Here is a 54,140-nt window from a genome sequence, read left to right as displayed (position 1 = left end):
ATCGTCGGCGCGGTGCACGGTATGTGCCTCTATCTCGGCCTCGAATTTGTTCGCAACAGAGAAACGCTGGAGCCATCCACGCAGGAAACAGCCGCCATCTGCAGCAGGCTTCTCGACCTCGGCGCCGTCATGCCGCCGACCGGCGACTATCTAAACGTGCTGAAGATAAAGCCGCCACTTTGCCTGTCCCGCCAAAACGCCGATTTCTTCGCGGACATGCTGGCAAGGGTGTTGGAGGAGGGGTGGCAGGCCCAGACGCCTCCAAACTGCCGTTCCGCAGTCAGTCGATGCTAAGTCGCGGCGGCAGGACAGTTCCATAAGACACATTACACGATTTTTTCATGTAGAGGCTATTTAGTAATGCGACAGTTGGGGCAGTCAGAGATGCGACAGTCTCGCCTCTCGACGCGCTGATCAATATCAACGTCGGGAGCAAGGGTGGCGACCCTCAGCCTGGTCGAGACCATGAGCGGTCGGAGTCGTCATGTCCTGTTTGATCACCATGTCGCAGAAAGAGTTGCATCGCCTCGAAGTCATCAGAAGATCCGCGACGCGCGCCTGAGGTTGTCCACGCGGCTGAGTTGCTCGACCTCAGTCGAAGTCAGGTCCACAGGCTGCTGCAGGCCTATGATCAGGATGGTCCGGCCGGTCTGCGCCACAGCGAGAATTTCCGCAATGCAGCGCCGGATCTGATCCGCGAACGCTATCTGGATTTCGGTCCGACGCTGGCGCGCGAGAAGCTGATCGAGCTGCACCGGATTTCGGGTCGCCAAGTAGACGCTGCGTCAGTGGATGACCGAGGCCGGAATTTGGAGGCCGCTGGCTGACCATGAGAGTCAAACGGATCATAGGTTTGGCATTCGTGACGGTAGCACAGCCAACGGCTACCAGAAGCGCGGCCGCAAGCCCGGCCGTAGGACGGATTCATGAACGATCCGGCGGTGATTGCGCGACGAGAGAAAGCGTTGATGAGGGAGACAGCGGCGGAATAAAGAGCGTCAATGCACGCCGATGTCGCTCTGCGTATCCGATTCCAACTGCAGGCAAGCTGGCCAAAGTGGCGTCCATCGGCCTGACATTGAGGTCGCTGAGACAAGGCTGATTGCGGATTGCTGATTTGCGATGCAAATTGGCAACATGGGACGCGGGCCTTGGCAGCTTCGCGGAAATCCACATCGGGGGCAAAGCTATCTCCGCCGCCGGCGTCATCGACAACGAAACCATGAAAATACGGCCGAGTGGCTCTGCGCCGACGCTGTCTTTGTTCGTACGAGAGCATGGTATCGAAATAGGCGCGCCGAAGACTGCAGGCAATCAACCGCTACCCCAAAAGGCAGTGAATTAAGGCAGGAGATGCCGGAAGGGTAGCCGATTTCCGGTATTTCGCGTCTTTTCATGGCGGCCGCATTCCGTTAAGGCGCTGTCATAAAACTGTCATATATGGGAAAACGCCACGTGCTGAGTTGGTTTCGCGCCTTGATGCCCCGGGAAGACCGGTTCTTCGACATGTTCGACGCGCATGCGAAAACGGTGGTCGGAGCGGCGGAGGCGCTGGAGAAGGTTCTCGCCGGAGGGCCTGAAATAGAAAAGCATTGCGACCGCATCGTCGAACTCGAGGACAAGGCCGACCATATCACGGCCGAAGTGCTGCTCGCCGTTCGCAAGAGCTTCATCACGCCCTTCGACCGCGGCGACATCAAGGACCTGATCCAGTCGCTCGATGACGCCATCGACATGATGCACAAAACCGTCAAGACAATCCGGCTGTTCGAGCAGAAAAGCTTCGATCCCGGCATGCAGGAAATGGGCGCGATCATCGTCAAGGCGGCCCACCTGGTGAGCGAAGCGATACCGCAGCTCCATAAGATCGGCACGAATGCACCGCGCCTCAATGCGATTGCCGAAGAGGTGATGCGCATCGAGGGGCGGGCCGATGAACTGCATGAAAAAGGGCTGAAGGACTTGTTCCAGCGCCATGGCGCGTCCAACCCGATGGCCTACATGATCGGCAGCGAACTCTACGGCGAGCTTGAAAAAGTCGTGGACCGCTTCGAAGACGTGGCCAATGAAATCAGCGGCATCGTGATCGAGAACGTCTGATGGACGCCACCCTCGCCCTGCCTCTGCTGGTGGCGCTCATCGGCATCGCCCTGCTGTTTGACTTCCTGAACGGGTTGCACGACGCAGCGAACTCGATCGCCACGATCGTCTCGACCCGGGTGCTGCGGCCGCAATACGCGGTCATGTGGGCCGCCTTCTTCAACTTCATCGCCTTTCTGTTCTTCGGCCTGCATGTCGCAGAGACGATCGGCCGGGGGATCATCGATCCCGCGATCGTCTCGCCGGCGGTGATCTTCTCGGCCCTGATCGGCGCGATCATCTGGAACGTCGTCACCTGGCTGTTCGGGATCCCGTCCAGTTCCTCGCATGCGCTGATCGGCGGGCTCGTGGGCGCGGGGCTTGCCAGAAGCGGTTTTGATTCCATCGTCCTGTCCGGAGTGCTGAAGACGGTCGGCGCGATCTTCATGTCGCCTGCCATCGGCTTCTTCCTGGCGCTGATGCTGGTGTTGCTCGTCTCCTGGATCTGCGTGCGCCAGACGCCGTTTGCTGTCGACAACAGCTTCCGCGGGCTGCAGTTCATATCCGCCTCGCTCTATTCGCTCGGGCACGGCGGCAACGATGCGCAGAAGACGATGGGCATCATCGCTGTCCTGTTGTATTCGCAGGGGCATCTCGGATCGGAATTCTATGTCCCCTTCTGGGTGGTGATCACCTGCCAGGCGGCGATTGCGCTGGGCACGCTGTTCGGGGGCTGGCGAATCGTCCACACGATGGGCTCGAAGATCACCAAGCTGAACCCGATGCAGGGCTTCTGCGCGGAGACCGGCGGCGCCATCACCCTCTTCGCTGCCACCTGGCTCGGTATCCCGGTTTCGACGACGCACACGATCACCGGCGCGATCATCGGCGTCGGTGCTGCGCGGCGCGTCTCCGCTGTGCGCTGGGGGCTTGCCGGAAACATCGTCGTCGCCTGGTTCGTCACCCTGCCCGCGGCTGCCGTCGTATCCGCCCTCACCTACTGGGTGGTCGGCCTCTTCGGTGGGCACTGAACCGCGCCGGCCGGCCGCACGCTCCCCCGAGGCCCTTGCCAGGCAACGAAGTTGAAGGCACGTTTCACGTCGACAGATTCGCACGTGTGCATCGGGGAGACGGGTATGGCAGCGAAAGCAGATCTGGCCGGTGCCGTGCTGTTTGCGTGGATGGTATCCTGTGGCACGGCCGCGGCGCAGGATAGCAGTGCGGATCTTGCCAAGAAGCTGACCAATCCCGTCGCATCGATGATCAGCGTGCCGTTCCAGTTCAATTACGATCGCGGGTTCGGTCCGGAGGACGGTAACCGGGAGACGCTGAACATCCAGCCCGTCATCCCGATCTCGATCAACGAGGACTGGAACGTCATCTCGCGCACGATCATGCCGCTGATCTGGCAGAACGACATCGCCGGTCCGTCCGGCCATCAGTTCGGCCTTGGCGACATCACCCAGAGCCTTTTCCTCTCTCCCAAGCAACCCGGGCCAGGCGGTCTGATATGGGGCCTCGGGCCGGTATTCCTCATCCCCACCGCGACCGACGAACTGACCGGTAGCGGCAAATGGGGAGCCGGCCCGACGGCGGTGGCGCTGAAGCAGCAAGGCCCGTGGACCTACGGCATGCTTGCAAACCACATCTGGTCGTTTGCCGGCGAGGATGATCGCGTCGACGTCAATTCGACGTTCCTTCAGCCGTTTGTCTCCTACACGACGCCCGATGCCTGGACCTTCACGCTGAACACCGAGTCGACCTACGACTGGGAGGGCGACCAATGGTCGGTCCCAGTCAATTTCACCGTTGGCAAGCTGGTGAAGTTCGACAAACAGCCGGTCAGCTTCACCGCTGGACTACGCTATTGGGCCGATGCGCCGGAAAATGCCCAGGAGGGTCTCGGTTTCCGGTTCGTGGTGACCTTCCTGTTTCCCCAATAAGGCCGTACCGAAGGCGAACCGGGCGAAGCACATGGTCGTAGCCGCCAAGCTGCTGTAGCATGTGCAGACTGCTAGCTTCGTGGATTATTGCCTATGGAGCGTCATCTTGCCGCCGTCATGATCGCTGACGTCGTGGGTTACAGCCGACTGAGTCTGGTCGACGAGGAGGGGACGCGCGCTCGTTTCAAGCGCGATCTTGCCGAAGTCTTTTCGCCCGCCTTCGAGATGCATCACGGCCGGCTGGTGAAGACGATGGGCGATGGGCTGCTGGTCGAATTCCGAAGCGTCGTCGACGCCCTGCGCTGCGCAATCGAGGTTCAGAACGCCAAGCGCGAACAGGAGGACGACACGCCCGTTGACCGCCGGCTGCAGTTCCGCATCGGCATCAACTTGGGCGACGTGATCGTTGAGGGCGACGACATCCACGGCAACGGCGTCAATATCGCCGACCGGCTCCAGACACTGGCAGAGCCGGGCGGTATCGCCCTTTCTGGCAGCGCCCACGATCAGGTGCGGGGGCAGACCGATGCGGCGTTCACCGACGTCGGGCCGCAATGGGTCAAGAACATCGATGATCCCGTCCACGTCTACCTCGTACTGTCTGATACGTCCCGAAGGGGCGTCAGTTCACGACTCGTCTACCGCAGGAACCGAAAGCATGTCGCCTTCACTGCGGCAGCCGTAGCAATCCTTGTCCTGGCCGGCGGGGTGGCGTGGTTGCAGCCTTGGCCGTCGACGGCCGATACCGCAGGCGAACGTATCGCCTATCCCCTCCCCGACAAGCCCTCGGTCGCCGTCCTGCCCTTCATCAACGTGACCGGCGACAGGGAGCAGGATCATCTGGCGCAAGGACTGACTGACGACCTCATCACGGAACTTTCAAAGGTCTCCGGATTGTTCGTGATCGCGCGCCACTCCGTGTTTGCGCTTGCGGAGGCGGGAGGGGGAGCGCAGGGCGCCGCCGGCGAACTGGGCGTAAAGTACCTTCTCGAAGGAACGCTCCAGCGCGCGGGCGTGCAGTTGCGTATCAATGTGAAGCTGATCGATGCCGTCTCGGGCCTGTCGCTTTGGGCGGAGCGATACGACAGGAAGTTCGCCGATCTCTTCGCCGTTCAGGACGACGTGATCGCCAAGATCATTTCCGCGCTCGAGATCCGCATCAGCGAGGGCGAGCGCAACCAGATTGCCCGCATTCCAACCGACAACCTCGAAGCCTACGACTTCTACATGCGTGCCGAGCAGCAGGGGCCGAGCTTCGGAGACGTTCAGAGCTACCGACAGGCCCTGTCCTACTATCAGAAGGCGATCGACCTCGATCCGCGCTTCGCCGATGCCCATGCCGGCATCGCCCGCATTGCGGTCGATATCTGGCGCAACGACTTCAACTACATCTGGTCGGCGGCCGTTGCACGCAAGATCGCCTATGACGCCGCCGGCGAAGCGCTGAAGCTCGATCCCGACAATGCCCGCGCTCACATGGTGCTTGCATTGCTGCAACTGGTCGACGGGCATGGCGACGAGGCGAGAGTTTCGGCGGAGCGCGCCGTATCCGCCCAGCCCAACGATCCGGAGGCCCATGCCAGTTTCGGCCTGGTCCTCGCCCTCACCGGCGATCACGCGCAGGCCGTGTCCGAGGCCGAATATTCCCTGCGCCTCGATCCGACGCCGATACCGAGCTTCAGGCTGCTCGCCGGCATCATTCTCTACATCGCCAGATCGAACGCCGCGGCGATATCGCTGATACAGGCGGCGCAGAGGGAACTACCAGGTTCGGAGTCCGCGAGCGAATATCTCGCGGCCGCCTATGCCGAAGCGGGTGACGGCCGCGCCGCCCGCGCGGAGGCGGAGAAACTGCGCGCGATGTTTTCCGAGGTCAACCTCACCTACTACAGCCATCTCTATGACTACTGGCGCCCCGACGATCTGGACTATCACCTTCGGGGGCTCCAGAGCGCCGGAGTTCCCGTTTGGCCCTTTGGTATCGAAACCGGCGGGGCCGATCGCCTGGGAGAAAGCGACCTCAAGGCCCTTGTCGACAACAGAACCTGGGCCGGACGCCACCGCAACGGAACGGAGTTCATGCAATATTTCGGCCGAACCGGCGATACCGCCTATCGCACCGCCAACACCAGCATCACCGGCAAGGCTGAGGTTCGCGGCGATCGCCTTTGCGAGCAATTCGAGGGATACTTCCTCAACCGGATGGTTTGCGGCTACGTGCTGCGCAACACCGGCGGCCACCAGCCCGACCAGGACTATGTCCACGTCACGCCGCAGGCGGCGAAGTACTTTTCCGTAACCCCGTGAAACGCTGCGCTGAGCAGTCCACCGTGACGGGCCATCTCATTGGGGGGCGTGGCGCCAGTCGACCGCGTCCTTCTCCGAAACAAGCGTCTTTTCGACATTGGCCCAGTGCTTCTGCGAGTCCGGCAGCTTGCTCGGATTCTTCTCGAAGCCTTCGGCAGCCCCCGGATCGTAGGAGATGTACAGCTTTCCGTCGATGATGCGCCAGGCCCTGGGGTCGATATTGGTCGTGACCGTGCCGAAGGACACCCCGTCGGCACAATAGCCGCCATATTGCGGCGCATACTTAGCCGGCTCCTTGGCGAAGAGATCGCGATTTTCGGCGCTTGCGAACTGCCAGGTGGCGCCGAGCCAGTCGTAGGTGAACTGCGGGGAGCCCTCGACCGCCTCGTGCTGCGTGAAATAGGCGACCGTATCGTAGCCCTTGATCGCGACGTTGCCGAAATATCCGGTATTGACGAAATCTTCGGCCCAGGCCGAAATCGGAATGGTGGAAGCGCCGAGCAAGGCCGCGGCAAACCATCTTGCAGTGCCCATGTGATCTCTCCATCGAGCGGCGTCCCGCACCTGACCGGCAGCTATTGCCGTTTGGTGCACTCGCCGTACAGCCAGTCGCCGACGATCTCGGCCTTCTGGCAAGTGGCCCCTGCCTTCAGAAGGAGGTCCGCAGCCTCCCAGTGGGACCGCCATCCCGCCTGCGTCAGCGGGGTGTAGCCATTTCGTTCCTTCGCTTCGATATCCGCCTTCTGCGCCAGGAGGAAGGCGACGATATCTGCGTGCCCCTCCTCCGCTGCGGCGTGAAGTGGCGACATGTGATAGAAATTCTTGACGTCGTTGACGTCGGCGCCCCGTTTGACCAGCATCTCGACGATATCGAGATATCCGCCATAGGAGGCGGCGTGCAACGCCGTCAGGCCGCCCTTGTTGCGGATCTCCACGTCGTTGCCGCGATCGAGCAGGACGGCCACCACATCCGGTTTGCCGGCAAGGGCGGCGATGACAAGTGCGGGTTCGCCCGTGGCGTCGGGCTCGGACAGATCCGCGCCCTTGTCTATCAGTTGTTTGACGAGCGCGCTGTTGCCGGCCTTGGCCGCATCGTGCAGCGGACCCGCAAATGACGATGCCGCCAGCGACAGCAAGGCCATGATCGATATCAAAACAGGCTTCACCGCCAAACCTCCCCAAGATCTGGTTGCGACCAGTCGGCAAGAACATGCGGCGTGCTTATATACCATGCGTGATGCCGGCCGAGCAAGAAGCGCAGGCCAATATTACAAGCGTGGCGCATCGTTGATTCCGCTATCTTTTCGCGCTTACTTGATGAATAATGAGCGCTAGGGTGTGAGCATTGCCCGTCGCGCCGGCGGCTCTAAAATTATTCTTCGAGTGGCTCCGATCGAGCGTGCACTCCAATTCGACATTGCAGCCAGACAGTTAATTTTCCCGATACTGAAGCATGGAGGGCTGAGGATCATGGGCTTCGACAGGCTTTCTCTTCAATTGCGGCCTGGCCTGGCCGTCGGCGTGCTGCTGGCATTGACCGCCAGCCCGGATTGGACCGGACCGGCATTCGCGCAACAACAGGCTGCCGCGACGTCCACGGCAACCGATCAGGCGTCAGGTGAGGATCAGAACCTCCTCACCGAAGACGAACTGGAAATCCTGGTCGCGAGGATCGCGCTCTATCCAGACGAACTGGTGGCGCTCGTCAGTTCGGCTTCCCTCTATCCGCTGCAGATCGTCGAGGCCGAGCGCTTTCTCGAGCAGAAGATCAAGGACAAGGATCTCCAGCCGAAGGACAGCTGGGACGACAGCGTCATCTCTCTGCTGAACTATCCGGACATCGTGAAGATGATGGGCGACGACCTCGACTGGACCCAGTCGCTCGGCAGCGCGCTGGCCTATCAGCAAAAAGACGTGCTGATGGCGATCCAGACGCTGCGCGACAAGGCGGTCGCAGATGGTGTCATCAAGACGGACGACAAGGTGAAGGTGGTGAACGAGGGTGACAACGTCGTCATCCAGGCGGCGGATCCGGAAAAGATCTATATTCCGCAGTATGAGCCGCAAATGCTCTACGAGCCCGGTTATGCGCCGGCGCCGATCACATACTACGACGACCCTTATCCGAGCTACTATTATCCGACTGCGCCCTATTTCGCCGCTGCGATCGCGGGTGGCGCGATCTGGGCCGCGACCGTCGACTGGGACGACTGGGGTGTCTGGGGTGGCAATTGGGGCGGCGACGTCGATATCGACTGCGACAAGTGCTTCAACGACATCGATATCGATCGCGACAAGTTCAAGATGAACGATGTCGACTGGAAAAACGTCGACCGGTCCAAGATCAAGTTCGACAAGAACCAGCTTGCCAACGTCGATCGCGACAAGTTCAAGAATGAGTTCAAGGCCAACCGCGACAACAACATTGCCAACCGGGCCAAGGATGTGCGGCGCAGCGGCGGAGACAAGATTGCCAATCGTCCAGGCAAGGTTTCCGTCGACGATATCCGCAAGAGCAAGGTGGATGCCGACCGGGCGCGTCAGCGCGCGGGGAGCGCGGACCGTGGCGACGTCCAGCGCCGCGCGGATGCCCCGCGCCGGGACGGCCAGGCGGCCAGTGCCCGTCGGGACGGTGGAAACGTGGCCAATCGCGCCAGCGCAGGCGGCAAGCAGAAGAGCGCGAACCGGAAGGTCACCAAGCCGAAGCCCGGAGGACAGGTGCAGAAGCGCTCGGGCAATCGCCCGTCGGCCATGGGCAACGTCAGCAGCAAGAGGCACACGCAGGTCTCGTCCAATCGCGGGCGCCAGTCGATGAGCGGCGGCGGTAATCGCAGACCGCAGGCCAGCCGGGGCGGCGGTCGAGGCGGTGGCCACGCCCGTCCCCCACGCGGCGGCGGTGGTCGCGGCGGCGGTCGTCGTTGAAGATAGCGATCAGGAGGCACAGATGTTGAAAAATGCGCGTATCAGGATCGCATCGTCGGTGTTCGGAGCGGTTGTTCTTGGTGGAACGGTCTTCTCGCCGGCGGTTCTGGCGGCGGAGCCGGCAGAGGACCTGTCGCTTGACGATTTCATCTCGGCCCAGGAACCGCCGGAGTTTGCCACGCCGGAGCAGGCCGTCGAGGCATTCAAGGCGGCAGTAGACAGCAGCGACTTTGACAAGGTCGCGGAGCTTCTCGGCCTCGAGCCGGCCAGGGCAAAGGCCAGTCCAGGCGCGATGGACACGTTTGCCGACATCCAGGCCGGCGTGAAGGAGAAGGTGGTGCTCGATGACCAAGGACCGGACAAGGTCCTTGAGATCGGAAACATTCTCTGGCCGCTCCCCTTCCCCCTCGTGGAAAAGGACGGGAAATGGGCCTTCGACACGCATGCCGGGCTGGACGAAATCGCGGACCGTCATGTCGGCGAGAACGAGCTGGAGACGATCGACACGCTGAAGGCTTATGTCGATGCGCAGGAGGATTATGCCTCCGAAGACCGCGACGGCGACGGCGTGCTCGAATATGCGCAAAAGGTTGTCAGCAGCGAGGGCCAGAAGGACGGGCTTTATTGGCCGTTGGAGCAGGGCGACGGCGAGGAGAGTCCCGCAGGACCGGCGCTTGCCGATGGCGACGCGCTCGAAAGGGCCAAGGCTGGGGAAGGGTATCACGGCTATCGATACCGCATCCTGACCGGCCAGGGCGACAATATCGCCGGCGGAAAGTATGACTACGTCATCAACGGCAACATGATTGCCGGCCACGCCCTTGTGGCCTGGCCCGTCAACTACGGCCTCACCGGCGTGAAGACGTTCCTCGTCAACAAGAACGGCATCATCTACGAGGCCGATCTCGGCGAGAATACGGCGCAGATCGCGTCGAAGATCCGCACATTCAATCCGAACGACGAATGGGACATCGTCAGCGAATAGGACGTCCTTGGTCTTTCCGCAGGTCGGTTTCGTCGGAAAGGCAGGACTCCCATCGGCGCGCCGCACCTAATAAGGCTCGCCGCGGCCGTCGCCGACGCTCGCCCACCAAGTTCGACCGCCATAACTTCATGTTATGATTGCTGCAAACTGGGTATTTGCCGTTAAGCGTCATTTCGGAAATGCTGCTTTTGACCCTGCGGTCGGGCAAAGCCCTGACCCTACGCGCAAGGGGAGGAAAGGGCAGCCCATGACTGAAACCATCCGCCTCGGTCTGGTGGGCGACAATATCGCAAAGTCGCTTTCTCCACGCCTGCATATGCTGGCCGCCGCGCAGAACGGACGCCGCGTCGTCTACGACCGGCTGATGCCCGCCGAACACGGCATGACGTTCGAGGCGTTGTTTGACGATGTGTCCGCTGCCGGTTACCGCGGCGTGAACATCACCTACCCTTACAAGGAAAACGCTGCCGCCCGGGTCAAAATCGATGATCCGCTCGTCGCTGCCATCGGCGCCGTCAACACGGTGCTGTTCGATGAGGGTGGGCCGCACGGCTTCAATACCGACTACTCAGGCTTTGTCGCTGCCTATCGACGAATTCGCGGCGACGCCCTGCCCGGTACGGTGTTGATGATCGGTGCGGGAGGGGTCGGCAAGGCGATTGCGTTTGCACTTGTCGCGCTCGGCCTTCGCGCATTTCACATCGTTGATCGTGACGTGTCGCGAGCGGAATCACTCGCTCAGGCGCTGAAGGCCGCTCGTCCCGATCTGCTGACGGAAACGGGCGCGGATGCTGCCGTCCTTGCCAGGGGCGTGGCCGGACTGGTGAATTGTACGCCGGTCGGCATGGTCGGCCATGAGGGCACGCCGCTTGCGCGCGCCGCCATGGCCGGCGCTCAATGGGCTTTCGACGCGGTCTACACGCCTCCTGAGACGCGGTTCCTGCAGGATGCGGACGCGGAGGGTCTGCAGGTCATATCCGGCTACGAGCTCTTTATCGGTCAGGGCGTCGATGCCTGGCGCATCTTCACCGGTCTGCCGGTCGACGAGGTACGCCTGCGCGAGGCGATGGCTGATTGAAACGTGTTTCAGTCTGACTTGCCACCACCCCGCGCAGGTGCTCAGCCCCTGACGTCGAGCGGCGAAAGGTCGACAGCCACGGCACGTCCGCTTTCGGCTGCCGCGCGAATGGCATCCAGTACGATCAGATTGGCCGTCGCGTCGCGCGCGGAGACCAGTGGCGTGCCGCCTTCCCTGATCAGGTTGCCGAAGTGCCGGAGTTGCTCCTCGTAAGGATCGGCCGCCTCCACTGCGAGCTTTGTCGGCTGCAAGCGGCGCGTCCAGTCCGGCTCGCCCTCCGGCTCCCAGAGCGTCAGGTCCGGGAGGGACAGTCCGGCCCGGCTCCCCGCGTAGTGGTGGGCGGTCACCGGATGTGCCGGGAAGCGGACGGGATTCTCGCCCGCAGTCAGATCCCAGGCCCACGGTCCTGTTGCCGCATCCGAGATGCATAGTGTCGCCAGGCCGCCGTCCGCAAAGGTCAGCGCGACAGCGGCGGTGTCCTCGACGGCAAAGCCGCGTCGGCCGTTGCTGGCAATCGCCTGTACAGTGGCCACTTGTCCGAAGAAATGCCGAAGCAGATCGATTTCGTGGACGAGGTTGATCAGCAGCGGCCCCCCTGCCCCAGGCGTGCGGCGCCAGGCCGCCTCGAAATAGGAGGGCGGCTTGGCGAGCGAGCAGGTGACAGTGGCCATTACGAGATTGCCGATCCGGCCGGCATGGATGGTTTCGTGCGCCTTGCGGATAATCGGATTGTGGCGGCGATGATGGCCGACCAGGAGCGGCCTGCCAGTCTCCTCGGCGATTTCGATCAACCGAAGGGCGGAGGCGAGGCTCTCGGCCACCGGCTTTTCCAGCAGTACGGGAATTCCCGCTTGCAACAGGGCTTCGGAGATTGGCAAATGGGTCTCGTTCGGCGTGGCGACGATGGCCGCATCGGCAATTCCCGACTCGATCAAGGTGGCTGTGTCCGGGAGGCAGGGCACGCCCAGCGATTGGGCAAGGGCTGCGCCGGAAGGTGCCGGGTCTATGATCGCTGCAAGGTGCAGGCCCTCCATCCGGGTCAGCGTGTCGATATGTGTGCGTCCGATGGCACCGGCACCGATTACTGCAACGCCGATTGATCCTGTCATGATATCCTCCCTGATCTGCCTTGAGGCTACCAGCGCAGCCATAATAATGGAATTGAAGTTTATTATTGAATGACATTCTATTTTTTGCAATATTGACCCCCGCTGGCCGATGCCGGTGCCATTTTGGGAGGAATGCTGGATGGGAGCCGTATGGGCGACAAAGGTATGTGCACCTCATGCCGCGCGTAGTCCGGCTTGCGCCTGCGTGTGGGCCGGAGTGATGCACAGGGACTTGCCGGCATGAGCCGGATACTCGTCACCGGCGGCACAGGTTTCGTCGGCTTGCGCACGATTGCAGCGTTGCACCGTGCCGGTCACGGTATCCGTGTGTTCGATCTGGCGCCGAGGCCCGATCGCCTTCCGCCCCACGCCGAGATCGAGGTCGTTACCGGCGACATTACGGACACGGCGGCCGTTCTCGCCGCGGCAAGCGGTTGTACCGGAATCGTTCACCTCGCCGGCCTCATGACCGCCGATTGCGCCAAAGACCCGCTGCTCGGCGCGCGCGTCAACCTGATCGGCAGCCTCAACGTATTCGAAGCGGCAAAGGCAGGTCGCCTTCCCGTCGCTTATCTGAGCACCGCCGGCGTCTTCGGGCCGGAGGATCCGATCCACCCGAAGCCCATGACCATTTACGGCGCGACCAAGCTCGCGGTCGAGGGTGCTGCGCGGGCCTTCAACATCGATCATGGCGTGACCAGCTTCGGCTTGCGGCCGTACATCGTCTATGGGCCCGGCATCAGCGCAGGAATCGCGGCCGGTCCGTCGATCGCCATCGCGGCCGCAGCGCGCAAGGAGCCGGCTGAAATCCGCTTCTCCGGCCGCGTCGGCTTCGTCCATGTGGACGACGTCGCGCGTATGATGGCTGCGGCAATGTCGGCGCCGCTGACCGGCGCAACCGTCGTGACCATGGCCGGGGAAACAGCCGAGATGACAGAATTCGTCTCCGAGCTTCATCGCCAGACCGGATGGTCGGATGTTGCCATCAGCGGCGATCCGCTGCGCATTCCCGCCGATCTTGCCTCCGATCCTGTTCCCGAATTTCTGGCTTCCCAGCCCGTGACTGGCATAGCTGCCGGAATTGAAAGGTCGCTCGCTGAACTGCGGCACGTTGCCGGCAAGGAATCGTCCAATGTTTAGCGACCATCGTCCATTTTCCGGATGCAGGCGGCGTGATTTCTTCTAGGATCAAAGGTGGAGCCGGGCGAATGATCTTCAGGCCGGGGTTTCCGCAGGTCTGGAAACTTTGAAGCCAATGTGTGGATAGGTCCCAACGACAGTGGGCGCTTAACATGATGTTATGCAAAGAGCCCAATCGGTATTCGTCAACACGCCGTCCGAGCGGATATGGTGACACAAGTTGTCCATCTGGGAGGATGGGGAGTATCGACTAAAAGAAATCGCGGCGCCGGGAGGAGATCAAGGTCGCCGCGTTCCGAGAAGCAGTCCGTTGGCCTGTCGCTCGGATCGTCAGCAATGATCATTATAGGGAGGAACGCAATGATCAGAAGACTTCTTTCGACAGCGGCCCTGGTGATGGCGCTTGGCGTCGCACCGGCACTCGCAGAACTCAAGATCGGCTCCATCATCGAACTGTCCGGCGCGGGTGCTGCGGCTGGCACGAACTTCCGCGACGGCGTGAAGATGGGCTTCGAGGAGATCAATGCCCAGGGTGGCATCCTGAAGGAGCAGGTGTCCGTCCTCGAATACGACAGCCAGACCGATCCGCAGGTTTCCCGCGCCATGGTGCAGAAGGCCATCGACGATGGCGTCTATGCGATCACGGGCACGGTCTTCTCGTCGTCCACGGTGGTGAACATGCTGGTTGCCAAGCAGTACGGCATTCCACAGTTCACCGGCTCCGAGGCGCCTTCGATCACCGCCAAGGGCAATCCGTACATCTTCCGGACCGCGTTCGGCTCGCAGAAGGGCGTGCCGAAGATGGTCAAGTACATGGTCGATAACATGGGGGTGAAGAAGGTGGGCGTCGCCTGGGCGAACACCGAATTCGGCAAGGGCGGTCATCAGGCATTCGTCGCGGAGATGGAGAAGGCGGGCATTCCGATCGTGATCGACGTGCCGGCCGAGCAGGCGCAGGCCGACTTTTCCGCTGACGTTCTGAAGCTGAAGAATTCAGACGCCGACGCCATCTTCGTCTATTTCACCGAAGAGGAAAGCGCCCGCTTCCTGCGCGAGGCGCGCAAGCAGGGTATAGATAAGCCGCTGATCGGCGAAACCACGCTGATCGGGCACAAGGTGATCGAACTGGCCGGTGATGCCGCCAACGGTGCCATGGGCCATGTCGGGCTCACGCCGGATGCCAACATCCCTGCCCTCACCGAAATGGTCGAGCGCTTCAAGACGAAGTACAACTACACCCCCGACCACAACGCCATCAAAGGCTATACCGCTGCCTGGACGTTGAAATACGTCACCGAGATGGTCGGTAGCCCGGACAGCAAGGCGATCGCCGAAAAGCTGCACGGCCTGACGCTCAAGGCTTCCGAGTACCCGGGCGTCCTGATGGACGTCAGCTGGGACGAGACGGGCGAAATGTCCCGCGAGAGCTTCTTCGTGAAGGTCGAAAACGGCAAGCAGGTCGTGCAAGCAATCCTGCCGCCGAACTAAGCCTGATCGGCACCCTCAATGCCGGCGGCGGATGACGCCGCCGGCCGCTACTCATCATTATTCGCAGAGCCGACCAACAGCCCTTGAAGGACGAAACCATGGCCGAGCTTATCCAGATTCTCGTTTCCGGCCTCGCCGCCGGTTCCATCTATGCGCTCGCCGCCGTAGGCTTCACGCTGCTTTGGCAGGCGTCGCAAACGATCAACTTCGCCCAGGGCGAGTTCGTCATGCTCCCGGCCTTCTTCGTGCTTATTGGCATGACCGTCCTCGGCCTGCCGATGTGGACGTCCATCCTGCTGGCACTGGTTCTGTCGCTGCTGATCCTCGGCGTGGCGTTCAAGCGGCTCATCGTCGAGCCTATGCTGCCGCACGGCACTCTGCCGCTCGTCATCGCCACCATCGCACTCGGCCTGCTTCTGAAGGAGAGCGTGAAGGAGTTCTACGGGGCCACCGCCCAACCCTTCCCTGCGATCTTCCCGCAAACCGTCTACAATGTCGCCGGCGCCAGCGTTTCGGTGCAGGACATCTGCAACCTTGTCGTCTCGATGCTGGCGATCGGCGGCCTGCAGCTGTTCTTGAACCGCACCCGGACGGGCCGCTGCATGCAAGCCAGCGCCCAGAACCCTGCCGTGGCCGAAATTCTCGGCGTCAACGTCAAGCGCATGGTGCTCTACACGTTTCTCATCAACGCCGCCCTTGCCACGATCGCGTCGGTCCTGATCTCGCCGATCTATCTCGCCAAGTTCTCGAACGGTGAGACGCTGGGCCTCGTCGCCTTCATCGCCGCCATCGTCGGCGGCTTCAACCAGATCCGCGGCGCGCTTGTCGGCGGCCTGCTGATCGGCGTGATCGACAACCTCTCGGCTGTCTACATCTCCGCCCAGTATCGCGCCGCCATGCCGCTCCTGCTGCTTATCGCCATCATCCTGCTGCGCCCGCAGGGGCTGCTCGGCACCCCGGAAGGGAGAACCGTATGACCCGCTATCAGCCCATTCTCATCGCACTCGGCATCGCGGCACTGCTCGTCGCGCCGATCGGCCAGGGCAACTACATCATCTACACGCTCTGCTCGTGGCTACTGTTCTCGATCGCGGCCATGGGCCTGAACCTGACGCTCGGCTATGCCGGACAGGTCAGTCTCGCCCAGGCCGGCTTCATGGGCATCGGTGCCTACATCACCGCGCTGATGACGTTGAACGGCATCCACTGGAGCGTCGCGGCGCTGATCTCGATCTTGTCGAGCTTCGCCGTCGGTCTTCTGCTCGGCTATCCGGCGCTGCGCGTTCAGCATCACTTCCTGGCCTTCGTGACGCTCGCCTTCAACACACTGCTCTTCCTGGTCCTGCGCAACGAAGAGGAGATCACCGGAGGTTCGTTCGGTCTGGTCGGCATGGAACGCCCCACCTTCTTCGGCATCAGCACGGACAGCAACCTGGCCTTCTACTATTTCTCGCTGGTCTGCTTCCTGCTGGCTGCAGCGGCCATGTGGTGGATCCTGCGCTCACCGTGGGGCCGCGCCTTCAAGGCGCTGCGCGAGAACCCGATCCGCGCAGAGAGCCTTGGCCTCAAGATCCGTCGCCAGACGCTGCTCGCCTTTGCCATCGGCTCTGCCTTCGGTGGCCTTGCCGGTGCGCTGCAGACCCCGCTCGTGCAGTTCATCGAGCCCAGCAGCTTTGCCCTCATCCATTCGCTCAAGCTCCTGCTGATGGTGGTCGTGGGTGGCTCGGGCTTCTTCTTCGGCCCGATGCTCGGCGCTGCCGTCGTCATTCTGCTGCCCGAGATGCTGCGTTTCACCGAAGGCTACTACCTGATCATCTACTCGGCGCTTGTGATCGTGCTGATGGTCTATTCGCCGAACGGCCTGATCGGCCTCGGCCAGAAGCTCGCCGAAAAGATCAAGCCCCGGCAAGAAGCCCGCCGCGATCTGAAGCAAGGGGTCCAGCTATGAACATGCGTGCCGACAACACGAATGCACCCATCCTCTCGGTGCACAACATTTCGAAGCAGTTCGGCGGCATCCGGGCCGTCAACGGGGTCAGCTTCGATGTCCGGAAGGGCGAGATCCTGGGCCTGATCGGACCGAACGGCTCCGGTAAATCCACGCTCTTCAACTGCATCCTTGGCCAGCTCAAGCCGACCGAGGGGCATTGCGAGATCAACGGCCGCTCGACCGACGGCGTGCGCCCGGCGGACCTTTCCCTGATGGGGGTTGGCCGGACCTTCCAGCAGCTTTCAGTCTTCCCGAAGATGAGCGTGCTGGACAACGTTATCCTCGCCGGCCAGGAGCATCAGGGCTCGATGCTGTCGCGCCTGCTGGGCAAGCCGGACGCAGGCCTGACCGGGAAGGCGGAGCAGCTGATCGAATTCTTCCGCCTGACGCCTTACCGCGACACGCCAGCCGGCTCCCTCTCCTACGGCCAGCAGAAGCTCGTGGATGCCGCGATGGCCTTCATGGCAGGTCCAGGAATCGTTCTGCTCGACGAGCCGGCCGGTGGGGTGAACCTGACCATGCTCGGGCACCTGAAGGAGCGGCTGGTCACCTACAATCGCGAGCACGGGACGACCTTCGTCGTCATCGAACACAACATGGAGTTCGTGATGTCGCTTTGCACCCGTATCATCGTTCTGGCACAGGGCGAGATCATCGCCGAGGGGACGCCGGATGAAATCCGGTCGAACCAGATGGTCATCGACGCATATCTCGGAGGCTGACATGCTGGAGCTGAAGAACATCACCGGCGGTTATGGCCGCATCACGATCCTCAACGGCACCTCCTTCAGCATCCCGAAGGCTTCGATCACAACTGTGATCGGGCCGAACGGTGCGGGCAAGTCGACCGTTTTCAAGGCTATTTTCGGCCTGCTCAGCATCCATTCCGGCGATATCCTGCTGGACGGCGAAACGGTGACGCGCAAGACGCCGGCGCAGATGATCGCCCGCGGCGTGACCTATGTCCCGCAGGGACGCAACGTCGTGCCGCAGTTGTCGGTGCTGCACAATCTTGAACTCGGCGGCATCACCTCGAAGGACCAGGCGAAGGTGAAGCGCCGCATGGAAGAGGTGATGGATCAGTTTCCGATGCTGCGCGAGCGCAAGGACCAGAAGGCCATCGAGCTTTCTGGCGGCCAGCAGAAGCAGCTGGAGATCGCCCGTGCGCTGCTGCTCGATCCCAAGCTCATCCTGATCGACGAGCCTTCCATCGGGCTTTCCCCGAACCTGGTGCAGGAGGTCTTCCAGACGCTCATCCGCCTGCGCGACCAGGGTGTGACCATTCTGATGGTCGAGCAGAACGCCAAGGCGGCGCTGGCCATGTCCGACTACGGGCTTGTCCTCGAGCTCGGCCAGACGCGGATGTTCGACAAGGCCGACAAGCTTCTCAAGGACCCGCGCGTCGGCCAGCTCTTCCTTGGCGGCCATATCGAGGATGCCGCCTGATCTGAATTTCTCCCAAGACGAGAGGAAACGCCCGGCGACCATCGCCGGGCGTTTCCTTTTTCACGGGCTCGCCCCGTGGTGTTAGGTGGAAGCGTCTCCGAAATCACCGAATGCCGTCCAGCCTCCGTCGACCGGCAGCACCGCGCCGGTGATGCCGGAGGCAAGCGGCGAGGCGAGAAAGGCAACGGCGGCGGCCACTTCCTCGGCCTGGATCAGCCGCCCGATGGGGGTCCGCCGGCGCAGCGTGGGAAGATCGACGCGGCCGGCGTCCGCAAGCTTCCGGACGAGCGCCGTCTCGACGAAGGCGGGCGCCACGGCATTGACCCGCACGCCGCTTCCCGCCCACTCGCAGGCCATCGCCTTGGTCATGGCGACGATGCCCGCCTTTGCGGCGCCGTAGGCGTTGCGCTTCGGCAGGCCAGTGAGGCCGGCGATGGAGGAGAGGTTGACGATGGCGCCGGTACCGCGCGCGACCATTCCTCTGGCCACTTCGCGCGACATCAGGAACGTACCGGCGAGATGAACGTCGAGCACCTTGCGAAAGGCGGTGACGTCCTGCTCCAGCGTCGGCAGATGGCTGTCGCCGATACCGGCATTGTTCACCAGCACTTCGAAGGGAGCGGTTGCGGCAACCATCGCAGCCTGCGTCTCGTCGGAAATGTCGCAGGCGATGCCCCGATGCCCCGTACCGAGTTCCGCCGCCCGATCAGCCGCCTTCGCGCCGTCGAGATCGGCAATCGTCACGCGATGACCGGCCTGCGCCAGCGCCCGCGCTATTGCCAGACCGATGCCCTCGGCTCCGCCCGTCACCAAGGCCTCACGCATAGCCCGGCCTCGGTACCAGCCCCATGAGCGATTGCGACAGCCCGCCATCGACGACGATATCCTGGCCGGAGACGTAGGAGGCACGCGGCGAGGCCAGGAACAATGCCACGTCGGCCATGTCCTGCGGCGTGGCGATGCGGCGCAGCGGCACCATCTGCTCGCGCTGTGCTTTCACCTGCGCATCCCGATAGAAGGGCTCGGACATCGGCGTGCGCACCAGGCCGGGGCTGAGCGTGTTCGAGCGGATGCCCATCGGTCCCCATTCATAGGCAAGCTGGCGCGAAAGCATCAGGATCGCCGCCTTGGAGGCGGAATAGGCGCCGCTCGCCGGCTGCGGATGGGATCCGGAAATGCTGGCCACATGCACCAGCGCGCCCTGTCCGCGCGCCATCATTCCGCGCCCGAAGGCCTGTGCCGCTGCCAGATAACCGTTGAGGTTCACGGCCAGCATAGCGGACCAATCCGCCTCGGAAATGCTCTCCAGCAGACCGGGACGCAGAATGCCGGCATTGTTGACCAGAATGTCAGCACCGCCCGCAGCTTCGACCTTCTCTGCCGCAGCTGTGATCTCGTCGGCCCGGGCGAGGTCGCAGCCGAGCGCAAACGCGCCCCCCCCGAGTTCTGCGACGAGCGGCGCGGTGCGCTCCGTATCACGATCGAGGGCGACGACACGCGCACCCTGTTCGGCGAAGGCGCGGGCCAGCGTCTGCCCGATGCCGCCGCCGGCACCTGTCACCACCACCGTCTTGCCTGCCAGTCCCAGCCAGCTCATGCAGCGTCCTCCCTGCTTGCAATTTCGGGCGCAATGCCCGCCAGATACCGTCCCGTGATCCATCCGAACGTCATCGCCGGGCCGAGGGTGATGCCGGCGCCGGGGTAATTCCCTCCCATGATTGATGCGCGGTCGTTGCCCACGGCGTAGAGGCCGGCGATGGGCCGCCCCTGCCGGTCGATTACCTCTCCGGGAACGTTGGTCTTCAGGCCGTCGAACGTGCCGAGATCGCCCATCTCCATCTTCACGGCGTAGAAAGGGCCTTGCTCCACCGGTGCCACGCACGGGTTCGGCTTGTTGTCGGGGTCCGCCAGATAGCGGTTGAACGAGGTTTCTCCGCGATGGAATTCAGGATCCCGGCCTGCGCGCGCGCCCTGATTGAAGGCGGAGACGGTTGCTTCAAGGCCGGCTGCGTCGATGCCGCAGGCACGCGCCAGATCCGCAAGCGTCTTGCCCTTTTTCAGGTAGCCCGATCGCGTCCAGGGCAGAAGCGGCATCGGCGCAGGTTTCGCGTGGCCGAGCCCATACTTGCGGATGGTGCGGTGATCGCAGATCAGCCAGGCAGACGCCTCGCCGGCGGCGACCATCGCCGCGCCGACGTCGTGATAGCTTTCGCTCTCGTTGACGAAGCGCCTTCCGTTGGAAAGCACGGCGATCATGCCCGGCTTGTAGCGGTCGAGAAGATGGGGAAAAACGCCCTTCCCTGGCACCCGGCTGACCGGCATCCATGCGGCCGGCTGCGGAAACTCCGCCTCGAACGCACCTCCGGCTTCTTCGCCCAGCCGGATGCCGTCGCCAGTGTTGCTCTCCGGCACGGGTGAGTAATGTCCGGCCCCGGCCTTCAGGTGCGTATAGACGCCGGCGCGGCGGGCGAGATCCTGCGCATAGCCGCCGCAGGCGAGCACGACGCCGCGCCTCGCCGTGATCGTTCGCGGCTCGCTGCCGCCAACCGCGGCGCCGCTCACGCGGCCATCATCCTTCGTCAGGCGCAATGCGGGCGTTTCGGTCAGGATCGGTATGCCGAGGTCGAAGCAGCTCTTGGCAAGCCGGGCCGCCAGCGCATTTCCGCTGGTCACCTGTACGCCGCGACCATGGCGGACCACTTCGCCCGCATGGGCGGCGAGCCGTTTCAGCACGTAGGCGAACGACGTCAGCGACTTCGTCGCGTTGAAGAAGTGCTTGATGTCGGCATTGGAGGAATTGAACATCATCCCCATGAAGGTGATGGTCGAAAGCGGCGGTCGCAGCCGCTTGAGATTGTCGCCCAGCGTGCTCGTATCGAAGGGAGCGGCAAGGACGGAGCGGCCGATGTCGGCGCCGCCCTCCACGGTCGGATGATAGTCGGGGTAGAGTGTGGGGACGAAGCGGACGTCGGTCTCTGCCTCGAACCAGTCCAGCATCTTCGGGCCGGCCCCGAGGAAGGCGTCGACCGCGCCCTCGTCGAACCAGTTTCCGGTTTCGGCTTTCATGTAGCGCCGTGCCGCCTCGCGGCTATCGGTCGGGTTGTTTATCTTGCCATGCCGGTTTCCGGGTATCCACAACACCCCGCCTGAGAAGGCGGTCGTTCCACCGAATACCGGCTCCTTCTCGATGACGATCACCGAGAGCCCGTGCTTCCTGGCAGTGATGGCGGTGGCGAGGCCGCCGGCGCCGGATCCAATCACAAGCACGTCGCAGACGTGCCGCCCCTCGCTCGACCGCTCCATCGCTTCCTCCCTGTGGCGCATGACGTGAGGATTTGCTACCGCACGGTCCCGACCGGACCAATGGACGCACCGGCGCAATTGTTGCACAATTCGGTCGGGAGGTTTCCGGGAGGATGGATGGCGAACGCGGCTGCAGGCGGAATTCCGCACTATTATCTCTATGGCGATCAGGGCGCGGACGTCGAACTGGACTTCCTGCACATAGAGCCCATCCGCGACCGGAGCGGCCCGAACGACTGGAGAATCCGTCCCCATTCGCATCCCGATCACATGCAGGTTCTGTTCGTTCGCGGCGGCGGCGGGACGATCCGGATGGAAGAGCAGATCCTGCCGATTCCGGTTCCCGGCGTTCTCGTGGTGCCGGCGGGCATCGTTCACCAGATCGATTTCGATCCCGGCACCGACGGTTTCGTCGTCACTGCCGCGTTGGGCTGTCTGAAGGCCGCGGCAGCCGGCGACGCGCGCCTGACCGAGGCAGCGGCGCGCCCGGCCGTCTATCCGCTGACGGGGACAGGCGTCAGCATTCCCGCCGTCAACGACACGTTCGAGTGGCTGCATCGGGAGTTCATCTGGTCGGCGCCGGGGCGGCGTACGGCGATCGTGGCGCAGTACATGCGGATCCTGGTCGTGGTGCTCCGGCTCTATGTGACGACAGGGGATCCGGGTGTTGCCGCGCCGGATCGTGACTACGACCTGCTGGTGCGCTACCGCGCACTGCTGGAGGAGCACTTCCGCAACGAGCGTTCGCTGGCCTTCTACGCCGGCGATCTCGCCGTCACGCAGGCGCGGCTGAACGCCGCCTGCAAGGCCCGCGCCGGCAAGACCGCCTCCGAACTCCTGTACGAGCGGATCGTCATCGAAGCCAAGCGATACCTGGTCTATACCGAAAGCAGCGTGGCTCAGGTCGCCCACCTGTCCGGCTTTGAGGATCCCGCCTATTTCAACCGCTTCTTCACGCAACGCGTAGGCCTGTCGCCCGGCGCATTCCGAAAGCAGAAGCTGCATCAGGAGGCGTGAGGCGACCCGCGTCCGGGTATCGTCCAATCTTTCCGACGCTCCGTCCATTTCCCAAATCGCCTTCCTTGGCCACTGTTTGCTTGAGGAGGACGACATGATCCATGAATGGCGATGCTACCGGTTGAAGGCCGGTGCTGCTCCGGACTATCTGGCGCTCTTGGCCGACGAGGGTCTGCCGCTCGTCACGCGTCATCTGCCGCTGATGGGCTACTGGCTCGCCGAGACGGGGACGCTCAATACCATCCATCACCTGTGGAGTTATGCCGACTGGGCGGAACGGGAAAGCTGCCGGGCCGGGCTCGCAGCCGAGGAAGCGTGGGTCCGTGGTTTCGTTCCAAAGGCTTTCGCGCTCGTGGAAGAACAGCGCAATCGCCTGCTGAAGATCACACAGACGTCCCCTGTTTTCGAGGCTGCGCTGGCGCGACGCCGTGAGCAGCGCCCGGCGCGGGCCATAGGTGTACCGCTTTTCGCGACCGATTGTGCGGTACTGTCGTCCGGTCATTCCGCAGGCGGAGCGGTCGCCGTGTGGGAAGCGGTGTCGGGCGAGCCTGAGCCGCCGATATCGCTGCTGCCGCGCGCCGGCGACCCTGTTCCCCGCGAACCTCTTTCCGGCGCCGGCCATGTGGTGCTGCGTCCGCTCTGCTTCTCACCGCTTTGATTTATCGGAGACAACCGAAGATGCGTCATCAGGTCTGTATCATTGGCGGCGGCCCATCCGGGTTGCTTCTTTCACTGCTTCTGCGTCGCGCCGGCATCGATGCCGTCGTGCTCGAACAGCGTACCCGCGACTACGTGCTGGCCCGTATAAGGGCCGGCGTACTCGAGCAGGGACTGTGCGACCTGCTTCGCGAGGCAGGCGTCGGCAAGCGGCTCGATGCGGAGGGCTTCGTGCATGACGGAACGATCATCGCCGCGCATGGCCAGAAGGTTCACATCGATTTTCGCGCGCTCACCGGCAAGACGGTGACCATCTACGGCCAGACGGAAGTCACCCGCGATCTCTACGACGAACTGGACCGGACCGGCGCGCCGATCTTTCACGAGGCCGAGGAGGTCGCGCTGCACGATGCCGACGGCGATGCGCCCTACGTCACCTTCACCCAGCACGGCCGAAACCACCGCATCGACTGCGACTATATCGCCGGCTGCGACGGCTTCCATGGCATCAGCCGCCGCACGATCCCGGAAACGGTTCGGCGGGAGTATGAACATGTCTATCCGTTCGGCTGGCTGGGCATCCTGTCCGAAACCCGGCCGCTCTATCGCGAACTCGTCTACGCCGGGCACGAGCGAGGCTTCGCGCTCTGTTCGATGCGCAACGCCCATCTGAGCCGGCACTATCTTCAGGTGCCGCTGACCGACAAGCCGCAGGACTGGAGCGACGACGCCTTCTGGGCGGAACTGCGCCGCCGCCTGCCGCCGGATCTTGCCGATACGCTGGTGACCGGACCTTCCGTGGAAAAATCGATTGCGCCCCTGCGCAGCTTCATCTCCGAACCGATGAGCTGGGGTCGTCTCTATCTTGCCGGTGACGCTGCGCACATCGTGCCGCCGACCGGCGCCAAGGGGCTGAACCTTGCCGCGTCCGACGTCTACTACCTGTCCCGGGCGATGATCGCCCGCTACGCCGGGGACGAGGGCCTGCTGAAATCCTATTCGGCCACCGCGCTTGCCCGGGTGTGGAAAGCATCGCGCTTTTCCTGGTCGATGACCCGGATGCTCCACGACTTCCCTGCCGAAGGCGATTTTCTGCAGAGGATGCAGCGGGCGGAGGTGGACTATCTTGCGGGATCGAAGGCCGCGCAGACCACACTTGCGGAAAACTATGTCGGCCTGCCCTACTGACGGCGTGGGGCGAGCAACGGCGGCGACGGTTCAAGCTTGTCTGATCTAAGGGGCGTTTGCCCCGGTTTTCTATACCAGCATCCTCGCCATTTCCTTCTGTACGGCGAGCAGGGGTGCAAGATAGCGCTCGGCCAGCGCGGAGACCGGTTCGGCCGTCACGGCGGCCAGACCCACGTTCAGTGCTGCGACGGTGTGGCCGCGCACGCTCTTCAGCGGAACGGCGATCGATCGCAGCCCGATTTCCACTTCCTGGTCGATCAGCGCATAGCCGCGCAGCCGCGTCTCGTCGATTTCCGCCATCAACGCATCGATATCGGTGATCGTGTGCTCTGTGCGGGCCAGCCGGGGTGAAGCCTCAAGGATGGTGCGTACGCGATCGCGATCGAGTGCTGCCAGCAGCACGCGCCCCATGGAGGTGCAGTAGGCGGGCAGCCGCGATCCCGGCATCAGCGCGATGGACATGACGCGCCGCTGCGCCGCACGCGCAACATAGACGATTTCCGTCTCGTCCAGGATCGAGACGGAGGTGCTTTGGCCGATCTCTTCGGAAAGCCGGTCGAGGATGGGCTGCACGATCCGCGGAAGCGGCATGGTGGCGAGGCACCCTGTGCCGAGACGGAGGATGCGCGGCGTGACGGTGAAGAACTTGCCGTCATAGGCGGCATAGCCGAGCTCCGAAAGCGTCAGCAGGCAGCGGCGCGTCGTCGCCCGGTCGAGACCGGCAATTTCGGCCGCTTCCGCAATGGAAAGGCGCGGATGCTCGGCGCTGAAGGCTTCGATGACCTTCAGGCCTTTTGCAAAGCCGCCCATCATGTCGCGTTCCTTGACTGTCATGAGTTCGCTCCAGTGCCAGAATATGTGCGATAGTCGAACAAAAATCATATAGCGCACAAATCGATTGCCGTCGATGGCTGTCCGGGGGTAATTTCCGCCTCGAAACGGCGGCGGGGCGACGTGGCTTTCGCGCCGGACGGAGGATTTTCGGATGGACAAGACAAATGCGAACGCGGCGGAAGCCGTTGCCGGAATAGGCGACGGCGCGCGCGTCATGATCGGCGGTTTTGGCGGCTCAGGCGCGCCGATCGAGCTTATTCACGCGCTGATCGACAAGCGCCCGCGCGGACTGACCGTCATCAACAACAACGCCGGCAATGGCCGCATCGGCATCGCTGCGATGATCGATGCCGGCATGGTCAGCAAGATGATCTGCTCCTTCCCGCGTTCGTCCGATCCGCGGGCCTTCACCGATGCCTATCTGGCCGGCAAGGTCGAGCTTGAGCTGGTGCCGCAAGGCACACTGGCCGAGCGCATCCGCGCCGGCGGCGCCGGCATCCCGGCCTTCTACACGCCGACCGCCTACGGAACGGAGCTCGCCGACGGCAAGGTCATCGCGGAATTCGACGGGCGTTCCTATGTGCAGGAGCGTTGGCTGAAGGCGGACTTCGCGCTCATCAAGGCGCATGTCGGCGATACCTTCGGAAACCTGACCTACAACAAGGCCGCGCGCAACTTCAATCCGCTGATGTGCATGGCGGCTGCCGAGACGATCGTGCAGGTGTCGCGGCTTGTCCAGCCCGGCGGCATCGATCCCGAAGACGTGGTCACGCCCGGCATCTTCGTCAACCGTGTCGTCGAGATTGCCGATCCCCAGCAGGAAGAAGTGCTCATTAAAGCCGGAGTGGCCTACATATGACCGTCGATACGCGCGAAGACATCAAGCTCTCCAACGCCCAGATTGCCTGGCGCGCTGCGCAGGACATCAAGGACGGCGCCTATGTCAATCTCGGCATCGGCTTTCCCGAAATGGTTGCCCGCTACCAGCCGCCCGGTCGTTTCGTCACCTTCCATACGGAAAACGGCGTGCTCGGCTTCGGCGAGCCGCCCGCGGCCGGCGAAGAGGACTGGGACCTGATCAATGCCGGCAAGAAGGCGGTGACGCTGAAACCGGGTGCGGCCTTTTTTAATCATGCCGACAGCTTCGCCATGGTCCGCGGCGGTCACCTCGACGTCGCCATTCTCGGCGCCTACCAGGTGGCGCAGAGCGGTGATCTTGCGAACTGGCGCGTCGGCTCCAAGGGGGTTCCAGCCGTTGGCGGCGCGATGGACCTGGTGCATGGCGCCAAGCAGGTCTTCGTCATCACCGAGCATGTGACCAAGACCGGCGAGCCGAAACTCGTCGAGAAGTGCACCTTCCCGCTGACCGGCGTGGGCTGCATCACGCGCGTGTATACCAGCCACGCCGTCATCGACATCGTCGACGGGCGTTTCGTGCTGCGCGAAAAGCTGCCCGGCATGACGGTCGAGGAACTGCAGGCGATGACCGGCGGCAAGCTTCATGTCGATGGCCCGGTGGCCGATCTCGTCGCTCCGGCGCTGTGAGGAAAATCCCATGACCGACGCCTTTATCTGTGACTACATCCGCACGCCGATTGGCCGCTACGGCGGCTCTCTCTCCTCCGTCCGCGCCGACGATCTGGGTGCTGTGCCGTTGAAGGCGCTCATGGAGCGGAACGGCGGCGTCGACTGGGAGGCGGTGGACGATGTCATCTACGGCTGCGCCAACCAGGCCGGCGAAGACAACCGCAACGTTGCCCGCATGTCGCTGCTTTTGGCAGGGCTGCCGGTTTCGGTGACGGGCACCACGATCAACCGCCTTTGCGGTTCGGGCATGGATGCCCTCATCGCAGCCGCCCGAGCCGTCAAGTCCGGCGAGGCGGAACTGATGATCGCCGGCGGCGTCGAAAGCATGAGCCGCGCGCCCTTCGTCATGCCCAAGGCCGAGACTGCCTTCTCGCGCAGTGCGGCGGTCTACGACACCACCATCGGCTGGCGTTTCGTCAATCCGCTGATGAAGGCGCAGTACGGCGTCGATTCCATGCCGGAGACCGGGGACAACGTCGCGATCGACTACAAGGTCTCGCGTGTGGACCAAGACGCCTTTGCCGTGCGCAGCCAGGAAAAGGCCGCTCGCGCCCAGGCGAACGGCCGGCTTGAAAAGGAAATCGTCCCCGTCTTCGTCCCGCAGAAGAAGGGCGATCCCGTCGCAGTGAGCCAGGACGAGCATCCGCGCGCAACGAGCCTCGAGGCACTGGCCAAGCGGAAGCCGGTCAACCGGATGGAAGGTGCTACCGTTACGGCGGGCAACGCCTCCGGCGTCAACGACGGCGCGGCGGCCCTGATCGTCGCTTCCGCTGCGGCAGCGAAGAAGTACGGCTTGACCCCCATCGCCCGGATCGTCGGCGGCGCGACGGCCGGTGTGCCGCCACGCGTCATGGGCATCGGCCCGGCTCCGGCTTCCAGAAAGCTGCTCGACCGGATCGGCTGGAGCGCGGCCGAACTCGATGTGATCGAGCTCAATGAGGCCTTCGCATCGCAGGGGCTCGCCACGCTTCGCCAGCTCGGTATTGCTGACGACGATCCTCGCGCCAACGCGAATGGCGGCGCGATTGCTCTCGGGCATCCGCTCGGCATGTCCGGCGCGCGCATCGCCGGTACGGCGGCACTGGAACTTGCGCTGAGTGGCAAGCGCCGCGCGCTCGCCACCATGTGCATCGGTGTCGGCCAGGGTATCGCGGTGGCGCTCGAACGGGTTTGATCCACGCGCCATTGTTCAAGAGCTTCATCGGCCGCACGTGGATGGCGCGTGCGGCCTTTTGCGTCGGGAAGCAGTGTCGCCCCTCCGCCGATTTATCTTGACTGCTTCAGGGCTTGCGCCAAAAATGGAATGATAATCCAGATTGGAACGCCCATGAGTATCCTTGAGAAGTCCCTGAGCATCATCGAATTCCTGGCCGAGCGGCCGGCGGGGTTGTCCGTTTCCAACATCGCGCAGCGCGTGAACCAGCCGGCGAGTGGCGTTCACCGTACTCTCAACGAATTGATTCGACTGGGTTATGTGCGTCAGGTTCAGGAGCAGGGAGACTATGCGCTGACGATGAAGCTGGCCGCGCTCGGCGTCGGCTTCCTCGGGCGAACCGGCGTCGGCGACGTGGCGCAACCGATTCTCGACCGGCTGGCACAGACGAGCGGCGAGTTGATTCGCCTTTCGGTGATCGATGGCGACGATCTGATCTGGGTCGCCGTGGCGCAGGGGGCTACGGGCGGCTTGCGATACGATCCGGGCCAGGAACAAGGCGTCGTGGTCCATCTCGCAAGCAGCGCCGGTGGGCAGGCGTGGCTTGCCTCGATGAGCGACGAGGAGGCGCTGGAGCGGGTTTCGCGCCAGGGGCTGATCAATCCCGGCAAGCCATCGGGACCGGGCGCGCCCCGTACGATCGCGGAACTTCTGGACATTCTCGCCGAGACGCGCAAGCGAGGCTATGCGCGCTCGGTCGACAGCTACATCATTGGCATGGCTGCTATGGCAATGCCGGTGCGAAGCGGCGGACAGGTTATCAGTTGCCTGTCGATCGCAGCGCCCGCCGTTCGCATGACGCCTGAGCGGATGGCCGAGCTTGCGCCCCATCTTTCTGCCGCTGCCGAAGAGATCGGCCTTGCGGCCAACGGTTCCAAGTATTTCCCCGGACTGCACAAGCACGGTTGAAGGGGACCCGGCGAAGAACGGCCCACTCCTGTTCGGGGCGGGCCGTGTCGGGCTTAACGATATTGCAAAGACCTATTTCAACGGGGAGTTCGCCGTCGGGAAGGCAATGGTCGAGCGCATGTCCGTCGTCAGCCAGTCTGGCCCGCCCTTTGGCGGCCAGACGCCCTGGGCGACGGAATCCGCACGGATCTGGCCGCGCTCGTTGACGGAGGCAAAGGGCCAGATGTGGGTCATGCGCGGCTTGCCGTCGATGCCGTACATGCAGATCGCCAGCTTCGAGAGTTCGGTGCGCGCCGGGACGGCGGCCTCCCAGGCGCGGATGGTCGGTTCCAGTCCGCCGGACTTCAGCACATAGGTGCGAAATTCGTAAGCCGGCCCGAAGCTGCCGGTCTCGACTGGTGGCAGGAAGGGAAACGGGGCATAGCCCTCAAGCTCCAGCCCGGTCAGCCATTCGGCCGAGCCGAACGGGTTTGCGGCCCGCAACGTGCGCTCGCGCTCCGCATCGTAATCCGCCGCGGTCTCGAACCCGCGGAAAACCAGAACGCGGTTCAGTGCGCCGATGTCGGCGTAAAAGATACCGAGAAGGCACCCCTTTCCTTCGCTTGCGAAGGCCTCGATCGCGGGCGCAGCTTTGGCGGCCGCCCCCATGCTGGTCGAAAGTGTCGCAATTTCATAGCGTTGCACGGTTCTTCCTTTCATCTGTCCTTGCGCCGGTGTTGTTCGTCGGCATGTCCTTGAGCTTGCCGGCCGCATGCTTGGCAACACGCCAGCCGAAGACGATCGCCGGGCCGATGGTGGTGCCCGGTCCGGGATAGGTGCCTCGAAAGATCGAGGCGAGATCGTTGCCGCAGGCATAGAGACCGGCGATAGGCTCGCCTTCCTTGTCCAGGACCCGGCCGAATTCGTCACCGGACAGGCCGGCGCTCGAGGCGAGATCGGACGGTCGGACGGCCATGGCATAGTACGGCCCGGCGGCGATCGGTCCCATACAGGGGTTCGGACCTATGGCGGGATCGCCGTTGAAGCGGTTCACGACGGAACGCCCGCGCCCGAACGCCTCGTCTGTGCCCGTCGCGGCCGAACGGTTATAAGCCTCGACCGTGGCTGCAAGCGACGGTGCGTCGCAGCCGATTTTCGCCGCGAGCTCAGCCAGGGTCTTCGCCTCGATGACGTAGCCGGCCTTGATCATCGCGCCGAGATTGCGCGCTCCCGGCAGGATCATCCCCATACCGTAGCGGCGGATGAAGGCGGTGTCGCAGATAAGATGCGCAGGGATGGCGCCGCTTCTGATCTGCCCCATCGCGAAGTCATGATAGGAATCGGATTCGTTGACGAAGCGCTTGCCTGATGCGTCAACGGCCAGAAGGCCAGGTTTGGCACGATCGAGAATGATATGCGGCCAGACCGCCAGCGTACCGTCCGGGCGCCGGTAGGACGAGCACGGCATCCATAGTGCCGGGCTATCGCCGCCATCCTCGAAGCCGGCGCCGATGGCGGTTGCAATGTCCGCCCCGTCGCCGGTGTTGCTCACCGGGCCGAGCGCATAGTCCCGCGTGCCCTCCGGGAAGAGCCGTTCACGGATCTGCCGGTTCCAGCAGACGCCGCCGGTCGCCAGGACGACACCCTTGCGCGCGCGGATGCGGCGGGTGCCGGACGGACCTTCCATGACCGCGCCGACGACGCGGCCGTCTTCGACGATCAGTTCCTTGACGCCGGTTTCGAAAAGGATGGGTACCTTTTCCTTGCGCAGGCTATGGAGCAGCCGTGCCACAAGAGCATTCCCCATCAGCAGCCGCGTTCCCCGCCGATAGCCGAGGCGATCCAGGAGATAGCGGCCGACGATCGTCATGGCACTGCGAAAATTGCCGATCGAGCGCAGCGGTGAAAGCAGCGCGTCGAGTTCGTTTCGGCCGACCATCATGCCGCCGAGGCCGACGAATTCCGGGCGTGGCGGGCGCACCCGGTCGAAGTCGACGCGCCCGAGCAGGCGTCCGTCGAACATCAGCGGCGCCAGCGCCCTGCCGCCATAGGCGGAACCCGGCCCGTCGAGATAGTCCGGATGGGCGGTTGCGGCGACGAACTTCACGTCCGTCCGGCTGTCGAGCTCCTCGATCGCCGGCCTGCCGGAGGCAAGAAACGCCTCGCGAAGGCGAATTCCGCTGCGATTGGGAACGACGGACTCCAGGAACGCCCGCGCATCCTCCACCTTGTCGGGTACGCCCGCCAGTTCGGAAAGATGCGTTCCGGGCACCCACGTCGTGCCGCCGGAGGTGGATGTCGTACCCCCCACCTGGTCGGTCTTTTCGCAGAGAACGACGTTCAGTCCTTCCAGAGCTGCTACCAGCGCGGCCGTCATGCCGCCTGCACCTGCTCCGCAGACCAGCAGGTCGACCTCCTCGATCGTTTCCGGCTCAGCGTTCGACGGCATTTTCATTCCTCCCGTGGCTATCAGTCTCCGCCGCGTTGCGCCCGGCAATGGCTTCGGCGGCGAGGAATCCATAGGTCATGGCAGGACCGAGCGTGATGCCTCCGCTCGGATAATTGCCACCCATGATGCTGTTCATATCATTGCCCGCCGCGTAGAGCCCCGGGATCGGCACACCGGACCCATCAAGAACCCTGCCCAGGCCATCGGTTTCGATGCCGGCGAAGGTGCCGAGGCTTCCCGGAACGACCCGCACCGCATAGAACGGTGCGCGCACGATCGGCGCAATACAGGGATTTGGCCGGTGGTCGGGATCTCCCTGGGCGCGCTGGTAGGGCGTCGTGCCGCGATGAAACTGCGGGTCCTCTCCCTGCATCGCATGACGGTTGAAGTCCGCGACAGTCCGCGACAGGCCGGCCGGATCGATGCCGCAAAGCCTCGCCAAAGCCTCGATGGATGATCCCTTCATCAGGTAGCCGTTGCGCAGCCAGCGGCCGAAGGGGACCGGCGCGGGCTTGACGGCGCCCAGACCGTATCGGCGGAGGAACCGATGGTCGCAGATGAGCCAGGAAATCGCCGGCTCGCCGGCAGGCGTGGCGGCGATCATTTCGCGGACATAGTCGTGGTAGGGGCCGCCTTCGTCGACGAAACGCCTGCCCGTTGGCATCACCGCGATGATACCCGGCTTACCACGCTCGACGAGGTGCGGAAAGCGGCCGACGCTGCCGTCCCGCCGGGGGGCGAGCGAAACCGGCGCATAGGCCGCGGCATGGCTCATCCGTTCCGACACATGCCCGCCGGCGCTTTCCGCAAGCCGTAATCCGTCGCCTGTGTTGGCCTCGGCCGCGGCAGAGCAATGCCGCGTCCCGGCGCGGACATGCGGCAGGAGATCATGAAGCCGAGCGGGATCATGGGGAAACCCGCCCGTGGCGAGCACCACGCCGCGTCCCGCGGTGACGGCAACGCAGCCTGATGGCGTGTCGATCATCGCTCCCGTTATCCGGCTGCCGTCTCGGATCAGTTCGCGCGCGGGCGAGCGCGGCCAGAGCGCCACTCCCCTGTCCGCTGCCGAACGCAACAGGCGCGCCACGAGTGCGTTACCATTGACGAGCTGCATTGCGCGGCGATGGAGGAGCAGGTCACGGGCATGCCTCAGCACGCGGCGCGTGACATAGGCAAACGCGGCCGGCGAACGCATGGCGGTGAGAAACATGCGCATGTCGATGCCGGATGCGATGCCCATTCCAAGAAACGTCGTCTCCGGGATGGGCGGACGCAGGCTCCGGATCAGGTTGCCGAGCTTGCGGCCGTCATAGGGGGCGGCGGCGACGGATCGCCATCCTGTTCCGGCGCCGGGGGCGTTGCCGTGAAAATCCGGCACGCCACTGCCCGGCAGAAAATGCACGTCCGTATAGCGCTCGAAGAAGTCCAGCATCCGCGGGGCGGCGCTCAGATAGCCTTCGATCATCGCTTCGTCATAACGGTTTCCTAGAACGTGACGCAGATAGGCTTTCGGCCCTTCCGGATCTTCGCCCTTCCCTGCGGCGAGCGCGTGCGGGGCGTTCGGCACCCAGAGCCAGCCGCCGGAATAGGCCGTCGTGCCGCCGAAGGTTTCGGCCTTCTCGGCGACGATAACGCTCAGCCCGAAATGGGCGGCGGCGACGGCGGCGGACAGTCCGCCTGCACCCGATCCGACGACGAGAACGTCGCATTTGACGCTCTCGCTCTCTGCAATCGGTTCAACCGTGTATCCAGCCTTAGGGACTGCGTTCATCGCCGCCTCCTCCCATGAGGCAAGGCCTTGTCTGATCTGCCGGCATTCGCGACACGACGCTAACTCGAAGCGCGTATCTCCTCCTGCGTACGCAGGTACGCACTTGCCTCCGCTCATTATGCATAAAATGGAATGATATTCAATATCAGAATATCATTCACAAAATGTTCGCTATGGTCGCCTTTGCGGCAGCGAGCGCCTGAGCGGCCCTGTCGCGGGGCGACAGCCGGTTCACGAGGTCCGCAGATGCGATCTCGATGCTGATCGGTACATCCGCAGGCAGGGCGCGCACAAAGGCCGCAAGGTCTATGCCGCCCTCGCCCGGCAGCAGCCTTCCCCCGCGCGCGATGCTGATCAGCCCCGCGTCACTGCGATCGTACTCGGCCGGCGCGTCGCAGAGTTGGAAGTAGTGGATTCGGTTGGCAGGCAGGCTTTGCAGATCCTCGACCTTGCCGCCGGTACGGTCCCAATGCAGCGCGTCTGCAAGCACGCCGCCGTTGGACTGGCCGGCCCCCTCGACGATCGCTTTGGCTTCTGCGGCGTTGCGAACGCCGGTCCAGGGCATGAATTCGAGATCGGCGGTCAGACCGTAGCGCGCGGCCAGTTGCGCAAAGGCGCCAAAGGTCTGCGTCAACCGTGCCAGTTCGGGATCGTCTCCGGCAACGAGTACGTTTGCAGCACCGAGTGCGGCGGCACATTCAAGAAAGCCTGTGAATTCTTCGGCCTTCGTGTAAGGCTTCAACCTGACGATCTCCACGTCGCCGACGCGAATGCCGGTATCTGCCAGAGCGGCGCGCGCTTCGGCCAGCACCGAGGCGTCCGTCAGGATCGGATAGGGTCCCTCGCCGTTCGCCGCCGGCAGGAGCCGAAGGCCGACGCTGTCATAGCCGGTTTCGGCCGCGACGCTGATCGCCTGGGTCGGGTCAAGGTCGGGAACGGTAAGAAAGGCGAGAGCAAAACTGCGGCTCACGATGCGCTCCTCACGTCCTGCAGAGATAATCGACCATGAGATCGCGCACTTCGACGAACATGTCGGTGCCGGTAATCGCGTTGCAGCCGATCGCGCGCGCCCTGGCGACGAGCGGGGAGATCGCTGGCTTGGTAATCACTTCACCGATGAACATGTCGGACGTCAGCTTGTCGGCATCGAAGGGCAGCGGGTCGTCTTCCTTCATTCCGGCGGGGGTGGCGTTGACCACCACATCGAAGCCGCTCGGATCGGCACTGCCGGCGGTGATCTTTGCGAGACCGAGCGAGGACAGCCGCTCGATCAGACTGCCGCGCCGGGCGGCATCCATTTCGTGGATGGCCAGTTCGGAGATGCCCGCGAGCACGAGCGCGTGCGCGATCGCGCTTCCCGCGCCGCCGGCGCCAGCGAGCAGCGCCCGCTTGCCTTCCAGAACGCAGCCTGCCTTCCGCAGGGCGGCGACATGGCCGATGCCGTCGAACATATCGCCTTCCCAGCCGGTTTCTGTGCGGCGCAGCGTGTTCACGGCGCCGAGAAACGATGCGCGCTCGGAGAGCCGGTCCGCCATGGCGATAGCCGCCATCTTATGCGGCACGGTGATGATGACGCCGTCGAGGTTCTCAAGGGTGCGGGCGCCGGACCAGAACGTTTCAAGGTCCGATGGCGCGACGCGACCCGGGATACAGATGGCGTTAAGACCGCGGGCCTGCAGCATTTCGGTGACACCGCCGGGCGACTTCACCTGTGCGATCGGATCGCCAATCACGAAATGCAGGCGCAATGCACCGTTGAGTTCCATATCCGTCTCCTCCAACGAATTTGAATTTCATTCCACTATTGAATATAGATCAATAGTTATGCGGTCCAGCGAAATTTGAAAACCGCGGTGCGGAGGATTGCCAGTCGATTGTGTGGCCGGGAGCGGATGGGGAAACACGAAAAAGGACAGCCACCGCATGACGCTTCGAAGCGCTTTGCGGTGGCTGCCCTTGAAATTGGATGCTTTCTGTCCTTAGGGGATGCTGATCCCCGTCGTCGGCGTCAGGCGGCGCGAACCGTTACGGTCACGGGGATTTCGATATCGACTTCCAGCGTCGTGACGTGCTCGCCGCGCTCCATCTTGACGCTGACCTTTTCGTCGTCGATCTCGACATGCTTGGCGATGACCGCAAGGATTTCCTCCCTGAGGATGGCGACGAGGTCCGATTGGCCCACCGAGGCACGCTCATGCGCCAGCAGGACCTGCAAGCGTTCGCGCGCCATCGGAGCGGAGCTCTGCTTGCGGAACAGGCTAAAAATGCTCATGCTGCCCTCCGTCCGAAAATCTTGCCCAGAAGCCCGCGCTTCTCGCCGGGAATGGTCATCGGGACGGTCTCGCCGGCAAGGCGGCGTGCGGCGTCGAGATAGGCAAGTGCCGGGGCGCTGCGGCTGTCCGCCAGCGTGACCGGCGCGCCGATGTTGGACGCCTTCAACACGTCCATGCTTTCCGGCACGATGCCGAGCAGGGGAATGGACAGGATCTCGAGAACATCGTCGACCTTCAACATGTCGCCGCGTTCGGCACGCACGGCGTCGTAGCGGGTGAGCAGCAGATGCTTCTCCATCCGCTCGCCTAGCTCTGCCTTTTCGGTCTTGGAATCCAGAAGACCGATGATGCGGTCGGAATCGCGGACCGAGGAGACTTCCGGGTTGGTGACGACGACGGCGACGTCGGCGTGGCGCATGGCCAGCGTCGCGCCGCGCTCGATGCCAGCCGGGCTGTCGCAGATGATCCAGTCGAAATGCCGCTTCAGATCGTTCATGACCTGCTCGACGCCTTCCGCTGTCAGGCTGTCCTTGTCGCGGGTCTGGGAGGCCGGCAGCAGGAAGAGCGTATCCAGGCGCTTGTCGCGGATGAGCGCCTGCGGCAGCTTCGCATCGCCCTGGATCACGTTCACGATGTCGTAGACGACCCGGCGCTCGGCGCCCATCACCAGGTCCAGGTTCCGCAGGCCGACGTCGAAGTCGACCACCACGGTCTTCTCGCCGCGCTGGGCAAGCGCAGCGCCGAGGGCAGCGCTCGACGTCGTCTTGCCGACGCCTCCCTTGCCCGATGTAACAACAACCACTTTCGCCATCTTCCCGCTCCTGTTGCTGGCCGGCAGCCGGCTCAGTTTAGTCTTTCCGCCTTGATCGAGTCGCCGTCGAGCCAGAGTTGCACCGCCTGGCCGCGCAGGTCGGGCGCCATGTCTTCGGCGGTTTTGTAGACGCCGTCGATTGCCAGCAGTTCCGCTTCCAGCCTGCGGCAGAAGATCCGCGCTCCCGCATTGCCAACCGAACCGGCCAGTGCACGTCCCCTGAGGGTGCCGTAGATGTGCACCGAACCGCCGGCGATGATTTCCGCGCCGGAGGCAACCGATCCAATGACCGTGACGTCGCCTTCGGGAAAGATTATTGATTGCCCGGAGCGCACCGGCTCCCTGACGATCATCGACGCCGGAGCCCGTATCGGCTGCGCCTCCGGAAGAACCTCGGCCGCCTTCTCCGCGGCCTGCGCCGGTTCTGCGGCCGGGACTTCGACGTCCGGGGCGGGTCTGCCGCCGCGCATGGCCGGCGGCATGCCGGGTCCCATAATCGACGGGCGACCGCCCTCGATACCCATGATGCGCACGTTCCGGTTTGCGAGCTCTGCGAGCAGTTCCTTCAACTGGGTCCGGTCGATGTCGAGTTCGGCGACGTCGAGTACGATCGGCCTTTCCAGGAAGAACCCCGCGGAACGACCGGCCAGATCATCGAGCCGGGCGAGCCAGTCGTCGAGCGGGAGTTCCGGCGATAGCATCAGCGCAAGGAACGACCTGCCCTTGATTCGGATTGAGCGAGCTTCTGTTAACACGTTGGAAATCTTCGTTAATTTTTCGTTCTCGATAGGTACGCGATTCACGGTTAACAAAAGGTTAACGGACGGCTGCCTTGCGTAACGAATGCGACCCGGCGCGTGTCCGCCTGTCCTGCTTCAACAGGGTGATGCGCAGCGGGAAGTTGCAGGGCGCTTGGCCGATGGCGCAGATGGCTGAACAGTCCGTTCGTCATTCCCCGACTATTGCGCCAATGCCTCCTGTGGCAACAATGGGCGCGACACTCGAAGAGAAGATCGGGCAGCAACATCATGAAGAAAATCGGTTTCCTTTCCTTTGGCCACTGGTCCCCCTCGCCGCAGTCGCAGACCCGCTCCGCCGGCGACGCCCTGCTTCAGTCCATCGATCTCGCCGTCGCCGCCGAGGAACTCGGCGCGGATGGCGCCTATTTCCGCGTGCACCACTTTGCCCGGCAGCTGGCGTCGCCTTTTCCACTTCTTGCGGCCGTGGGGGCGAAGACAAAAAGCATAGAAATCGGCACCGCAGTCATCGACATGCGATATGAGAACCCTCTCTACATGGCGGAGGACGCGGGAGCGGCCGACCTGATCGCCGGCGGACGGCTGCAACTGGGCATCAGCCGCGGCTCGCCCGAGCAGGTGATCGACGGCTGGCGCTATTTCGGATACCAGCCGGAAGACGACAAGACCGACGCCGACATGGGTCGCAGCCACGCCGAGGTGTTTATCGAGGCGTTGAAGGGCAACGGCTTCGCAAAGCCCAATCCGCGCCCGATGTTTCCAAATCCGCCGGGCCTGTTGCGGCTCGAGCCTTATTCAGAGGGGCTGGGAGAGCGCATCTGGTGGGGCGCCGGTTCGAACGCCACGGCCGTCTGGGCCGCGAAGCTCGGCATGAACCTGCAAAGTTCGACGTTGAAGGACGACGAGACGGGCGAGCCGTTCCATGTGCAGCAGGCCGCGCAGATCCGCGCCTACCGCGAGGCCTGGAAAGAAGCGGGGCATACGCGTACGCCCCGCGTTTCCGTAAGCCGTAGCATCTTCGCGCTCACCGATGAACGTGACCGCGTCTATTTCGGGCAGGGTGGCAAGGAGAGCGATTCGATCGGCTTCATCGACGAGAACACGCGTGCGATCTTCGGACGCTCGTATGCGGCCGAGCCGGAAGCTCTCGTCAGGCAGCTTGCGGAAGACGAAGCGATCGCCGAGGCCGATACGCTGCTTTTGACCGTCCCGAACCAACTCGGCGTGGACTACAACGCGCACGTCATCGAAGCGATCCTGAAGCACGTGGCACCCGCGCTCGGCTGGCGGTAACGCATGGCGCGCAAAAGTGTGCGGCGCCGATAACGACAGGCGCAAAAACGAAGACCTGAAAGCGTGTCGCGTGAATGCTGTTCCACGCGATACGCATTAGCAGGCGGGCGACGCCGGCCAGGCTGTCAAGCGTTGCGCCGGCGTTCCGCGGTCAGGCGGCCTTGGCGGCTGCGACCTTCAGGACGTCCTCGGTGATCTGCCGGTCGTCGGCAAGCGTGCGGGTCGGGGGCAGCCCGAGTTTTTGCAGTTCGCCATGATAGGCGCGAACGGCTTCCTCCGGACCGAGCGTGCCGTCGGCGACGGCGCGCATCAGGACGATCAGATGCAGCGGCGCTTCGGCGAGGTTGATCTTGCGGCCGAAAAGCGCAAGCCGCGCGCCGTAGCGTTCGGACTGGGCAACGAGCTCGAACGTGTCGCGCGTCGTGCCCGCGCCACCGCCGAGCACGCCGACGATGAGTTCGGAATCGAAGTTCACCAGTTCTTCCAGCGCCTTCGGCCCGTTGTAGGGCGTCTTGAGGAACAGCGGGCGATCCGCGCGCGGTACGCTGGCCAACGACTTGATGATGTGGTCGTTTACGAACTCGCCGATCTGCTCGCGGTCAAGGCCGATGTCGACGCTCGGATTGAAGACCTCGTAGAAGTACTTGAAATTGTTGCGCGCGGCTTCGGCGCGGAATTCGGCAAATGCGTTCAGCGTACGGACGTCGCGTTCGACGTCATTGCTGAACGAGACCGAATAAAGCGCGAGGTCCGTCCCCGACGTCGGATAGTTGGCGATCGCGCGCGCCAAGTTTGCGTCGCGGAACGGTATGGACGGGGTCTGCGTATAGGTGCCATGACGGACCGCGCCCCAGCACATCGTTTCCAGATTGCCCCGGATGGCGGGCTTCATCTCGCTGCCGAGGAAGGCGCCGCGCTCGTCCAGAAGATCCAGATTGGATTGCGACACCAGCATGATATCGACGATATCCTGCTGGATGATCTCCTCGATCTGGGCAATGAATTCCTGGCGGCTGCGGCGGCGCGGCGGCTTGACCGAATAGTCGAACCCCGTCGCGGTGACGCCGGCACCCACATCGCTGTCCTTGGCGTCGGCAATGATGAAGTCGGTCGGCTTGTAGCGGCCGGCGCGGATGTTCGCCAGCTTCCTGTCGAGTCTCGTGAGCATCGGTGTTCCTCGCTTCAGATCGTCTTGTTCTGAGTGGAGAGTTGGCGGTCTCCACCTTCTTCCCCGCCATAAGGAAAGAATTTCCATAATCTGTCAATAACTACCTATATCTCTCTAATTTGGTGCTGCTTTGAGCGGTCCTCCGTCTTCACGCAATATGTATGAACTGCGCTGTTTTTTGAAAAAGTTATTTATATCAATAAAATAATATAGTTTTTGGAATTGCTGAGCCAACTCCTTTGCCCGCCGCAACTTGCACAGGGTTCAGTCACCAACGCCGATGCAGTGCATGAAATCCCTCGCGGTTCTCTTCGGATGTCGCGTCGTCATCCTCAGGATCCGCGGCTTTCGACAAATTCGATGCAAAAATCTTCGTGCTCTCGCGCAATATTCGCGAATTTGCCAATTCCCGCATTGACGACATGGAAGAGAATGATAGCAATTGACGCCGTAGCCGGGTGAGGAGGAGTGCGCGGCAATGGGTGACGTCTTCAACGGGGCGTGGGCGGACCGCTATGCCGCCCTGTCCGAGCCACAGACCGGTCCCCTCGGCGGGGCGGCCTTGTCCGAGGCTGGGCTCTTTCTCTGCGGCATAAGCGCCTGTATCGATGCGCGGGTCGACATGCAGGATATCCAGCCGCTTCTCGATGCGCCTGCGGAGACCCCGGCGGGACAGCTTGCCAACCTGCTGCTGGCGCGTGCCGGCCGTGGCGTCGGCGGAGAGGTGCGTTTCGACTGGGCGGACGGTCCGGCCTGGCTGCGGGAGCGCCTCAAGCTGCGCTTCGCCCTGGGTGGTACCGGGCCGCAGGCCGCCTGGGTTCTTGGACAGCTCGGCGTCCGGTCGCTGGTCGCAGTAGAGGATCGGCACGCGGCGATGTTGCGCGAGATCCCGGAAGGCGTCCTGCTCGCCGAAAAAGGTGTGTTGAAGACCGCCGATACCGTATCCCTCCGCGGTTCGCACATACCGGAGATCTTCATATTCGAATTTACCGCCGGCCGGCCGATCGGCGGCATCGTGCCCACGCGCTCGTCACGTGTGATCGTCCGCTTTTGCGACCGCGGTATCCAGCTTGACGCGGAGTTCGAGGCCATGTCGCGCCGGCTGGCGTCTTCGGCGGCGGCCGGGCTGCTGTCCGGGTTGAACGACGTGGCCGTAGACAAGGTTCGGGCATCCAGTCGCCACGTCTTCGCCCTCAGTCGCGACTGGAAGGCGGCGGGTCTGACAACCATCCATTTCGAGCTGGCCGGCTATGCTACGCAGCAGGCGGTCGAGGACGTGCTGGCGGAAGCGGGCGGCGCCATCACGTCGCTCGGCATGAGCCACTCGGAGCTTCTCGCCATGAATCCCGAGGCGCATCATCCCATGGAGGCGCTGCTGGAACTCGGTGAGAGGCTGGATCTCGATCGTGTCTGCGTTCATGCCGACACCTGGGCTGCAGCCGTGACGATCAACGATCCGAAGGAAGAGGAGCTGGCGCTGATGGCGGGTTGCGCGATCGCCAGCGCCCGGGCGGCATATGGAGCGCCTGCCAGAACGATCGCTACCGATCGCGCAGCGGTATTCCATCCGCTTCCGTTCGAGACCTTCGTTCGCAAGGGGCGGTGGACGTTCGTCGCCTGCGCCTCGCCTTATGTGGAAAAGCCAGCGACAACGCTCGGTCTTGGCGACAGTTTCACTGCCGGCTGCCTGTTGATACTGGGCCGGAACAGTAACGCGGCGGCTCGTTTTGCCCTCCATCAGGCGTGAACGAGCGCTGATTGCCGGTTCGCGATGGTAGATTGGGGCGACGCGATTTGATAGAGATTGGTCGAATTTGATCCGAAATCGGTCGGCCATAAGGCCGGCCACCAGCCAGGTGAAGCATGGAGTCTCCCAGCAAGCGCGTCGACATCGTCCCGGCAAAGCGGCGGGCCTTGATCCTGGAGCACCTGCGCGTCAACGGCGCGGCCAGCATCCAGGAACTGGCCGATACGATCGGCGGCTCGCAGTCGACCGTACGCCGCGATCTGGAGCATCTGGTGGAGCGCGGTTACCTGGAGCGCACGCATGGCGGCGCCCATCTCCTCCAGCCCATGCGGGCGACCTTCGAGCGCGAGATGACCGTCAACGCGGAGCTGCAGCATCCCGAGAAGGTCGCTATCGGTCGTGAGGCTGCGCAAAGGCTGAGCGCTCGCGACAGCGTGATCTTCGACAGTTCCTCCACCGTGATGGAGGCTGTCCGTGCCGCGGCGGAGCGGGACCTGCCGCTGACCGTGGTCACGAACAGCCTGGAGATCGCCGATTTCGCCGCTGACATCAAATCCTGGCGCATCATCCTGCCGGGCGGCACGGTGCGCGCGGGCTATCGCCACCTTGCCGGCGAGCCTGGCGAGAGCTTCATCAAGACGCTGCATGCCGATCTCTGCATGACGGGCGCTTCCGCGGTGACCGGTACGCTTCTGACGGAAACGTCGCTCGAGGTCGCCTCGCTGAAGCGCGCGATGATTGCTTCTGCCCGCAAGACCATCCTTCTCGTCGACAGCTCGAAGTTCACCGCGCCCGGCTTCTGTACGCTCTCGGACATTTCCGAGATCGACGAGGTGATTACCGACGAAGGCATCACGCAGGACGCGCTCGCCTCGCTGCGGGCGGCCGAACGCAAGGTGACGGTGGTGTCGTCGCGCCGTCTGGCGGGTGCATCCCTCTTGGGCGGCTGAGATCGCGTCTTTCACCCGGCGTCGAGATATCGCGGTTCGGATTTCAGTTGCAGGAAGCGCTGCATGAGCGCCTCTATGCGGGCGGGCGAAAAGACATCGTCGAGCAGCAGATAGGCCGCTCCGAAGATCGCGCTGTCCTCCCGCGAACCGGAGAGAACGATCGACAGTTCGCGCGTGGCGAGCGGCAGGCAGCGCTGGTAGACGAGTTCGCGAATGCCGGAGAGCAGGAATTCTCCGCCGCGGGCAAGTGTGCCGCCAACGATAATCAGGCTCGGATTGATGATGCTGACGGCGTCCGAGACGGCTTCGCCGATCGTCCGCCCCGCAGCTCGCAGCAGCATGATCGCTTCGGGCTTTTGCTGTTCGACGAGGTCGATCACGTCGCGCGCCGTCTCGGCCACGAAGCCACGGGCTGAAAGGTCGCGGGCGATAGCCCATCCCGCCGCGCGCGCCTCGACGCAACCGAATTTGCCGCAGCGACAGAGCGGGGCGTCCGGCGAGGGAAACTGGATATGGCCGATATCGCCGGCCGCGCCCTGCGCGCCGCGGAAGATGCGGCCGCCGGCAATCATGCCGCTGCCGATCCCGGTGCCGATCTTGACGAACAGGATATCGTCGGCCGCGGGGAAATTCCGCCGGTACTCGTAGATGGTCATCAGGTTCACGTCGTTCTCGACATAGACCGGGACGCCGAAGCGATCGTGGAACCGGCCGATGATGTCGAACTCGTCCCAGCCGGGCAGTACTGACGGTCCCACGACGCGGCCGCGCTTGAAGTCCACCGGCGTCGGCAGGCTCAGGCTTATCCCTAGAAGGGGCGCGTGGCTTTTTTCGGCTTCGGATGCCAGGAGGGCGAAGGACTCGGCCATCTGCACCAGCGTGGATTCCGGTCCGCTTTCGACATCGAAGGGCAGCGTGCGTTCCACGATGACGGCGGGCGTGAGATCCATCGCGGCAAGATGGATGTGGGTTTCGCCGATGTTGGCGACCAGCATGAAGCCGGCGGCGGCATTGACCGCGAGCATCCGGGTCGGGCGGCCGCCGCTCGGCAGCGTCTGTTCGGTCTCGCGCACCAGTCCGCAGGCCAGCAATGCATTGAGGCGCTGGGTGACGGTCACGCGGGATAGCCCCGACGCCTGCAACAGCTCGGCGCGTGAGGACGCGGCCCCAGTCGCGATCAGCGACAGGATGCGTCCGGCGTTCTCGAGGACCGCCAGATCTACGCTGCGTGGCATCTTTTCCATCCGCCTCTTCCGTTGGTTTGACCGCTCTAGCGGCAAAGCGTGCAGAGATAAAGGCATTCTTGCAAAGCGGAACAAATATTATGTAAAAAATCTTACATAAGATGGACAATTATGATCGCTTTTATATAGATATGCGCTGCGCCATGTGCGCGGGAGGAATGACATGACAAAGTCGTACATCGTCGGGCTGGATTTCGGGTCGGAGTCGGCGCGCGGCGTATTGATCGATACCGCGACGGGCGCACAGGTCGGCAGTCATATCCACGCCTATCGAAGCGGCATCATGACCCGGATCTTGCGGGACGGAACGCCTCTGCCTCCGAATTTCGCCCTGCAGGACGCTGACGACTATGTGGAGGCGGCCTTCGAAATCCTGTCGCGACTGGGTCGCGGCAGGCTGGTGGAAGGCATCGGCATCGGCTTCACCGCAAGCTCCCCGCTGCCGGCGCTTTCGGACGGAACGCCGTTGTCGCGCCTTTATCCACATGAACCGAATGCCTACGTGAAGCTCTGGAAGCACAATGCCCAATCCTATGCCGATGCCATCAATGCCCGGGGTGGGCCGTTTCTCGACAATTTTGGCGGACGCGTTTCCGGCGAATGGCTGCTGGCAAAGGCTGCCCAGATCGCGACGGAAGCGCCGCAGACATGGGCTGCGACCGAGCGCTTCATCGAGGGCGGCGACTGGCTCGTCTGGCAATTGACCGGCAGGGAGGCGCGCGGCCTTGGCTTTGCCGCCTACAAGGCTCAGTACAGCGCCTCCGGGTATCCGGCGGGACTGGTCGACGGCCTGGAAGAGCGGCTTTCGACGCCGTTGCCGGTGGGATCAGTGGCCGGCCCGCTCTCGCAGGAGTGGCGGTCGCGAACGGGCATTCAGGGGAGCGCCATCGTCGCCGTCGCCGTCATCGATTCCCATGTCGTTCTGCCGGCAATCGGGGCAACCGCCTCCGGCTGTTTCGTCGGGGCGCTCGGCACGTCTGCGGCCTATCTCTATCTCGACGCCGAGCCTGCCTCGCTTCCTGCGGGTATCGAGGGAATGGCCTTCGACGGATCGATGCGGAACCTCTGGTGCTACGAGGCCGGCCAGGCCAGTTTCGGGGATACGCTCGGCTGGTTCGTCAGGACGTTTCCGCGCGGCGCGGACATGGCCGAGAGCTTCGGCACTTACAATGGCGAGGCGGCCGAGCTTGCCCCTGCAGCGGGTCGTCTGGTAGCTCTCGATTGGTGGGGCGGCAACCGTGTGCCCTTCGCGGACGGCAATCTGGCGGGGCTATTGGTCGGGATGACCCGGGAGACGACCGCCGCCGAAATCTACCTGGCGCTGATGGAATCCCTGTGCTTCGGTACGCGAAGCGTGCTCGACCTCTTCACAGGGAGCGGGCTGGTGCCGGATCGGGTGCTGATGACCAGCGGTCTGGCGCGTGCCAATCCCCTGCTGATCCAGATCATGGCCGACATTCTGCGGCAGCCGATCGAGGTTCCGCAGATCGAAAACGCGACGGCGGTCGGGGCCGCCATCCATGGCGCCGTGGCGGGCGGTGTCGTTGCCGATTACGCCGAAGGAGCGGCGCGTTTCGGCGCCCGGGCGATGACGCATACGGTTCCGCGACCGGCCCATGCGGACGCTTACGGGGACGCCTACCGGATCTATCGCGAACTCGGTGGACAGAGCGGCTTGCGGGAGAGCATGCATGCCCTGCGTCGCCTGCGCGCAGCACAACATGGGTGATCTGGATATTTTGGACAAAAATATACAAAACTATCTTTATATCATTTGACTTTATCCAAAAGAGATGAGCTAATCCCAATCGGCCTTTGAGGAGAGGCTAGGGCCGCGGAGCGAAAAGCTGTGCGGGATCGTTGAATCTGGGAGGTTTTCATGTCGTTTCGCAGCAGTCGCACATCCGTGCGCTTCAATAGCTTGTTTGCCGGCATCAGCGCGATTGGCCTCATGCTCGGCGTTTCGACCGCTTCGGCGGAAGAGGTCATCGTCGGCCTCGTCACCAAGACCGAGGTCAACCCGTTCTTCGTCAAGATGCGTCAGGCCGCAGAAGCCCGCGCGAAGGAAAAGGGCGTCAAGCTGATCGCCCGCGCCGGCAAGTTCGACGGTGACAACGAAGGCCAGGTTGCCGCAATCGAGGATCTGATCAGCGCCGGCGCCAAGGGGATCCTTGTCACGCCGAACAACTCGTCGGGCATGCTCGACGTGATCAAGAAGGCCCGCGAGGCAGGCGTTCTCGTCATCGCGCTCGATACTGCCACCGATCCGGCCGAAGCCGTTGATGCGACCTTTGCAACCGACAATTTCGAAGCCGGCGTGCAGCAGGGCGCCTATGCGCGTAAGGCGATGGGCGACAAGAAGGCGGTCGTGGCCATGCTGGACGGCACGCCGGGCGGCACGGTCGATACCTTCCGCCACGATGGCTACCTGAAAGGCTTCGGCATCGCCGAGGGCGATCCGTCGATCGCCGGCGCGGCCATCACCAACGGGGCGCAGGACAAGGGCCAGATCGGCATGGAGAACCTGCTGTCCAAGAACGGCGACATCAATGCCGTCTATACGATCAACGAACCGGCGGCGGCCGGCGCCTATGCAGCGCTGAAGTCGTTCGGCAAGGAGAGCGACGTCATGCTGACCTCGATCGACGGCGGCTGCGCCGGGGTGCGGGACGTCAAGGATGGCAAGATCGCCGCAACGGTCATGCAGTTTCCCTACAAGATGGCGTCGATGGGTGTCGATGCCGTGGTCGAATACGCATCTTCGGGCAAGAAGCCGAGCGGCTTCGTCAACACCGGTTCGTTCCTGATCACCGACAAGCCGGTGGACGGACTGGAATCCAAGGACACCGCGTGGGGTCTTGAAAACTGCTGGGGCGACTGATCGCCGGCCTCCCAAGCGGGATCATGGCGACCGGTGCTTCCTTGCGAAAGCGTGGATTGCATTCGGCCGACCATGATCCCGACCGGGGTTTCGACTGATCTGGCCGCCCTGTGTTCCGAAGCCTTGAAGCCGATCTTCCGGCCGTGGTGCTTCGGGTCCTAGGCGTCCCGTCATGCCTTGTGGCCGGCGGAAACGGTCGGCTGCACGGTTCCCGTGAAGCATGAGGTTTTCATGAGCACAGCCACCATTGCATCGCAGCAGGACACGCCGAGCCTCAAGGCCCGCCTCCTGGGGACGCCTTCCGTTGGGCCGCTTCTGGTTCTCGTCGCCTTCTGCATCATCTTCGCGTTGACCAATCCGCGCTTCCTGGCGACCCAAAACATCTCGATTATCCTGCAGCAGACAGTCATCATCGGCACGCTCGCAATCGGGCAGACGCTGGTGATCCTGACCGCGGGTATCGACCTTGCCGTCGGCGCGATCTGCGTGCTGGGCACCATCGTTGCCGGGAAGCTCGTCAATCTCGGTTATGATCCCGTTTTCTCGATGGGTTTCGCCATCCTGCTGTGCACCGGTGCCGGTCTGGCGGCGGGCTCGCTCATCGCCGGGCTGCGCCTGCCTCCTTTCATCGTCACGCTTGGGATCCTCGGGATCCTGACGGCGGCGCTGCGTCTGATTTCGGAGGGCGGCGCTTTTCCTGTCCGTGACCCCTTCCTCGCCTGGACGGGCAATACGATGAAGGTCGGCGGCTTCGTGCTGACTTACGGCATCCTCATCATGCTCGCGCTCTATGGCTTCGTCTGGTATCTCCTGAACCAGACGAAATGGGGCCGGCATGTCTATGCCATCGGCAACAATCCGGAGGCTGCGCGCCTCGTCGGGATCCCGGTCCGCCGCCACCTGCTTTCCGTCTACCTGCTTGCCGGCTTCATCTACGGCATCGCCGCCTGGCTGGCGCTCGGCCGAATTCCCAACGCCGATCCGAACGCGATGCAGACGGCGAACCTTGATTCCATCACCGCCGTCGTCATCGGCGGCACCAGCCTGTTCGGCGGCCGGGGCGGCCTGATCGGGACGCTGATCGGCGCCCTGATCGTCGGCGTGCTGCGCAACGGCCTGACGCTCGCGGGCATCGATCCGCTCTGGCAGGACCTCGTGACGGGCATCCTCGTCATCATTGCCGTTGCGCTCGACCAGATGTCGCGGAGGAGGAACTGATGTCCGCCGATAGCATGACCAGAGATGCCACGGACGCCTCCTCCCGCGTCGTTCTCGAAGCGCGCAACGTGGTGAAGACCTACGGCCATGTAACGGCTCTCGACGGCGTCGACTTCGAGTTGCGGGCGGGCGAAATCCTTGCAGTGGTCGGAGACAACGGTGCGGGCAAGAGCACGCTGATCAAGGCGCTGACCGGCGCCGTCCATCCCACGAGCGGCGAAATCCTGCTGGACGGCGCGCCGGTGCACTTCAAGGGCCCGCTCGACGCGCGCCACGCCGGTATCGAGACGGTCTACCAGGATCTCGCCATGGCGCCGGCGCTCGACATCGCATCGAACCTGTTTCTCGGGCGTGAACTGCGCTGCGAGGGCGTCATGGGCAGCGTCTTCCGCCGTCTGGACAAGAAGCGGATGCGCGAGGAGGCCCGCCGTGCCATGAGCGAGCTGAAGTTCCGTCTGCCCTCCATCGGCAATGCGGTCGAGGCGCTTTCGGGTGGACAGAGGCAGGGCGTCGCCGTCGCACGCGCCGCACTTTTTGCCCGAAAACTGGTCATCATGGACGAGCCGACGGCAGCGCTCGGCGTACGCGAGACGGGGCAGGTGCTGGAACTCATCCGTTCCATTCGCGAGCGGGGCCTCGCCGTCGTACTCATCAGCCACAACATGCCGAACGTTTTCGAGATCGCCGACCGGATTCACATCATGCGCCTCGGCCGCCGCGCCGCGGTGGTGACACCGCAATCCCACTCGATGAACGACGTCGTCGCGATCATGACCGGTGCCGTCGCCGCATAAGTTTGCAACGGCGTAGACTGTGATGGTCGCGACGTCGAAATCAACGCATTTAGCGTCCTTCTCGGTGAGCCTAAGCGCAGGAAACTGTTAAGGCTGCATCTTTACCGGACGTTTTGCCTTTGTCCCTACATCTGCAATTGTAACAAATGGCGGGGCGGGAACGTGGCACTGGCACTCAAGACATCTTCGCATGCGGTATCGTTGAGCCACTCGCTCGACGAGCGGCTTTCGGTCGCTCACAAACGCATCGAGACGGCGTTTCTCGAGGGCGGATCGACACTGGTTTCGGTCATGGAGATGGTTACCGGCTTGATCGGGACGCTGAACCGCTTCACCCAGACGCTCGATGCCGATACGGCCGACTCGACCATTGCGGGCCTGGAGCGGACCGTTTCGGAGCTGGCGTTGCTGCCCGACCTTGCGGCTGCGCGGCATGATTCCTTCGACGAGATCGCCCAGTTGTGCGCCGACGCCGTCCGCCACGTCGACGACATGCGTGAGACATTCCGCTACCTGAAGGTCTTTGCAACGACGGTGAAGATCACGGGCGCCGGCATCGCCGAGTTTGCCGAATTCGCCGACGAAATCCGCGATCGCATCCATTCGGGCGCCGAAGAGATCAATCATTTTGCCGTCGAACTGGATAAGATGCAGAGCGAACTGGCGAATGCTCGTGGGCTTGCATCCGGCATACTGGGCGATTTCCGCAAGACGATTCCGGAGATCGTTGCCAATCTTGGCGAAAATGCTCGCCGCATGCGGGCACAACACGAGCAGATGGCCAAGATCGCCGCCGAAGCGCGCAGCGTTGCTGAAACGGTACAGCGCAAGATTGCAACGGCCTTGTCCGCATTGCAGATCGGCGACATTACCCGTCAGCGCATCGAGCATGTGCAGCAGAGCTTCGTGATGCTCGACCAATACGCGGACACCGATGACGGACGCGCACTCTCCGAAGCGGAGGGTGCGGGGATCAAGGGAGCCGTCTTCCATTTGGCCTATGCGCAACTGGACGAGACGCTTTCCGAATTCCGCGAGAAGTGCGCAAGCATCTTTACCACAATCTCGTCCTTCAGCTCCGACGCTTCCCGGATCCTTGCCCTTCGCGAAGACCTGGCGGGGTCGCGCTCTGTCGAGGGCGGCTGCGTGCTTGCGATGATGAACCGGGATCTCGGTCACGCTTGCGAGCTCGTCCACGACGTCGAGGGACGGAGCGCGCAATCGACCGCGCTGGCAGGGTCCGTGGTCGGGGCCGTCCATTCGCTGATCAAGTCGATCGAGACGATCCGTGGCATCAAGACGGACATCAGCTATATGGCGCTGAATTCCAACCTGCGTTGTTCGCGCCTGGGCGATGAAGGCCGGTCCGTCAATGTCGTCAGCGGGGAGCTGCGCAACTTCGCTGCCAAGCTCGAGACGCCGGCCGACGAGGTGGTCGATCGGATGCATCGCGTGGAGGGCGCAGCCGAGGCACTGAATTCCGGCTCAGGCAGCCATCTTGAAGACATCGGCCTGCCTCTGGCCCATGCGCGCGATGCAATTGCGAAGGTCTCCGACGAAATGGAGCAGAGCCTTGCAGCACTCGCAGAGGAAGGAAATGCGGTTTTCAGCCGGATCGCATCGGCCGTGCGTTCACTCGACTTCGAAGACAGCCTTGGCGAGGTGCTCGACGAATGCGTGGCGATCGCCGGGGAAATGGCGATGGATGCCGGCACCCCTGCCCCGCCGCCGTCAGCTGCCGACCTGAGCAACCGGATCTATGCGATCTACACGATGATCCAGGAGCGCAACATCCATGCGGCGATCTTCCCCGCAGACGGGCAGGAAACCTCCGATCCGTCCGAGGCGCGTTCGGCGCAGAGCGACGAAGACTTTTTCGACGACGCCCTCTTCTGAGAGCTGAGCATTAAGCCGCGTTTGCGTGCGCGTAGACAGCCATCGGGATCGGCATGAAGCGCGGCACGACCAGCGCTTCCACCTCGTCGGCGTAGCGTTCGGCGTTGAGAATGGCCTTGTCGAGATTACTGACCCTGTCCGGGTTCATCCGGTGGAGGAAGGTCTTGTACTCGAACATGTCACGATAGGCAGAACGCTCGATGATCGGCGTGTCCAGCATGCGGACCTGGCGCTCGGACAGCAGCTGTTTCACAGCTTGCAGGGCGCGGGTGGTGACAAGTGAATTGACGCGCGACAGCAAGACGGCGTGCGGAATGCTGATCTGGGCCTTCCGGTCGAGATAGCCGAGAAGTTCGAGCACCTGCGCTCCACCCTGCGCGTCCATTGAACTGCCCTGGATCGGGATGACGACGAAGTCCGAAAGTCCCAGAGCCGTGGCGAGCAGCGGCGACTGTGCACCGGGAAGATCGACGATCACATAATCGCTTTTCGGACGGTACTCGGCGATCGTTCGCGCCAGTGCTGTCAGCGACACATAGGTAGCCACGGTCAGGTTCTGAACCGGCTCTGCGCCCTCGAACCAGCGGGAGATCCAGCGTTGCGGGTCGGTATCGACGATCGTGACGCGGTTGCCGCGGCGTACCAGTTCGGTGGCAAGCAGAAGGACCGCGGTGGTCTTGCCGGCGCCGCCCTTGGTGTTGGCAAATGTGATGGTGGGCATCGGCGAACCTCGCACTGTCCTGCGGAGCACATCATCGCTCGTATCGAAGCACCTACCCCATGGTGCCAGCCCATATTCGACCAACATGGTTAACCGGCAGTAAACCCGCCGCCTCGCAGTTAGCGTCTACGGTCTTCCGCAAGGATTTCCGGGGCGATCTGGCCAAGGGGCACGATGCGGTCGACGCCGCCGCGCGCAATCGCCTCCTTCGGCATACCAAACACGACGGATGTCGCTTCGTCCTGTGCGACCGTATAGGCGCCGGCCTGGTGCATCTCGAGCATGCCGCGCGCGCCGTCGTCGCCCATGCCGGTCATGATCACCGCCATGGCGTTGGAGCCGGCGGAGCGGGCGGCAGAGCGAAACAGAACGTCTACGGAGGGGCGATGGCGCGATACCAGCGGCCCAGTACGAACCGAGACGTGGTAGCGGGCTCCCTGCCTTTCGAGAAGCATGTGGCGGTCGCCAGGCGCGATCAGCACATGGCCGCGCAGCACCGGGTCGCCGTCGGCGGCCTCCTTGATCTCGACTTCGCAGAGATCATTGAGGCGGCGGGCGAAGGCGGCGGTGAACCGTTCGGGCATATGCTGCACGATGACGATGCCGGGCGAATTCGCCGGCAGCTTTTCCAGCATTTCCCGCAGGGCTTCCGTTCCGCCGGTCGAGGCGCCGACGCAGACCACCATTTCGGTCGTCCGGGCCATGGCCTTGCCCGAAGGCGGCGGCAGGATCACGTCGGCGGTCAATTTTTGCGCGGGACCCGACGCCGAGGCGGAGCGGACGGTGCCCGCCGGGCGCTGGCGCAGCCGGGCCTGGGCGGCGCTCTTGACGACTTCGCAGATGCGGCTCGCCTGTTCGGCGAGATGATCGGCCGCGGCAATCTTCGGCTTCAGGATGACGTCGACGGCGCCGGCTTCCATAGCCTGCATCAGCGTCTCCGTGCCCTGCTCGGTAAGCGAGGAGCACATGACGACGGGGATAGGCTTCTGCGACATCAGCTTGCGAAGAAAGGTAATGCCGTCCATGCGCGGCATCTCGACGTCGAGGGTAATGACGTCTGGGATTTCTTCCTGGATCCGCTTCGCGGCGATGAACGGGTCGGACGCAGTGCCGATCACCTCGATCCCCGGATCGGACTGGAGAACAGACGTCAGCGTCTGCCGGACGCTGGCGGAATCGTCGATGACGAGGACACGAACTTTTCGGGCGGTCACGATGCTCATTCCCTGATGAATACGGTGTTTGCGAGCTGGCGCACGGGGAGGTCCATCGATGTTATCGATTCGGAATGGCCGATGAACAGGTAGCCACCGGGCCGCAGGCACTCGCACAGGCGCGTCAGCACTTGCTGCTGCGTCTTCTTGTCGAAATAGATGAGCACGTTACGGCAGAAGATCATGTGCATCGGTTCGCCGACCTTGTAGAGCGGGTCCATCAGGTTGAGCCGCATGAAACCCACCTTGGTGCGCAGATGCGGTGCAATGCGGACGACCCGCCTGCTCGGATCCTTCGCCTCCATCACGTAGCGGCGCATCATTTCCTGCGGAACGGGCTCCGCCATCTCGGTGGGGAAGATGCCGCGCCGGGCGCGATCAAGAACCTCCGTCGAAAGGTCGGTCGCCAGGATCGAATAGTCCGGCCCGGCGGACGTCTGTCGGAAGTCCTCCAGCACCATCGCCATCGTGTAGGGCTCGGCGCCGATCGAGCAGGCGGAACTCCAGGCGCGAATGCGCCGCACACCCTTGTTCTGCAGGTCGGGCAGCGCCACGTCGCGAAGGTAGTCGAAATGGTTGGGTTCGCGGAAGAAATCGGTCTTGTTGGTGGTAACGACGTCGATAAGGTATATGGATTCGCGTGCCAGCCCGTCCTTGTCGAACAGGAAGTCGCAATACTGGTCGAACGTGTTGAAGCCGGTGGCCCTGAGCCGTCGGCGCAGGCGACCTTCCAGCATCGTGATCTTGCTGGGCGGCATCTTGATGCCGCTGTAGTCGAAGATGTAGGTGGACAGCCGCTTGAAGTTCCGCGAACTCAGGCGGTCGTGATAGGACAAGGCGGTTGCTGCGGACACTGTGTCGAGCCTCTTCAGGCGGCCGCGTTGTTTGCTACGGAAGCAAGGGCGGCCCCACTGTCGGAAAATAGCTGGGCGAGGTTGATGACGACGACGAAATCGCCCTGCCGGCGAACGACGCCCTCGATATATTCGGAACGCCAGCGCACGCCGATGTCGGGGGCGCTTTCGATCGCATCCTGCCGGAACGGCGTGACCTCGAAGACCTTGTCCGCGACAAGGCCGAGCGTGAGAATGCGCTGTCCCAGCGGGATGTCGAGGACGAGGACGCGGGTATGCGGCGTCTTCTCCGTCGCCGGCATGCCGAGACGCAGCCGGAGATCGACAATGGGAACGCCCTGGCCGCGGACGTCGCGAAGGCCGAGCAAATAGCTCGGCCCATGCGGGATCTTGAAGGCGTCCTCGTGGTCCAGGATTTCCCGGACCACGCCGACGGGCACGGCGAATACCTCGTCGCCGAGCGCAAACGTTACGAACTGGGATTCAGCGTCGTTGCGGGTCATGGTCATGCGCTCTGCCGGAAGTCGGAATCTTCGCCGTCGGGGCCGCCCATCGACATGTCGATCGCGAAGCCCTTGGCGCGAGCCTGCTGGGCAGCAACGGTGTGGCCTGCAGGCTTGTGCGCCGGAGCATGCGCCGTCTTGGTCGCAGCCGCGGGGCGCGCGGCCTGCCGGACGGGCACTGCCTGCGCCTGACGGGCGTGTGCATTCTCGATCCGGAAGAAGGCGATCGAGGCCTGGAGTTCCTCGGCCTGGGCGGCGAGTTCTTCAGACGTTGCCGACATTTCTTCCGAGGCACCGGCGTTCTGCTGGGTCACCTTGTCGAGCTGCTGGATCGCTTCGTTGATCTGCGAGGCGCCGATATCCTGCTCGCGGCAGGCAGCCGAGATCTCGGCGACCAGCTCGGCGGTCTTGCGGATGTCGG

The 54,140-nt window shown here is 63.4% G+C and carries 51 protein-coding genes and 1 pseudogene; 29 read left to right on the top strand and 23 right to left on the bottom strand.

The features are described 5' to 3' along the window. Window positions 1-294 (top strand): hypothetical protein (locus HV823_RS24685; RefSeq protein ID WP_176952329.1); only part of this gene is annotated, 294 nt, incomplete at its 5' end. Window positions 295-536: 242 nt separating this feature from the next. On the opposite strand, the gene HV823_RS27465 is transcribed toward HV823_RS24685, so the two are convergent. Then, the gene (locus tag HV823_RS27465; protein ID WP_425487698.1) at window positions 537-773 is read right to left on the bottom strand and encodes a hypothetical protein; all 237 of its coding nucleotides are present in this window, start codon (window positions 771-773) and stop codon (window positions 537-539) included. A 682-nt stretch (window positions 774-1,455) separates the two neighbouring features. On the opposite strand from HV823_RS27465, the gene HV823_RS24675 reads away from it, so the two are divergent. The 4 genes from HV823_RS24675 (at window position 1,456) to HV823_RS24660 (ending at window position 6,329) form a co-directional block, all read left to right on the top strand. Further along, window positions 1,456-2,100, top strand: a complete 645-nt coding sequence (locus tag HV823_RS24675; RefSeq protein WP_176952328.1) for a DUF47 family protein — start codon at window positions 1,456-1,458, stop codon at window positions 2,098-2,100. After that, window positions 2,100-3,110: an inorganic phosphate transporter gene (locus HV823_RS24670; RefSeq protein ID WP_176952327.1), complete on the top strand. Its 1,011-nt coding sequence runs from the start codon at window positions 2,100-2,102 to the stop codon at window positions 3,108-3,110. The genes HV823_RS24675 and HV823_RS24670 overlap by 1 nt, the downstream gene beginning before the upstream one ends. A gap of 105 nt (window positions 3,111-3,215) precedes the next feature. Further along, window positions 3,216-4,022, top strand: a complete 807-nt coding sequence (locus HV823_RS24665) for a transporter family protein (RefSeq protein ID WP_176952326.1) — start codon at window positions 3,216-3,218, stop codon at window positions 4,020-4,022. 93 nt (window positions 4,023-4,115) lie between these two features. Further along, window positions 4,116-6,329, top strand: a complete 2,214-nt coding sequence (locus tag HV823_RS24660) for an adenylate/guanylate cyclase domain-containing protein (protein WP_176952325.1) — start codon at window positions 4,116-4,118, stop codon at window positions 6,327-6,329. A 36-nt stretch (window positions 6,330-6,365) separates the two neighbouring features. Here the strand turns inward: HV823_RS24660 and HV823_RS24655 are convergent, their stop codons facing one another. Then, a complete protein-coding gene (locus HV823_RS24655; protein ID WP_176952324.1) occupies window positions 6,366-6,863 on the bottom strand; it encodes a YHS domain-containing (seleno)protein in 498 nt (165 codons plus the stop codon). Between the two features lie 41 nt (window positions 6,864-6,904). Beyond that, complete coding sequence (locus tag HV823_RS24650; protein WP_176952335.1) at window positions 6,905-7,471, bottom strand: ankyrin repeat domain-containing protein; 567 nt, start codon at window positions 7,469-7,471, stop codon at window positions 6,905-6,907. 328 nt (window positions 7,472-7,799) lie between these two features. Between HV823_RS24650 and HV823_RS24645 the strand changes: the two genes are divergently transcribed. From HV823_RS24645 to HV823_RS24635, 3 genes are all read left to right on the top strand, one after another. Beyond that, entirely contained in the window at window positions 7,800-9,251 is a 1,452-nt protein-coding gene (locus HV823_RS24645) for a DUF3300 domain-containing protein (protein WP_176952323.1), read from the top strand. A 22-nt stretch (window positions 9,252-9,273) separates the two neighbouring features. Then, on the top strand, window positions 9,274-10,236 hold the full coding sequence (locus tag HV823_RS24640; protein ID WP_176952322.1) for a DUF2950 domain-containing protein: 963 nt from the start codon (window positions 9,274-9,276) through the stop codon (window positions 10,234-10,236). A 247-nt stretch (window positions 10,237-10,483) separates the two neighbouring features. Further along, the gene (locus tag HV823_RS24635; RefSeq protein ID WP_176952321.1) at window positions 10,484-11,314 is read left to right on the top strand and encodes a shikimate dehydrogenase family protein; all 831 of its coding nucleotides are present in this window, start codon (window positions 10,484-10,486) and stop codon (window positions 11,312-11,314) included. Between the two features lie 41 nt (window positions 11,315-11,355). Here the strand turns inward: HV823_RS24635 and HV823_RS24630 are convergent, their stop codons facing one another. Further along, window positions 11,356-12,423 carry a Gfo/Idh/MocA family protein gene (locus tag HV823_RS24630; RefSeq protein ID WP_176952320.1) on the bottom strand — a complete coding sequence of 356 codons (1,068 nt, stop codon included), beginning with the start codon at window positions 12,421-12,423 and terminating at the stop codon, window positions 11,356-11,358. 240 nt (window positions 12,424-12,663) lie between these two features. Here HV823_RS24630 and HV823_RS24625 point away from each other — a divergent pair, with 240 nt between their 5' ends. From HV823_RS24625 to HV823_RS24600, 6 genes are all read left to right on the top strand, one after another. Next, on the top strand, window positions 12,664-13,563 hold the full coding sequence (locus HV823_RS24625) for an NAD-dependent epimerase/dehydratase family protein (RefSeq protein WP_176952319.1): 900 nt from the start codon (window positions 12,664-12,666) through the stop codon (window positions 13,561-13,563). A gap of 360 nt (window positions 13,564-13,923) precedes the next feature. Then, complete coding sequence (locus tag HV823_RS24620; RefSeq protein ID WP_176952318.1) at window positions 13,924-15,051, top strand: ABC transporter substrate-binding protein; 1,128 nt, start codon at window positions 13,924-13,926, stop codon at window positions 15,049-15,051. A 98-nt stretch (window positions 15,052-15,149) separates the two neighbouring features. Further along, window positions 15,150-16,028 carry a branched-chain amino acid ABC transporter permease gene (locus HV823_RS24615; RefSeq protein ID WP_176952317.1) on the top strand — a complete coding sequence of 293 codons (879 nt, stop codon included), beginning with the start codon at window positions 15,150-15,152 and terminating at the stop codon, window positions 16,026-16,028. Continuing rightward, window positions 16,025-16,999, top strand: a complete 975-nt coding sequence (locus tag HV823_RS24610) for a branched-chain amino acid ABC transporter permease (RefSeq protein WP_176952316.1) — start codon at window positions 16,025-16,027, stop codon at window positions 16,997-16,999. The genes HV823_RS24615 and HV823_RS24610 overlap by 4 nt, the downstream gene beginning before the upstream one ends. Further along, window positions 16,996-17,763, top strand: coding sequence for an ABC transporter ATP-binding protein (locus tag HV823_RS24605; protein WP_246301941.1), 768 nt, complete (start codon window positions 16,996-16,998; stop codon window positions 17,761-17,763). Before HV823_RS24610 ends, HV823_RS24605 begins: the two co-directional genes overlap by 4 nt. 1 nt (window position 17,764) lies before the next feature. Beyond that, window positions 17,765-18,487, top strand: a complete 723-nt coding sequence (locus HV823_RS24600) for an ABC transporter ATP-binding protein (RefSeq protein ID WP_176952315.1) — start codon at window positions 17,765-17,767, stop codon at window positions 18,485-18,487. A gap of 81 nt (window positions 18,488-18,568) precedes the next feature. Here the strand turns inward: HV823_RS24600 and HV823_RS24595 are convergent, their stop codons facing one another. Genes HV823_RS24595 through HV823_RS24585 form a run of 3 tightly spaced genes read right to left on the bottom strand, consistent with a single transcriptional unit; the run spans window position 18,569 to window position 21,790 of the window. Continuing rightward, a complete protein-coding gene (locus tag HV823_RS24595) occupies window positions 18,569-19,312 on the bottom strand; it encodes an SDR family NAD(P)-dependent oxidoreductase (protein ID WP_176952314.1) in 744 nt (247 codons plus the stop codon). Next, on the bottom strand, window positions 19,305-20,084 hold the full coding sequence (locus HV823_RS24590) for an SDR family NAD(P)-dependent oxidoreductase (RefSeq protein WP_176952313.1): 780 nt from the start codon (window positions 20,082-20,084) through the stop codon (window positions 19,305-19,307). The genes HV823_RS24595 and HV823_RS24590 overlap by 8 nt, the downstream gene beginning before the upstream one ends. Beyond that, on the bottom strand, window positions 20,081-21,790 hold the full coding sequence (locus HV823_RS24585) for an FAD-dependent oxidoreductase (protein ID WP_176952312.1): 1,710 nt from the start codon (window positions 21,788-21,790) through the stop codon (window positions 20,081-20,083). The genes HV823_RS24590 and HV823_RS24585 overlap by 4 nt, the downstream gene beginning before the upstream one ends. A gap of 117 nt (window positions 21,791-21,907) precedes the next feature. Here HV823_RS24585 and HV823_RS24580 point away from each other — a divergent pair, with 117 nt between their 5' ends. From HV823_RS24580 to pobA, 3 genes are all read left to right on the top strand, one after another. Continuing rightward, on the top strand, window positions 21,908-22,807 hold the full coding sequence (locus HV823_RS24580) for a helix-turn-helix domain-containing protein (protein ID WP_176952311.1): 900 nt from the start codon (window positions 21,908-21,910) through the stop codon (window positions 22,805-22,807). A 94-nt stretch (window positions 22,808-22,901) separates the two neighbouring features. Then, complete coding sequence (locus HV823_RS24575) at window positions 22,902-23,465, top strand: NIPSNAP family protein (protein ID WP_176952310.1); 564 nt, start codon at window positions 22,902-22,904, stop codon at window positions 23,463-23,465. Window positions 23,466-23,485: 20 nt separating this feature from the next. Beyond that, entirely contained in the window at window positions 23,486-24,652 is a 1,167-nt protein-coding gene (gene pobA, locus HV823_RS24570) for a 4-hydroxybenzoate 3-monooxygenase (RefSeq protein ID WP_176952309.1), read from the top strand. 69 nt (window positions 24,653-24,721) lie between these two features. Here the strand turns inward: pobA and HV823_RS24565 are convergent, their stop codons facing one another. Then, a complete protein-coding gene (locus tag HV823_RS24565; protein ID WP_176952308.1) occupies window positions 24,722-25,486 on the bottom strand; it encodes an IclR family transcriptional regulator domain-containing protein in 765 nt (254 codons plus the stop codon). Between the two features lie 151 nt (window positions 25,487-25,637). Here HV823_RS24565 and HV823_RS24560 point away from each other — a divergent pair, with 151 nt between their 5' ends. The 4 genes from HV823_RS24560 (at window position 25,638) to HV823_RS24545 (ending at window position 29,195) form a co-directional block, all read left to right on the top strand. Continuing rightward, complete coding sequence (locus tag HV823_RS24560; RefSeq protein WP_176952307.1) at window positions 25,638-26,345, top strand: 3-oxoacid CoA-transferase subunit A; 708 nt, start codon at window positions 25,638-25,640, stop codon at window positions 26,343-26,345. Further along, complete coding sequence (locus HV823_RS24555; protein WP_176952306.1) at window positions 26,342-27,031, top strand: CoA transferase subunit B; 690 nt, start codon at window positions 26,342-26,344, stop codon at window positions 27,029-27,031. Before HV823_RS24560 ends, HV823_RS24555 begins: the two co-directional genes overlap by 4 nt. A 10-nt stretch (window positions 27,032-27,041) precedes the next feature. Beyond that, the gene (gene pcaF, locus HV823_RS24550; RefSeq protein ID WP_176952305.1) at window positions 27,042-28,247 is read left to right on the top strand and encodes a 3-oxoadipyl-CoA thiolase; all 1,206 of its coding nucleotides are present in this window, start codon (window positions 27,042-27,044) and stop codon (window positions 28,245-28,247) included. A gap of 153 nt (window positions 28,248-28,400) precedes the next feature. Then, window positions 28,401-29,195 (top strand): IclR family transcriptional regulator, encoded by a 795-nt coding sequence (locus HV823_RS24545; protein ID WP_176952304.1) that lies wholly within the window; start codon window positions 28,401-28,403, stop codon window positions 29,193-29,195. Between the two features lie 72 nt (window positions 29,196-29,267). Here HV823_RS24545 and HV823_RS24540 read toward each other — a convergent pair whose 3' ends face one another. The 8 genes from HV823_RS24540 to minC all read right to left on the bottom strand — a co-directional run bounded on the left by HV823_RS24540 (window position 29,268) and on the right by minC (window position 37,242). Further along, window positions 29,268-29,879, bottom strand: coding sequence for an NIPSNAP family protein (locus tag HV823_RS24540; protein ID WP_176952303.1), 612 nt, complete (start codon window positions 29,877-29,879; stop codon window positions 29,268-29,270). Further along, window positions 29,866-31,623 (bottom strand): FAD-dependent oxidoreductase, encoded by a 1,758-nt coding sequence (locus tag HV823_RS24535; RefSeq protein ID WP_176952302.1) that lies wholly within the window; start codon window positions 31,621-31,623, stop codon window positions 29,866-29,868. The genes HV823_RS24540 and HV823_RS24535 overlap by 14 nt, the downstream gene beginning before the upstream one ends. Beyond that, window positions 31,607-33,394 (bottom strand): FAD-dependent oxidoreductase, encoded by a 1,788-nt coding sequence (locus tag HV823_RS24530; RefSeq protein WP_176952301.1) that lies wholly within the window; start codon window positions 33,392-33,394, stop codon window positions 31,607-31,609. The genes HV823_RS24535 and HV823_RS24530 overlap by 17 nt, the downstream gene beginning before the upstream one ends. A 157-nt stretch (window positions 33,395-33,551) precedes the next feature. Next, window positions 33,552-34,364 carry a TIM barrel protein gene (locus tag HV823_RS24525; protein WP_176952300.1) on the bottom strand — a complete coding sequence of 271 codons (813 nt, stop codon included), beginning with the start codon at window positions 34,362-34,364 and terminating at the stop codon, window positions 33,552-33,554. A gap of 10 nt (window positions 34,365-34,374) precedes the next feature. Next, complete coding sequence (locus HV823_RS24520; protein WP_176952299.1) at window positions 34,375-35,160, bottom strand: shikimate dehydrogenase family protein; 786 nt, start codon at window positions 35,158-35,160, stop codon at window positions 34,375-34,377. 242 nt (window positions 35,161-35,402) lie between these two features. Then, a complete protein-coding gene (gene minE, locus HV823_RS24515; protein WP_176952298.1) occupies window positions 35,403-35,666 on the bottom strand; it encodes a cell division topological specificity factor MinE in 264 nt (87 codons plus the stop codon). Then, window positions 35,663-36,478 (bottom strand): septum site-determining protein MinD, encoded by an 816-nt coding sequence (gene minD, locus HV823_RS24510; RefSeq protein ID WP_176952297.1) that lies wholly within the window; start codon window positions 36,476-36,478, stop codon window positions 35,663-35,665. The genes minE and minD overlap by 4 nt, the downstream gene beginning before the upstream one ends. 32 nt (window positions 36,479-36,510) lie before the next feature. Further along, window positions 36,511-37,242, bottom strand: coding sequence for a septum site-determining protein MinC (gene minC, locus HV823_RS24505; RefSeq protein WP_176952333.1), 732 nt, complete (start codon window positions 37,240-37,242; stop codon window positions 36,511-36,513). Window positions 37,243-37,506: 264 nt separating this feature from the next. Between minC and HV823_RS24500 the strand changes: the two genes are divergently transcribed. Then, window positions 37,507-38,529: an LLM class flavin-dependent oxidoreductase gene (locus HV823_RS24500; protein ID WP_176952296.1), complete on the top strand. Its 1,023-nt coding sequence runs from the start codon at window positions 37,507-37,509 to the stop codon at window positions 38,527-38,529. A gap of 151 nt (window positions 38,530-38,680) precedes the next feature. Here HV823_RS24500 and HV823_RS24495 read toward each other — a convergent pair whose 3' ends face one another. Then, a complete protein-coding gene (locus HV823_RS24495) occupies window positions 38,681-39,697 on the bottom strand; it encodes a hypothetical protein (RefSeq protein WP_176952295.1) in 1,017 nt (338 codons plus the stop codon). Between the two features lie 478 nt (window positions 39,698-40,175). Between HV823_RS24495 and HV823_RS24490 the strand changes: the two genes are divergently transcribed. Together HV823_RS24490 and HV823_RS24485 are read left to right on the top strand one after the other, a co-directional pair. After that, window positions 40,176-41,444: an ADP-dependent glucokinase/phosphofructokinase gene (locus HV823_RS24490; RefSeq protein WP_176952294.1), complete on the top strand. Its 1,269-nt coding sequence runs from the start codon at window positions 40,176-40,178 to the stop codon at window positions 41,442-41,444. Between the two features lie 116 nt (window positions 41,445-41,560). Beyond that, window positions 41,561-42,394 (top strand): DeoR/GlpR family DNA-binding transcription regulator, encoded by an 834-nt coding sequence (locus tag HV823_RS24485; protein ID WP_176952293.1) that lies wholly within the window; start codon window positions 41,561-41,563, stop codon window positions 42,392-42,394. An 11-nt stretch (window positions 42,395-42,405) separates the two neighbouring features. Here the strand turns inward: HV823_RS24485 and HV823_RS24480 are convergent, their stop codons facing one another. Beyond that, window positions 42,406-43,629 carry an ROK family transcriptional regulator gene (locus HV823_RS24480; protein ID WP_246301939.1) on the bottom strand — a complete coding sequence of 408 codons (1,224 nt, stop codon included), beginning with the start codon at window positions 43,627-43,629 and terminating at the stop codon, window positions 42,406-42,408. 172 nt (window positions 43,630-43,801) lie between these two features. Here HV823_RS24480 and HV823_RS24475 point away from each other — a divergent pair, with 172 nt between their 5' ends. From HV823_RS24475 to HV823_RS24455, 5 genes are all read left to right on the top strand, one after another. Next, window positions 43,802-45,367, top strand: a complete 1,566-nt coding sequence (locus HV823_RS24475) for an FGGY-family carbohydrate kinase (protein ID WP_176952291.1) — start codon at window positions 43,802-43,804, stop codon at window positions 45,365-45,367. A gap of 150 nt (window positions 45,368-45,517) precedes the next feature. Next, window positions 45,518-46,519, top strand: a complete 1,002-nt coding sequence (locus HV823_RS24470) for a substrate-binding domain-containing protein (RefSeq protein WP_176952290.1) — start codon at window positions 45,518-45,520, stop codon at window positions 46,517-46,519. A 231-nt stretch (window positions 46,520-46,750) separates the two neighbouring features. Next, window positions 46,751-47,737, top strand: a complete 987-nt coding sequence (locus HV823_RS24465) for an ABC transporter permease (protein WP_176952289.1) — start codon at window positions 46,751-46,753, stop codon at window positions 47,735-47,737. Further along, window positions 47,737-48,531: an ATP-binding cassette domain-containing protein gene (locus tag HV823_RS24460; RefSeq protein WP_246301936.1), complete on the top strand. Its 795-nt coding sequence runs from the start codon at window positions 47,737-47,739 to the stop codon at window positions 48,529-48,531. The genes HV823_RS24465 and HV823_RS24460 overlap by 1 nt, the downstream gene beginning before the upstream one ends. A 162-nt stretch (window positions 48,532-48,693) precedes the next feature. Continuing rightward, window positions 48,694-50,427 (top strand): chemotaxis protein, encoded by a 1,734-nt coding sequence (locus HV823_RS24455; RefSeq protein ID WP_176952288.1) that lies wholly within the window; start codon window positions 48,694-48,696, stop codon window positions 50,425-50,427. 10 nt (window positions 50,428-50,437) lie between these two features. Here the strand turns inward: HV823_RS24455 and HV823_RS24450 are convergent, their stop codons facing one another. The 5 genes and pseudogenes from HV823_RS24450 to HV823_RS24430 form a co-directional block, all read right to left on the bottom strand. After that, window positions 50,438-51,148, bottom strand: coding sequence for a ParA family protein (locus HV823_RS24450; RefSeq protein WP_176952287.1), 711 nt, complete (start codon window positions 51,146-51,148; stop codon window positions 50,438-50,440). Window positions 51,149-51,267: 119 nt separating this feature from the next. Further along, entirely contained in the window at window positions 51,268-52,362 is a 1,095-nt protein-coding gene (locus HV823_RS24445) for a protein-glutamate methylesterase/protein-glutamine glutaminase (protein WP_343052052.1), read from the bottom strand. Between the two features lie 5 nt (window positions 52,363-52,367). Then, on the bottom strand, window positions 52,368-53,216 hold the full coding sequence (locus HV823_RS24440) for a CheR family methyltransferase (RefSeq protein WP_343052051.1): 849 nt from the start codon (window positions 53,214-53,216) through the stop codon (window positions 52,368-52,370). 14 nt (window positions 53,217-53,230) lie between these two features. Beyond that, window positions 53,231-53,725 (bottom strand): chemotaxis protein CheW, encoded by a 495-nt coding sequence (locus tag HV823_RS24435; protein ID WP_425487697.1) that lies wholly within the window; start codon window positions 53,723-53,725, stop codon window positions 53,231-53,233. Next, window positions 53,722-54,140 (bottom strand): annotated as a pseudogene (locus HV823_RS24430) (methyl-accepting chemotaxis protein); the annotation flags it as partial. The pseudogene HV823_RS24430 and the gene HV823_RS24435, both read right to left, overlap by 4 nt.

Origin of the sequence: Mycoplana rhizolycopersici (assembly GCF_013378445.1) — a bacterium.
Classification (GTDB): Bacteria; Pseudomonadota; Alphaproteobacteria; order Rhizobiales; family Rhizobiaceae; genus Mycoplana; species Mycoplana rhizolycopersici.
This window is presented reverse-complemented; position numbering and strand designations above follow the sequence as displayed.

Bases quoted from the DNA above. Each gene is read 5' to 3' on its own strand.
- HV823_RS24670 (WP_176952327.1), top strand. From the start codon at position 2,100: ATGGACGCCACCCTCGCCCTGCCTCTGCTGGTGGCGCTCATCGGCATC.
- HV823_RS24665 (WP_176952326.1), top strand. From the start codon at position 3,216: ATGGCAGCGAAAGCAGATCTGGCCGGTGCCGTGCTGTTTGCGTGGATG.
- HV823_RS24660 (WP_176952325.1), top strand. From the start codon at position 4,116: ATGGAGCGTCATCTTGCCGCCGTCATGATCGCTGACGTCGTGGGTTAC.
- HV823_RS24655 (WP_176952324.1), bottom strand. From the start codon at position 6,863: ATGGGCACTGCAAGATGGTTTGCCGCGGCCTTGCTCGGCGCTTCCACC.
- HV823_RS24650 (WP_176952335.1), bottom strand. From the start codon at position 7,471: ATGGCCTTGCTGTCGCTGGCGGCATCGTCATTTGCGGGTCCGCTGCAC.
- HV823_RS24645 (WP_176952323.1), top strand. From the start codon at position 7,800: ATGGGCTTCGACAGGCTTTCTCTTCAATTGCGGCCTGGCCTGGCCGTC.
- HV823_RS24640 (WP_176952322.1), top strand. From the start codon at position 9,274: ATGTTGAAAAATGCGCGTATCAGGATCGCATCGTCGGTGTTCGGAGCG.
- HV823_RS24635 (WP_176952321.1), top strand. From the start codon at position 10,484: ATGACTGAAACCATCCGCCTCGGTCTGGTGGGCGACAATATCGCAAAG.
- HV823_RS24630 (WP_176952320.1), bottom strand. From the start codon at position 12,423: ATGACAGGATCAATCGGCGTTGCAGTAATCGGTGCCGGTGCCATCGGA.
- HV823_RS24625 (WP_176952319.1), top strand. From the start codon at position 12,664: ATGAGCCGGATACTCGTCACCGGCGGCACAGGTTTCGTCGGCTTGCGC.
- HV823_RS24620 (WP_176952318.1), top strand. From the start codon at position 13,924: ATGATCAGAAGACTTCTTTCGACAGCGGCCCTGGTGATGGCGCTTGGC.
- HV823_RS24615 (WP_176952317.1), top strand. From the start codon at position 15,150: ATGGCCGAGCTTATCCAGATTCTCGTTTCCGGCCTCGCCGCCGGTTCC.
- HV823_RS24610 (WP_176952316.1), top strand. From the start codon at position 16,025: ATGACCCGCTATCAGCCCATTCTCATCGCACTCGGCATCGCGGCACTG.
- HV823_RS24605 (WP_246301941.1), top strand. From the start codon at position 16,996: ATGAACATGCGTGCCGACAACACGAATGCACCCATCCTCTCGGTGCAC.
- HV823_RS24600 (WP_176952315.1), top strand. From the start codon at position 17,765: ATGCTGGAGCTGAAGAACATCACCGGCGGTTATGGCCGCATCACGATC.
- HV823_RS24595 (WP_176952314.1), bottom strand. From the start codon at position 19,312: ATGCGTGAGGCCTTGGTGACGGGCGGAGCCGAGGGCATCGGTCTGGCA.
- HV823_RS24590 (WP_176952313.1), bottom strand. From the start codon at position 20,084: ATGAGCTGGCTGGGACTGGCAGGCAAGACGGTGGTGGTGACAGGTGCC.
- HV823_RS24585 (WP_176952312.1), bottom strand. From the start codon at position 21,790: ATGGAGCGGTCGAGCGAGGGGCGGCACGTCTGCGACGTGCTTGTGATT.
- HV823_RS24580 (WP_176952311.1), top strand. From the start codon at position 21,908: ATGGCGAACGCGGCTGCAGGCGGAATTCCGCACTATTATCTCTATGGC.
- HV823_RS24575 (WP_176952310.1), top strand. From the start codon at position 22,902: ATGATCCATGAATGGCGATGCTACCGGTTGAAGGCCGGTGCTGCTCCG.
- pobA (WP_176952309.1), top strand. From the start codon at position 23,486: ATGCGTCATCAGGTCTGTATCATTGGCGGCGGCCCATCCGGGTTGCTT.
- HV823_RS24565 (WP_176952308.1), bottom strand. From the start codon at position 25,486: ATGACAGTCAAGGAACGCGACATGATGGGCGGCTTTGCAAAAGGCCTG.
- HV823_RS24560 (WP_176952307.1), top strand. From the start codon at position 25,638: ATGGACAAGACAAATGCGAACGCGGCGGAAGCCGTTGCCGGAATAGGC.
- HV823_RS24555 (WP_176952306.1), top strand. From the start codon at position 26,342: ATGACCGTCGATACGCGCGAAGACATCAAGCTCTCCAACGCCCAGATT.
- pcaF (WP_176952305.1), top strand. From the start codon at position 27,042: ATGACCGACGCCTTTATCTGTGACTACATCCGCACGCCGATTGGCCGC.
- HV823_RS24545 (WP_176952304.1), top strand. From the start codon at position 28,401: ATGAGTATCCTTGAGAAGTCCCTGAGCATCATCGAATTCCTGGCCGAG.
- HV823_RS24535 (WP_176952302.1), bottom strand. From the start codon at position 31,623: ATGCCGTCGAACGCTGAGCCGGAAACGATCGAGGAGGTCGACCTGCTG.
- HV823_RS24530 (WP_176952301.1), bottom strand. From the start codon at position 33,394: ATGAACGCAGTCCCTAAGGCTGGATACACGGTTGAACCGATTGCAGAG.
- HV823_RS24520 (WP_176952299.1), bottom strand. From the start codon at position 35,160: ATGGAACTCAACGGTGCATTGCGCCTGCATTTCGTGATTGGCGATCCG.
- minE (WP_176952298.1), bottom strand. From the start codon at position 35,666: ATGAGCATTTTTAGCCTGTTCCGCAAGCAGAGCTCCGCTCCGATGGCG.
- minD (WP_176952297.1), bottom strand. From the start codon at position 36,478: ATGGCGAAAGTGGTTGTTGTTACATCGGGCAAGGGAGGCGTCGGCAAG.
- HV823_RS24500 (WP_176952296.1), top strand. From the start codon at position 37,507: ATGAAGAAAATCGGTTTCCTTTCCTTTGGCCACTGGTCCCCCTCGCCG.
- HV823_RS24495 (WP_176952295.1), bottom strand. From the start codon at position 39,697: ATGCTCACGAGACTCGACAGGAAGCTGGCGAACATCCGCGCCGGCCGC.
- HV823_RS24490 (WP_176952294.1), top strand. From the start codon at position 40,176: ATGGGTGACGTCTTCAACGGGGCGTGGGCGGACCGCTATGCCGCCCTG.
- HV823_RS24485 (WP_176952293.1), top strand. From the start codon at position 41,561: ATGGAGTCTCCCAGCAAGCGCGTCGACATCGTCCCGGCAAAGCGGCGG.
- HV823_RS24480 (WP_246301939.1), bottom strand. From the start codon at position 43,629: ATGCCACGCAGCGTAGATCTGGCGGTCCTCGAGAACGCCGGACGCATC.
- HV823_RS24475 (WP_176952291.1), top strand. From the start codon at position 43,802: ATGACAAAGTCGTACATCGTCGGGCTGGATTTCGGGTCGGAGTCGGCG.
- HV823_RS24470 (WP_176952290.1), top strand. From the start codon at position 45,518: ATGTCGTTTCGCAGCAGTCGCACATCCGTGCGCTTCAATAGCTTGTTT.
- HV823_RS24465 (WP_176952289.1), top strand. From the start codon at position 46,751: ATGAGCACAGCCACCATTGCATCGCAGCAGGACACGCCGAGCCTCAAG.
- HV823_RS24460 (WP_246301936.1), top strand. From the start codon at position 47,737: ATGTCCGCCGATAGCATGACCAGAGATGCCACGGACGCCTCCTCCCGC.
- HV823_RS24450 (WP_176952287.1), bottom strand. From the start codon at position 51,148: ATGCCCACCATCACATTTGCCAACACCAAGGGCGGCGCCGGCAAGACC.
- HV823_RS24435 (WP_425487697.1), bottom strand. From the start codon at position 53,725: ATGACCATGACCCGCAACGACGCTGAATCCCAGTTCGTAACGTTTGCG.